Origin of the sequence: Ilumatobacter sp., from assembly GCF_039969435.1 — a bacterium.
GTDB lineage: Bacteria > Actinomycetota > Acidimicrobiia > Acidimicrobiales > Ilumatobacteraceae > Ilumatobacter_A.
On record NZ_JBDVNU010000038.1, the window covers coordinates 115344 to 173014 of the forward strand.

The window sequence follows — 57671 nt, forward strand, 5'->3', positions numbered from 1 at the left end:
GAAGCAGAGATCGAACTGGCTCTGCGCAGCGCCGTGCGCAACGACGAACTCGAGATGCACCTCCAGCCGGTCTTCGACGCCGTGCTCGGCCGGTTCACCAGCGCCGAGGCGCTCGTGCGTTGGATCCGACCCGGCCACGGCATGATGCCTCCCGGCCAGTTCATCCCGATCGCCGAGCGGTCGTCGCTGATCGACGAGATCGGTCGATGGGTCCTGGATCGTGCGTGTGCGATCCTCGCCCGCTGGGCACAGGACGACGTGCTGCGCGAGTTCAGGATCGCCGTCAACGTGGCCGGATCGCACCTCCTCGACGGGGACCTCGTGGCCGACCTGGACGCTGCGGTTCGCCGTTCCGGAGCCGACCCGACGCGCCTCGAGTTCGAACTCACCGAGACACAGTTGATGGCCGACCACGAGCGTGCTGCATCGATCCTGCGCACGATCCGTCGACGCGGCATCAAGGTCGCGATCGACGACTTCGGCACCGGGTACTCGTCGATGGCATACCTCCGACAACTCCCCATCGACACCCTCAAGATCGACCGGAGCTTCATCGCCCCGATCGGCGGCAGCGATGCCGACGGCGACACCACCGTGGTCGACGCACTTCTGACGATCGGCCACGCACTGGGGCTGTCGGTGGTCGCTGAAGGTGTCGAGACCACTGCCCAGATGGAGTACGTGACGACACACGGGGCCGACCGTGTCCAGGGTTTCCTGCTCGCCCGTCCGGCCTCGATCTCCGCCATCGAGACGGTACTGCGTCAGGGGCGAACCGCTGATGCTGAGTCCGCCTCGGCGCATCAGCCATGACCTGAGACGGCGGGCGGGCACACCGCCACGAGCTGGGAAATGCTGAGTGTCTCCGACTCAGCATCATGACGGTTCGGTGTTTTCGGATCGGCGTGGCTTCCCAAATCACCGGCACTCTGGCATCGTGAGGACATGAGTGATGTCCTGTCCGCCTCCATCGAACTCCCGACGCTGGTGTTCACCGCGCTGCTCGCCATCGCCGGCTGCATGTGGCTGCTCTCGCTGATGGGCGCGATCGACATCGAGATCGATGCGGCCGACGGCCTGCTCGACGACGCGCTCGAACCACTCGGCCTGTCCGAGGTCCCCGCCACGATCATGCTCACCGTGTTCGCTCTGGCCGGCTGGTTCGTGTCGGTGCTCACGAGCGTCTACGTCCTCGACGGCTGGTTCGGCACCACCGCCGTCCTCGCCCTGCTGGCCACGGGGATCGGCGCTGCGCTGGTCGCTCTGCTCTTCGTGGCGTGGCTGGCACCTCGACTCGCCGTGGTCTTCGTCACCACCACGGCGCCGTCGAAGCGCGAGCTCCTCGGTCGGATCGCCGAGGTGCGCTCCGCCACCGTCACCGAGACGACGGGCCGAGGCGAGGCAACGTGGCCGGACGGCACCGTGTCGACCGTCGACCTGCGCACCACGGCCGGCACCGGCGTGGCCCCGGGCGAACTCAAGCGCGGCGATCTCGCCCTGATCGTGGAGTGGAACGAGGCCACCGACGACTTCTTCGTCGGCCGCGTTCCCGCCGAGTTGCTCGACTGAGGCAGGGTGCGGGGAGACATCCCCGCACATCCATCGGTTCGTTTCGACCATGATGTGTCCGTACATCGTGGTCACCACCAGATGATCGACGCTCACTCCCATCCGGGATCGGCGCTCGACATCGCTTCGAGAAAGAGTCAGTGATTCAACATGGGAAGTGCCCTCGCAGCGGCCGGCGTCGTCGTCGTCATCGTGGTCGTCGTCGTCCTCCTCGTCGCCGTGATGGTGTCGAGGCTGTTCCTCAAGGTCCCGCAGGGTCAGGCGCTGGTCGTGTCGAAGTGGCGGTCGGTCGTGGTCACCTTCACCGGCCAGATCGTCATCCCGGTGATCCACAAGGCCGAGATCATGGACATCTCGGTCAAGAACATCCAGATCGAGCGGCGCGGCAAGGGCAACGGTCTGATCTGCAAGGACAACATCCGTGCCGACATCTCGGTCGAGTTCTTCGTGAAGGTCGATCCCACCGAGGAGGCCGTCAAGAAGGTGGCTCAGGCGATCGGCTGCGAGCGGGCGTCGGACATCCAGACGCTGAACACGCTGTTCGCCGCGAAGTTCTCCGAGGCACTCAAGACGGTGGGCAAGAAGTTCGAGTTCGAATCGCTCTACACCGACCGTGATTCGTTCCGTGACGAGATCGTCGAGATCATCGGCAAGGACCTCAACGGATACGTCCTCGAAGACGTCGCCATCGACTACCTCGAGCAGACGCCGCTGGCCGATTTCGACCCCGACAACATCCTCGACGCCGACGGCATTCGCAAGATCACCGAGCGCACCGCCATCCAGCACATCGAGACCAACAAGGCCGAACAGCACGAGCGCGAGGAGACCACTCGTCGCACCGTCGACGCCGACAAGGCGGTGTTCGAGATGGAGCGCGATCGTGCCGAGGCCGAGGCACGTCAGCAGCAGGAGATCCGCACCGTCATCGCGCATGCCGACGCCGAGGCGAAACTCGTGGAGGAGGCGGAACGCAAGCGTTCCGAGGAGGCCCGACTCGGTGCCGAGCAGGGCATCGGTGTCGCGAACGAGAACAAGGAACGCGAGGTCGCCATCGCGGGCTTGAACCGTGAACGCGTGGTCAAGGTCGAAGCCGAGAACATCGAGCGGGATCGACTGCTCGCGGTCACCGGCCGGGAGACCGCCGTGGCCGAAGCGAACAAGGAGAAGGAGGAGCGGGCGCGCGAACTCGCCGACGTCGCCCGTGGCCGCGTCGAGGCCGACCTGGGTGTGGCCGAGAAGGAAGAGGCCATCGCGACCCTGCGCGTCGTGGAGGACGCCCAGCGCCGGGCGGACGCCGCGATCCGCACCGCCGAAGGTGACGCCCAGGCGTTGTTCGTCGGGACCGTGAAGGAAGCCGAGGCCTCCCGTCAGGCTGCGACATCCGAAGCCGAGCGGGCCACCATCCTCGCCCGCGCGAACGCCGACGCCGCCCAGCAGGATTCGCTCGCCGCACAACGACGTGCCGAAGGCGCCAAGGCCGAGGCCGCAGCCGGCGGTCTCGCCGAGGTGCAGGTCGAGCGCGAGCGCGCCGACGCCGTCCGGGCGCTCGGTCTGGCCGAGGTCGAGGTCAAGCAGGCCGACGCCGAAGCCGTCCGATCACTCGGCGCCGCCGAAGGCGATGCCACCAAGTCCAGGCTGTCGGGTGAAGGCCAAGGTCTATCGGCCAAGGCCGAGGGCGTCGGAGCGATGACGGCGGCCGGCCAGGAGCACGAGGAGTTCCGCCTGCGCCTCGAGACCGACAAGGAAGTGGCGCTGGCCGGCGTCAACGCCAAGGCCGACGTGGCGCGGTCCGCTGCGGCAGCGCTGGGCGAGGCCATGGCGAACGCCGACATGAAGATCGTGTCCGACGAGTCGATCGTCGAGCGGATCCTGTCCGCGGCCGGTGCCGGTCAGGCGATCGACGGTTTCGTCGGGAGCAGCGACAGCGCACGGCGCCTGCTCCAGCCCTACTTGGAAGGCGACTCGAACCTGGTGCAGGACGTCGCCGCCGGAGTCGGCGGCGTGGGTGCCGCAGGCATCCGTGACCTGACGATCGCCGAGTTCGTCGCCCGTCTGGGTGGTCGCATGGGCGGCGACTCCGCGCTGATCGACCAACTCAAGGCCGCGGTGGAGTCGAGCGGCCTCGCGACCGAGAACGTCGGCAACGTCATCGATGTCGACTGACCCCGGGTGTGGGAGGGGTCTGACCCACTCCACACCCGAGGCGCACGACCCCGCTCCGCACCTCGATGGTGTGGAGTGGGTCAGACCCCTCCCACACCATGACTGACACCTCCACCACCGAGACACCGCAGGGTGATGCCGCTCCCGAGCAGACGCTGCGGGGCGGGTCCTACGACCTGCTGCGTCGACGACTCGCCGGCCAGGCGAGCGAGCTCGAACAGATCGCCCTCGGGATCGACGCGGCCCGCATCGAGGCCTTCGGCTCGGTCGATCTCGCGCTGACCGGTGCGGATCGTCTCGCCACCGATCTGGCCTGCCTGCCGCGCGACATCGCTCGGATCGGCGACCTGTTGCTGCTCGGCTTCAACATCGACGTCGAATTGAGCATCCAACGACCCGAGCAGGTGTTCGCGTTGTACGCGGCGAGCGAGGTCTCCACCGATCAGCCGACCCTGACCCCCGTCGCCGACGACGATCCGCGCAACTTCCTGGCCGATCCCGAGTTCCGCAGCGAGTTCGACAAGCTCGTGCGGTTCTTCGGCAAGAGTCGGTTCACCGACCTGCGCACCACCCAGAACCAGCTCTTGGCAGTGTTCCAGGTCGGCGACCGCGTGGACGACGTCCGCGCGTTCCGATGGACGCTCAGCGGCGACGGTGCGTCACGAACGGCCACGTTCGTCGATGCCCGTGGAGACCGTGACTACACGTGGCCGCCTGCGCACGACCAGGAATGGACCGCAGCGACTCGAGAGGATCAGCGTGCGGGTGCGTACCCGGTCGTGTCGATCAAGGACGAGGTGTTCGTCGGATTCCGCCGCGGCCGACTCCAACTGCGCGTCGAGACGGGGCAGGGCGGCTCGCACGCCGAGATCGACGAACCCGTCACGAACGTCGGCCAGTCGCTCGCCGACATCTCCGTCGACCACCTGACGATCGGCGACATCCTGCTGATCCGCGTCCGCCTGTACGAGGAGGCGCCGCGGACGTACGTCTTCTCCCGACGCAGTCGGTCGGGTCAACGCGTCGATGCCGCAGGTGTCGCGTCACGGCTCCTGCCGGGCGGCGAGGGCGTCGTGTTCCCGGGCGGCTTCCATCTCACGTCGACCGGCACCCGCGTGTTCGACGTCGACGTCGACGGCCTCCAGTTCGAGGAGACGATCGCCTCACCCAACGGTGAGGACGTCCTGTACGTGTTCCACCGGCGTGAGACGGGCACCTATCTGCTGATGCCCTACAACCTGGTGAAACGCCAGGTCGCACAGGTCATCACCGCACACGGTTTCGCCACGTTCGCCGATGGGTCGATGGTCCTGTTCCGCGACCAGGGCGTCGACGCCGATTCGGCGAAGATCCACCCGATCCAGTGGTGGAGAACGCCGTTCGCCGACGCCGACCACGTCCCCGATGCGGGTGACGACAACCCGTGGATGCAACGTGTGGGGAACGCCTCGCTCGTGGCAGGCCTCGGCGACGTCTACGACGTGGTGCGACTCAGCCGTGACGAGCAACCGACCGCCCGGTCGTGGGAAGGACTCGCCTCGGCGACCCGCCGATCGATGGATCAGCACCTCTGGTTCGTCGACCCCGAGGCCGCAGGTCTCCACGCCGCAGCGCACGAGGTGCTCACCACGGCGGGCCAGTTGCTCGACGAACACAAACTGGTCGAGCGCAAACGCTCCGCTGCGCGCGGCTCGCTCGCCGCCGCCGAGACATCGGTCCGCCAGGTGCTCAACGGCATCTCGACCGCCTCGACCCCCGACCAGGTGGTGGGCGCACTCGGGCAGTTGCGCCGGGCACGAGGTGAGATGTCCGTCGTCGCCGACATCGACTCGATCGACACCGGTCGCGTCGAGGAACTCATCGGTGAGCTGGACGCAGGTGTGGCCGAACTGTCCACGCGCGCCGTCGACGTGTTGTCACGACCCGGTGCATTCGCCTCGCTCGAGTCCGAGATCGCCTCGGCGGAAGCGGGCGTGACGGACGCGACGACATCGGCGCACCTGGACGAGATCGGTCGACGGCTCCAGTCGATCGGCAACGACCTCGACGCGGTGATCGACACGGTGTCGGCGCTCGAAGGAGGCGACCCGACGGTGCGCACCACGATCGTGCGCAGCGTCTCGGAGGTCGCAGGATCCGCCAACCGGGTCACTGCGCAGCTCGACTCGAAACGACGCAACCTCGGAGCCAAGGAGGCCGAGGCCGCGTTCGACGCCGAACTCGCACTCGTCGAGCAGACCTTGAACGGCTCGGTCGCCGGTGCCGGCACACCCGACGAGTGCGACTCCGTGCTCGCCCGACTGCTCGTCACGATCGAACGGTTGGAGTCCCGCTACGGCGACGACCCCGACGCCAGCGCGTCCATCGCCGAGGTGCGCGCCACAGCGCACGAGGTCGTCGGCGAGCGGCGCACCGCGCTCCTCGACGAACGCAACCGGCGCGCCACCCGCATCGTGGACGCCGCCACCCGACTCCTCGCGACCGTCACCCGTCGTGCGAGCGAGTTCGCCGACGACAAGGAGATCGCATCGTTCTTCGCGACCGACCAGCTCACCTCCCGGGTGCGTGAACTCGCCGACGAGTTGGAGTCGCTCGACGACGCCGGTCGCGCTGCCGAGGTGCGCAGTGGCCTCCGCGACGCCGCCGAGGAAGCACGCCGTCGCATCCGCGACAAGGCCGCCCTGGTGTCCGACGACGGCGCGGTGGTGCTCGGTGGCGTGCGGCTCGCACAGAACAACCAACCCTTCGAGATGGTTCTGTCCTCGCGCACGGACCCGCAGGGCAACGACACCGTCGCGGCGACCATCACCGGCACCGACTTCTCGGCCGACGTCAGCGCCGAACTCTCCGGGTTCGAGGATCTGCTCGGTCGCACCTTCCCGTCCGAGACGTCCGGCGCCCGCGGCGTCTCACGCAGCGAGTACCTGGCGTGGGCGGTCCTCGAGACGATGACCGACCGGCCGGGCGGACTCACCGAACTCCTGGCGGCCACCGCGAACCCGGCGAAGATGAACGAGCTGTGTCAGGCCGAGGCCGAACGCCGGCACGGCGACGGCTATCAGCGTGGCGTCCACGACCAGGATGCAGCACGCATCCTCTCCGCCGTGATGCCTGCACTCGAAGCCGAGCCGCTCCTGCGCTACACCGGCACCGTCCGCGGCCTCGCCCGGCTCTGGCTGTCGCAACTCTCCTCCCCTGCCCTCGATGGCTGGGTCGCGAAGGCGAAGGCCGCCGAGACCGCCGCCCAGCGACTCGGTGCCACTGGACCGGCACGCCGCCTGGCCGAGGAGGCAGCGCACGAGATCGAACAGTTCGTCGCAGCGTCGTCGGCGCCCGAGACGCACCGAGCCGTGTTCGGGCCGATCGAGATCGAGCGCGCAGCCGACTACCTGATCGACGAACTCGCGGTCGGCCCGGAGGTCATCGCGTCTTCGGCGGCCACATCGCTCGTCGGGGAGATGCAGAAAGATCTCGGCAAGGACGGCGTGGCCGAGCTGCACGTGGCACTCGCTTCGGAGGCCGATGCGGTGGAGCGGTTCGTTCTTGCCCAGGACTGGGTCGCGGCTTTCGTGGCCGCCGATCCGTCACGAGCCGATCGGGAGTTCGACGTGGCCGAGGCTGCGTCGATGTTGGCCACGCCGGACCTCGCCGTGCGGACGGCGAACCAGGGCGGGGCGATCACGGTGACCGGGCTCGTGGCCGACCATCCGCGTCTCGTCGACGGGCAGCTCGTCACCCGGACCGACGAACTCGCCGAAGGAGCGGGCGCCCTGTTCGCCGAGATGCAGTCGCGGTGGCCGGCCTACTCCGAGGCGCGGCGCCGGGTGGTGGATCGCCAGAGCGCAGTCGTCAAGCTCGACGAACACCGACCCCAGGTCATGTCGGGCTTCGTGCGCAACACGCTGATCGACACCGCACTGCTCCCGCTGTTCGGCCCGAACCTCGGTCGACAGCTCGGCACGGTCGATCCGACCGACGTGGCACGTCAGGGCCTCCTCGTCGTCGTGTCGCCCCCCGGGTACGGCAAGACGACGCTGATGGAGTGGATCGCCGACCGGTTGGGCCTGCTGATCGTGAAGGTGAACGGCCCGGCGCTCGGCCACGACACGACCAGCCTCGACCCCGCCGATGCCCCGAATGCGGCCGCCCGCGCCGAGATCGAGAAGGTCAACCTGGCGTTCCGGATGGGTCGCAACGTGATGCTGTACGTCGACGACATCCAGCACACCTCCCCCGTCCTGCTGTCCCGGTTCATCCCGCTGGCCGATGCGACCCGGCGGATCGAGGGGGTCGTCGACGGCGAGCCGACCACGTTCGACCTGCGCGGCAAGCGGTTCTGCGTGGTCATGGCAGGCAACCCGTACACCACTGGCGGCGGGCGCTTCGAGATGCCCGACATGCTCGTCAACCGTTCCGACGTGTTCAACCTCGGCGACGTGTCGGGCGAACACGGCGAGGCATTCGCCCGCTCCTACATCGAGAACTCACTCACCGCGTGTCCGACCATCGCGCCGCACGCGTCGAAGCTGCTCGACGACCTCGCTCCGGTGCTGCAGATGGCGGCGGGCCGCGCACCGGTCGAGACGAGTGGCCTGGAGCACGCCTGGGACGGCGCCGAACTCGATGGGACGGTTCGTGCCGTGTCCATGCTGCGTCGTGCCCAGGAGGTGCTGCTGAAGGTCAACGCGTCCTACATCGCATCGGCGGCCACGGCCGACGAGGACCGGGTCGCGCCGCCGTTCCTCCTCCAGGGCTCGTACCGCAACATGGCCCGCATCGCGAGTCGGGTGGTGCCCGTGATGACCGAGGCCGAACTCGACATGGTCGTCGACGACCACTACACCTCCGAGGCCCAGACCCTCACCGACAAGGCAGAACAGAACCTGCTCGCCTACAAGTCGCTCACCGGCCGCTCGACCGCCGCCGAGGCCGCTCGCTGGCAGGAGATCCTCGATCGCGCCGGCGCCCGAGCCGCAGCCGCCGACGGCGTGGGACGCGTGGTCGGCGCACTCGACCGCCTCACCGGCGCCGTGCTGCACGACCCCGACCACCCCGCCCCCGGCGTCTGACCGCTCGGTCCGTCACGCCACCCGCAACGTGTGCGTTGCGGCTCGCTCGGCGGGTTCAGCTGCACGAATTCCACCCCTGGGTCGCCGACATCTTCGCCTGACGTGTCCCTCGTCGCCTCGGTCGTTCGTCGTGTAGTTGAATCGGGAGACACCCGATCACGACAGACAGGATCCGATCATGAAGTACGCATTCCTCCTCTACGACGACCCGACCAACGGTGCCGAGATGGGCACCCCCGAGATGGATCTCGAGATGCAGCAGTGGTTCACGTTCACCGATGAACTCACGGCGTCCGGCAAGAACCTGGGTGGCGAGGCGTTGAATCCGGTGGAGACCGCCACGACCGTCAGGGTCCGAGACGGCAGGACCGTCACCGTCGACGGCCCCTTCGCCGAGACGAAGGAGACGCTCGGCGGGTTCTACATCGTTGAGGCCGCCGACCTCGACGAAGCGATCGAGTGGGCGGCGAAGGTTCCGAACGCTCCGACCGGTTCGGTCGAGATCCGACCGATCATGGAATTCGACGGCTGACGAGTCACCATGCGCGCCCGGATCTCCCCGGTCGACCACGCCTTTCGGACCGAATGGGCGCCTCTGGTCGCGACGCTGCTGAGGGAGACCCGGAGTCTGCAACTCGCCGAGGACGTGGTGTCCGAGGCGTTCGTGGAGGCGTCGGTCCGCTGGCGGACCGACGGCCCTCCACGGAGTCCCGGTGCGTGGTTGCTCACGACGGCACGTCGCAAGGCGATCGACCGGATCCGGCGGCAGCGGCGTTTCGACGAGCGACTTCCCGGTCTGGCCGCCGAACTCGACGACCCGCCGAGCCACGGCGACGAGCGGCTGGGCGATGACCAACTCGCGCTGATCGCAGGGTGCGCCCACCCGGCACTCGACGCCGAAGCGCAGGTCGCGCTCACGTTGCGGTACGTGTGCGGGCTCACGACCGAGCAGATCGCCCACTCGTTCATGGTTCCGAGCGAGACCATGAAGAAGCGACTGACACGTGCCAAGGCGAAGATCTCCGCGGCCGGTGTCCCGTTCGACATCCCGGACCGGCACCGTCTCCCCGAGCGCCTCACCGCGGTGTGTGGTGTGATCTACGCCGTGTTCAACGAGGGCTATGCGAGTTCGGTCGGGTCCGATCTCGTACGCGGTTCGTTGTGCGACGAGGCGGTGTGGTTGTCGGAACTGCTCTGCGGACTGGCACCCGACGACGGTGAGGTACACGGCCTCGCAGGTCTGATCCTGTTGACCGATTCACGCCGATCGGCACGCACCGACGCGGACGGACTGCCGGTGCTCCTCGAGGATCAGGATCGTTCGACGTGGGACTCCGCCAAGGTGGCGCGAGGTCTCGCGCACCTCGCTCGGAGTGCGTCGCTCGAAGGCGTCGGGCCGTACCGACTGATGGGGTCGATCGCCGGCCTGCACGCCCGGTCTCCGTCGGTCGAGGAGACCCCGTGGGCTCGCATCGCCGGTCTGTACGGTGCGCTGATCGCCCTGCACGACTCACCGGTCCTGCGGCTGAACCAGGCAGCCGCACTCGCCTGGAGCGAGGGCAGCGCCACCGGTCTGGCGCTGATGGACCAACTCGTCGGGGAACTCGACGACTACTCGTACCTCCACTCGTCGCGAGCCGCGCTGCTGGTCAAGCTGGGTCGGGTCGACGAGGCACACGCCGCCTACGACCGGGCGATCTCCCTCACGAGCAACGAGGCCGAGCGTCGCTGGATGATGCTCCGTCGAAGCGAACACCCGACTCCTCGGACCTCGTAGTGTCGCGGGCGCATGAAGCGCTCGGTGACTCTCGGTTCGGTGCTCGTCGCCGTCTGCGTGTGGAGCGTCGCCAGTGCGACGTTCCCGGACACCATCGACGGATCGGCGCGTGCCACCGAACGCGCCGTTCGTCGCGCTCCGCCGACGACCGGTCCGACCGTCGGCGGATGCCCGGTGTTTCCCGCCGACAACCCGTGGAACCAGGACATCTCGGGGTTCCCCGTGCACGCGCGCAGCAACCGGATCATCGCGAAGATCCAGGCGACGGGCAGCGACGATCTCCATCCCGACTTCGGCGAGAACCCGAACTACGGCATCCCGTACGTGGTGGTCGGTGGCGATCAGGAGCGCGTGCCGATCGTCTACGACGCGTACGGCGACGAGAGCGATCCCGGACCGTTCCCGATTCCTCTCGGAGCACGTGTCGAGGGCGAACCCGGTGCGACCACCGGAGATCGTCACGTGATCGCACTGCAGACCGGTACCTGTGAGCTCTTCGAGTTGTACGTCGCACGCCGTGCCGGAGCGGGCTGGACTGCCGAGTCCGGTGCGCGGTTCGATCTCCGGTCGAACGCACTCCGCCCGATGGGTTGGACCAGCGCCGACGCCGCCGGACTCGCGATCTTCCCCGGCCTCGTCCGTTACGACGAGGTCGCCGACGGCGAGATCAGGCACGCGATCCGGGTGACGATGAGTCGGACGCAGCGCGGATACATCCTCCCGGCAACCCACTTCGCATCCAGTTCGACCGACCCCGACCTCCCGCCGATGGGGCTCCGCCTCCGACTCCGTGCCGACGCCGACCTGAGCGGTCTCACCGGGCAGGCGCTCGTGATCGCCACGGCGATGCAGCGCTACGGCCTGATCGTCGCCGACAACGGATCCAACTGGTTCTTCCAGGGATCCCACGATCCGCGGTGGGACGACGGCGACCTCGACCAGTTGAAGGACATCCCCGGCACGGCCTTCGAAGTGGTCGACACCGGACCGGTCATCGGGTGACACCTCGAACGGGCAGGTCAACCAGCCAGTTCGTCGGCGAGGAGTTCGAGTGCGGTGGTGGCGAAGGCCACCATGTTCGCGAGGCGATCGTCGTCGCCCGTGAGCACGTGTCGGGCGGTCTCGGTCGGGCCGCTCACGGCGACCCACGCGTGACCGGGCGGGTCGCCGTAGGGATTGCCGGAGGGGCCGGTGGCACCGCCCTCGCCGACTCCCCACGTGGCACGGAGATGGATCCGCGTGGCGCGTGCCAGGTGGATCGCCCACGGTTCGGATGCCCCTCGGAGCCGATGTGGTCGTTCGACGGGACCGGTGAGCATCCCGTCGAGCGCGTTGCGGGTGTAGATCACGCTGCCACCGAGGTAGAAGGCCGACGCGCCGGGCACGGCGAGCAGTGCAGCGGAGGTGAGGCCGCCGGCGCTTCCCTCGGCGACCGCCACCGTCTCGCCGCGTCGCCGGAGCAGTTCGCCGCACTTCGCTCCGGCGTCGAGCAGCGCCGAGGGAAGCAGGCTCATCGAGTGGTTCCGTCGTCGCGTGGCATCTGCGGAAGGTAACGCAACACACGGGATTGGTCGCCGGTCGGACGGGGTCGGTAGCGTCGTGGCACACCCGTCGCCGAACGATCCGAGTTCGTGACGAAGATTCCAGGAGTTCCGAGATGCCCGAAGCAGTGTTCGTTTCCTATGCCCGTACCGGGTTGGCCAAGGCCGGTCGCGGCGGGTTCAACATGACCCCGGCGATGTCGATGGCTGCGCACGCCATCAAGCACGCCGTCGCCAAGTCGGGCGTCGAACCCGAAGCCGTCGAGGACGTCAACCTCGGCAACGGTGCCCACGGCGCCGGCAACCTCGGACGCCTCGCTGCGCTGCTCGCCGGGCTCCCCACCACGGTGAGCGGCAACACCATCCAGCGTCACTGCTCCTCGGGCCTGAACTCGATCGCCATCGCTGCGAACCACATCAAGATGGGCGAGGCCGACGTGTCGGTCGCTGCGGGCGTGGAATCGATCACGATGCCCGGAGGTGGCCTCGACAGCCTCGGTGGCGTCGATCCCGCTCTCACCGAGCAGTACCCGGCGATCTTCATGGCGATGATCGAGACCGCCGACATCGTGGCGGAGCGCTACGGCGTGTCGCGCGAGTCCCAGGACGAGTACTCCTTCGAGTCGCAGATGCGCATGGCCAAGGCGCAGGAGAACGAACTGTTCGTCGACGAGATCGTTCCGATGGAGACGAAGATGAAGCTCGTCGACCGCGAGACCAAGGAGGAGACCATCGTCGACTACGTGGTCGACAAGGACGAGTGCAACCGTCCGACCACCACCCTCGAAGGGCTGTCCCAGCTCGGCCCGGTCCGCGGCGAGGGCAACTACATCACCGCCGGCAACGCCTCTCAGCTCTCCGACGGCGCCGCAGCCGTGGTGATGATGTCCGACGCCGAGGCCTCCAGGCGCGACATCGAGCCGCTCGGCGCCTTCAAGGGCTGGGCAGTGGCCGGTTGCGAGCCCGACGAGATGGGCATCGGCCCGATCTACGCCGTGCCCAAGCTGCTCGAGCGCCACGGCCTCACCGTCGACGACATCGACATCTGGGAACTCAACGAAGCGTTCGCGTCGCAGTGCCTGTACAGCCGTGACACGCTCGGCATCGACCCCGAGAAGTACAACGTCAACGGTGGCTCGATCGCCATCGGCCACCCCTTCGGCATGACCGGCACGCGTTGCGCCGGCCACATCCTGCAGGAAGGAAAGCGTCGGGGCGCCAAGTACGGCGTCGTCACGATGTGCGTGGGTGGCGGCATGGGCGCCGCCGGACTCATCGAGATCTACTGATCCGATCCGCAGGAGGGCCGGTTCGCTTCGGCGGGCCGGCCCTTTCCGCGTCCGTTCGCTCGTACACCATCGCTGAGCAGGGGTTTCGCGACTCCAGAAACTCTGGAGTACCCCTTCGCTTCAATGGAGTGCATGACCTCCACCGCCACCCGCAACGAGCGCACCGCACCCCAGCAGCTCACGCTGCTCTCGGATTCCCCGACCGATCGGGAACTCGCCGAGTCGAAGGCTCCGACGCAGTTCCGTCTGTCCAGGACCACCCGGCAACGCGGCCTCGCCCACGTCGCCCAGATCCGTCGTCAACTCGCCGACGCCCAGGCCCGCCAGGCCGCGGCGCAGGCACGACCGCTTCCGCACCGCCACTCCCACGCAGCCTGACGGCCTCCGGCTGCGGGTGGACTCAGCCCGCCGAGGGAGCCAGGTCGCGTACTGCCTGCCAGTGGTTCAGTTCGGGGTCGAGCGGGAGGATCGCGAGCGAACTCGTGGTCACACCGTTGTCGAAGTAGGCCTGGATCTTCCGGCGGCACTCGGCCGGCGAGCCGTGGATGATCAGGTCGTCGACGACCTCGTCGGGGATCTCACCGAGCGCCGCCTTGCGGTCCCCCGCCTTCCATGCGTCCCACATGCCACCGAGCGCATCCCCTCGCCCCATCCATTCGTGGAAGGCCGCGTAGACCGGGACGTTGAGGTAGGCAGCGATCGCGAAGCGTGCGGCGGCGCGCACCACGTCGCTGTTCTCACTCGGGCAGCAGAAGATACGACACACGATCTCCTTGTCCGAGCCGTCGCCGGCCTCGTGCACGATCGGGGCTACCGTCGCGACGTCGTCCGCCGACAACCAGTTGACGATCGCCCCGTCGGCCTCGCGGCCGGCGAGGCGCAACATCCCCTCGCGCAGCGCAGCGACGAGGATCTGCGGCTTCTGCTCCGGGACGATGCCGAGACGGAACCCGTCGACCGCGAACGTGTCGTACTCGTGCTTGACCTTCTCGCCGCCGAGGGCGTCGTTGAGGAACCGGACGACGTCTCGGACCTTCTTGTACGGCTCCTCGAACGGGATGCCGTTCCACCGCTCCACGATCACGTTGCTCGACGAGCCGACACCGATCGCGAATCGGCCGGGTGCGGCGTCGGCGAGGGACGCCACGCTCTGAGCGAACAGCGCAGGCGAACGCGTGTAGGCGGGAACGATCGCCGTCCCCAGACGGAGTCGCGGTTCCCACGCCGCCGCCATCGACAGCGGGGTGAAGGCGTCGGCGCCGTCCGCCTCGGCCGACCAGATGTCGGTGTAGCCGAGGTCGGCCAGTTCGTGCAGCTTGGCCTCGTGCGAGTGCAGCGGCCCCGGGAGCGGGACGGTCATGCCAGGACGGTGGGGAAGTGCCATCTCCCGACCCTACGCATCGGACCGATCCCGGCCCGATTCGCTCCGAGACGTGACCGATCAGACGTCGCGGAGGCGGGCGATCACGCTCTGACTCGCGGTGGCCAGCAGCGTGCCGTCCTCGGCGAACATGTGGACCAGGCCGTGGCCGAATCCGCGCTCGACGGCATGGATGCGGATGTCCATCAGAACCCAGTCGGTCGGCACCATCCGGCCGACCCGCAGCGTGTTGTCGAGGCTGTTCCCACCACCACGCCGTCCGAGCGCCTGACCGACCCCCATCGGCACGAAATCGCCGAGGATCGCCAGCGTGACGGCGTCGACGTCGGCGATCACCTCGGGAATCCGCGCCCACATCAGCGTCTGGCCGTCTCCCTGCACCACGTCCTTCGGCCGCGTGGCGAGGTCGTCCCACTCCACGCCCTTGACCATCCGCTGGTCGAGTTGTGCGGTGATGGTCCCCTCACCGTCGGTCGAGGTCGGTCTGCGCGGCAACGAGAGCGGTGCGGGGAGATCGACCGGCATCGACTCCCACTGACCGCTCGCCTCGAAGTCACGGTCACCGAGGGCTGCGTTCACCGTGAGGATCTCGCGATCGGCGACGTGGCACACCGCTCGGGCCTGCGTGATCGAGCGGCCGTCGACGGCGATCGTGACGTCGATGTCCACCACGTCGCCGAGCTGCGTGTAGGACAGGTACTGAGCGGTCGCCCACACGCATCGTCGCCCCGACGTGCCTTCGAGAGCCGAGATCGCCGCGGCGAGGCCGCACCCGCCGAACATGAACCCTTCGTTCACCGAGATCTTGCGCGTCACCGGCAGCTTCCAGCGAAAGCGGTTGTGCGTCGATTCGAGTCCGAGAAAGCTTCGCGAGTCCATGGCGGGTTCGATCGTAGAGCGCGCCGGTCGCGAGCACCGGCGCGATGTTCTGTACGGTCCGACCATGACGACAGACACCTGGCAGGGCGATGCGGTCGGACTCGTGGAGGCCTTCCGCTCGGGCGAGCGGTCACCGATCGAGGAACTCGACGCGGCATACGAAGCGATCGACGCGAGCGACCTGAACGCCGTGTGCTTCACCGATCGTGACGCAGCACGCGCCGACGCCGTTGCGGCCGACGTGTCCAAGCCGTTCGGTGGCGTGCCGATCGGGGTGAAATCACTCAACGAGGTCGAAGGATGGCCCAACGACGAGGCATCGGTTCCGCTGAAGGACCACGTCGGGAAGATCACCACCACGCAGGTCGACCGCATCCGTCGCCTCGGCGGGGCGGTCCTCGCGGCTCAGTGCACGTCCAGCGAGTTCGGTGGTGTCAACCTCACGCGCACGGTGCTCCACGGCGCCACACACAATCCCTGGCAACACGGGCGCACGCCGGGCGGGTCGTCGGGCGGATCGGCGTCCGTGGTCGCAGGTGGCCTGCTGCCGATCGCCACCGGTGGCGATGGCGGAGGCTCGATCCGGATTCCGTGTGGGTTCACCGGGCTCGTCGGCCTGAAGGCGACGTTCGGACGCATCCCCCTCGGTCCGAACACGCAGTACGGGAACCTCACCGTGACGACGGGCTGCATGGCTCGCTCGGTCCGTGACACCGCTCGCTGGTTCGACGTGTGCAACGGCCACGACCCGACCGACCCGCTGAGTCTTCCCCGGGTCGAAGGCTGGGAGCGCGGCCTCGGCTCCCACGGAGACGCGTTGCGCGGAGCACGGGTCGCCGTCGTCCCGGACTGGGGCGGAGCGGTGGTGTCGCCGGTGATGTGGGAACTCCTGGAGGAGGCGGCGACACAGCTGATCGCCGACGTCTCGATGACCCGCACCGATGACGTCGACACCCACGTCCCGCGGATGGGTGGAGCCTGGTCGATCTCGGGGATGATCGAGATCCGGGCCGCCCTCGGCGACCTCTACCCCGACTGCGCCGACGACCTCACCCCCGAGATGAAGTTCGGACTCGCGTCGACCGACGGCAAGTACAGCGAGGAGGGTCGGGCTCGGATCGAGCGTCGGCGGACCGAGGTCAATCAAGCGATGGCGAAGATCTTCGACCCGGTCGACGGTGTCGACTTCGTCATCACGGCGTCCAACCCCGACGTGGCCTTCGACGCGAACGGCCCGTTGGCCTCGGTGTTCGGCGGGATCGAGGCCGGGATGGGCAACAACGGCCAACTCACCTTCCCGGCGAACCTCCACGGCAACCCGGCGATCTCGGTTCCCGCGGGTCAGCTCGACGGCCTCCCGATCGGACTGCAGATCGTCGGTCGCCACTTCAGCGAACCGCTGCTGCTCGACCTGGCTCGCACGATGGAGCAGAACCGACCCTGGCCTCTGACGAGCCTGACCACCTGACCGGTTGCTGCTGCTCACGCGACCGACGACGACCATGACGGTCCGAACGTCTCGATGACTTACGGTGTCGGGCATGAAGGTCGCACTCACCGTCACTGACTTCATCCGCCGGGCCGAACTCGTCTACCCCGACCGCGTCGCCGTCGTCGACGAGCCCGACCAACCCGCAGAGTCCTGGGGGTCGATCGACTATCGCGAGATGGCGCGACGCGCGAGAGCGATCGCCGCGGGCCTCGACGAACTGGGCATCGGCGTCGGCGAACGGGTCGCCATGGTCAGCCACAACTCGGCCCGACTGCTCACCGCCCTGTTCGGAGTGTCGGGGTCGGGGCGCGTCCTGGTGCCGATCAACTTCCGACTCGTCGCCGCCGAGGTGAAGTACATCGTCGAGCACTCCGGAGCCCGACTGCTGCTCGTCGATCCCGAACTCGCCGATGCGCTCGCCGACGTCGAGTGCGAGCGCACGATGATCATCGGAGCGGAGTCCGACGCGGTCCTCATGAAGTTCGACACCGAGCCCGTCGGATGGGAGCCCGACGAGGACGCCACCGCCACGATCAACTACACGTCGGGGACGACGGCACGGCCGAAGGGTGTGCAGCTGACGCACCGCAACCTGTGGATCAACGCAACCACGTTCGGGTGGCACATGGGCGTGTCGGACCGTGACGTGTATCTGCACACACTGCCCCAGTTCCACTGCAACGGCTGGGGGATGCTGTACGCCGTCAGCGCCATGGGTGGCCGGCACGTCATCATCCGCAAGATCGACGGTCACGAGATCCTGCGGCGCGTCGAGGAGCACGGCGTCACCCTGATCTGCGGGGCACCGGCGGTCCTCAACGCGGTCCTCGATGCCGCTGCCGAACTGGCTGCCGACGGCAGGCCGATCCCCGGCAGCGGGACGATGCGCATCGTCGTCGCCGGCGCTCCCCCACCGACGAAGACGATCGAACGGACCGAGACCGAACTCGGGTGGGAGTTCGTCCAGATCTACGGTCTCACCGAGACGGCGCCGCTCATCACGATCAACCGCAACCGGGTCGAGTACGACGACCTGACCCCGCACGAACGGGCCCAGAAGCTGAGTCGCGCCGGCGCTCCGAGCTTCGGCACGACGATGGCCGTCGACGCCGAGGGCGAGATCATGGCGCGCAGCAACACGATCATGGCCGGCTACTGGGAACAGCCCGACCAGACCGATGCGGCCATCCGTGACGGTTTCTTCCACACCGGCGACGGCGGGACGATCGACGACGACCACTACGTCGTGATCTCGGACCGCAAGAAGGACGTGATCATCTCCGGTGGCGAGAACGTGTCGTCGATCGAGGTGGAGGATGCGATCTTCCAGCACCCCGACGTGACCGAGGTCGCGGTGATCGGGATCCCCGACGAGAAGTGGGGCGAACTGGTCACTGCGCTCGTCGTCACCGCTCCGGGCAGCGACCTCGACGAGGCGACACTGATCGCCCACACGCGAGGTCTCCTCGCCGGCTACAAGTGCCCGAAGAAGATCGAGTTCCGCGACGAACTGGCCAGGACTGCAACGGGCAAGCTGCAGAAGTTCAAGCTCCGTGAACCCTTCTGGCACGGCGCAGAGAAGCAGATCAACTGAGCCGCTGAGCGTCAGGGGAACCGCCCCGCACGGCGAAGCGTCAGATCACGCATGCCTGTACGAACCGCGACAACGATCGCGATCCTCCTCGCCTCGGCAGCTGCCTGCGGCACGTCAGCGGCCTCGCCATCCGCCACGCCTCCGGCCACCGGCGTCGCTGCGAGCACCCCGAGCTCGATCCCGCAGGAGCCCGACGAGCAACCAGCGACGACCGGCGCAGCCGCATCCATCATCGGGCCCGTGTGGTGGCTGTCTGCGGCAAGTATCGACGGCGTCGAAGTCCCTCCGAAGGAATCGATCTTTCGACGCGCCCGCTTCCAGTTCGTCGACGACTTCGGTTGCCATCACGGCGAGTGCCGCGACGGGTTGACCCTGGTGGGCAACGACGCGTGCAACGACTTCTCCAGCGACGTCGTCATCGAGGCATCCACCGTCACACTCGGCACCAACGGAGAATCCACGTCGGGGGCCTGCGACGACGACCTGACCCAGGCGTTCAGACAGGTCCTCACCGGATCGTTCGATGTCGACATCGACGGCGGCGGCGAACTGGTGGCCACGTCCGCCGACGATGCCATCGCACTGCGATTCGAACTCGTGGACGACCCGTTCGGGCCGACCGACCAGGACATCGTCGTCAGTGGCCGGGTCGGCGAGGTCGTCTACCGCATCGCGTGGGAGGGCACCGATCCAGCGGGCGGGCAAGGCGGCGTCCTCGAAGCGCTCGACACGTCGATCACTGCGTTCCAACGCAACGCCAGCGGCATCGGAATCGGCCCCGACTCTCCACTCGACGCCAACCTTCGAGCCGTCGATTCAGGAGCGCTGCTCTACGGAGTCGCCCACGGCGAGGCCGCCCGGGTCGAGTACGAGTCCGGTGATCAGGCGCCGACCGAGTTGATGCTGATCGAGGCGCCAGGCGGGACCGCGTGGGTGTTCGCCGACGTCGTCGAAAACAGCGATGACCCATGGTCCGTCGTCAGCTACGACGCCGCCGGAGACGAACTCGCTCGCCTCGACCGCTGAGCGCCGGCTCAGTGCATCCTCACTCGAGCGTCGCGTAGGTGGTCGAGCGGTCGTCGGTGGTCGTGCCGCCGATCTCGCCAATGCAGGCGTCGAGATCGGTGAGGTAGTCGTCGATCACTCCGGTGTTGGTGTTCGACACGGTGGAGTGGAGGTTGTCGGGAGGCGTCTGGCGATCGTGATACCAACCACGCTGCAGCAGTGCGTCCCCCAGTGCGAACATGTCGAGCCCGCTGTCGGGCTCGGCGGCCATCGCGACGAGGTGGAACTGCCCGTTGCCGAGGACCCGGACCCCGTCGATCGCCATGATCCCGGCCCGCATCCGGTCGGCGTTGATCAGGGTCTGGCGGGTCAGTTCGACGTAGCCGTCGATCCCGAGGTGTTGCATCACCGCCCACGCACACGCCATCGGCAGACCCGACCGGGTGCCCTGCATGTTGGGCGACGCGTAGAACCCACCGAGCCAACCGTCGAAGACGAAGGTCTGGTACTGACGTGATGCCTTGGACCGGTGCAGGATCACCGACACCCCCTTGGGTGCGTAGCCGAGCTTGTGGATGTCCGCCGAGATGGTGGTGACGCCCGGGACCCGGAAGTCCCACGGCTCGACCTCACGACCCAGACGCTCGGCGAACGGCAGGACGAACCCACCCATGCATGCATCGACATGGCAGTTCGCGTCGACCGACATGGCGATCTGAGCGATGGCAGCGATGTCGTCCTGCACCCCCTGCGGATACTGCGGCGCCGACCCGACGACGAGGACCGTGTCGGCGTTCACCGTCGTCTCCATGGCCTCGACGTCGGCGGTGTAGTCCTCGCGTACCGGAGCGGTTCGGACGGTGAGACCGAAGTTGTGCGCAGCTTTGTGGAAGGCGGCGTGAGCGGTCTCGGGCAGCACCATCTCGGGTTCGGTGACGCCGCGTTCGACGGCTCCCCGCTCGCGAGCTGCGAGCACCGCACAGAGGATCGACTCGGTGCCACCGCTCGTGAGGAATCCCGACGCCGCACCCTCGTCGAGGAGTTCTCCGTGCAGCAGCGACGACGTCCACCCGACGACTTCGCGCTGGATCGCCGCGAGTGACGGGAACGCCTGGGTGTTCAGTGCGTTCTCGTGCAGGTAGAGCCGTGCTGCCTGCTCGGCGACCTCGTGGACCGACGGCCCTCCGTCGTAGACCATGCCGAAGGTCTTGCCATCGGCCCACTTCACGTCGTTCGCTTGCTTCTCGGTCAGGTCGGCGATGACCTCGTCGACCGGCCGCCCCTGTGTGCCCAGCTCCGTCATCGGTCGATCCTCTCACACGACGTGACTTCCGAACCCTCCGAGCGAAGAGCGAGGAGACGCTCCTCTCGGCGCAGGAGCGTCAGCCGGCGACGAAGCCACCGGCTGCGAACGCGTCGTTCATGATCCGCTCGAGCGCCGTCGACTCGCCCGGGAACTGACCCGCCACGGTGATCGCCCAGATCACCCCGTCTCCTCGGTTCAGGACCATCGCGTGGGTCGACTCGATCGTCCCGGTGTGGCCGTAGCGGTCGTCGCCGTAGGAGATCACCCCGAGGCCGTAGCCCTGCTGACCGAGCGTTCCGCCCGGCGGGATGAGCATCGCCAGGACCGTCTCCACACTCAACGGCTTGAACCCACCGGAATCGACGTCGAGGGAGTCGAAGATCGTGACGAGGTCGGTCGGCGTCGCCACCCAGGCGCCGGCACCACCGAGGGTCTCCATGTAGTTCCGACCCGGCGTGGTGACGTGCTGGATCTCGTCGGGGCCGGGGTCGAAGGTCGGGGCGAGTCGCATCCCGGTGATCCCCAGTGGCGTGAGGAGATATCGGTACACGGCCTGCTCGTAGTCGAGGCCGGTGACCGCCTCGATGGCGAGGCCGGCGACGCAGAAGTTCATGTTGCTGTAGACGTAGCCGCCACCGCCACCGCCGACGCCGCTCGACAGCCCGGCCCGAGCGGCGTCGATGCAGTCGGCCGCCCCGCCGCGGAAGAACGTCCCGTCGTACTTCCCGAAGCCGCTGCGATGCGTCAGCAACTGCCGCAGGGTGAGGTTCGCCGACGCGCCGTTCGCCTCGGCGAGCCCGACGTGACGGGCGATCGCATCGCCGAGTGGATCGTCGAGTCCGATGACGCCGTCCTCCACGAGGGCCATCACGGTGATCGCCGTGATCGGCTTGGAGATCGACGCGATGCGGAACCGGTCCTGGGGCTCTGCCCGATCACCGGTGATCGGGTCGCGCACGCCGAACGCAGCGCTGTGGACCACGTCACCGTCGATCGACACCGCCACCGATGCGGCGGTGTTGCCGGGGCGGATCAGGATCGATTCGAGAAAGCGATCGACGCCCGACCAACCCGAGACGGCGGGAGCCTGGGCCTCGTCGACCGCGTCACCCGCCGCACCGCCGGCGTCGTCGACCACCGGCGTGGTCGGCTCCCCGCCGATACCGGCATCGTCGGTTGGGAACCGAGCCACGTCGACGTCGAGCACGACATCGGGCCCGAGGTCGAACGATGGTTCCTCGGTGTCGCCCTCCTCCTCGTCGACCTCCTCCTCGTCGCCCGCCGCAGGCGCGCCGACGTCTCCCGTGCCCTCCTCGACCGACTCGACTCCGACGCTGCCGTCCCCGACCGTGGCGTCGTCCGTCGTCGCATCCGGCGCCGAACCGGTCGATCGTGCGTCACCCGCACTCGCACTGTCCGCTCCTTCGTCGTCGAGCGCCACGTCGGCGTCCGTCGGCATCGACTCGACTCCGCTCCGGGAGCCACCGCCTGTGCCGTCGCGAACACCGTCGTCGTCCGACGACGGTGTTCGATCGCTCCCGCCATCGGGAATCGACGACACAGGTCGAGACACGGTGTCGTCGGCACGCCCGGCGGCGCACGACGCAGCCGACACTCCGGCGGTGAGCGCGAGGGCGAGTGCGATCCGTCGTCTCATCGGATGTCCATGATGACCCCCGACGGTGCCTCCCGTGCGGCACCCCGTGCGAATGCGCCCACATCACGGCCGGCATCGCGGCCGGGTCCGACGACGGAGACCTCGGCCGTGTTCCACCGCGAGCACGGTTCACCCGGTGGTGGGGAGCTCCTGCTCGATCGTGAGGACGGGGGCGAAGAGGTCGCCCAGGGCGGCCAAGCGTTCGAGGACGTCGGCGGACTCGAAGACGAGCGCGAGCCGCCCGGACGCACATGCATCGACCTCGTCCCAGGTCACCGGGGTGGACACCGTCGGACGGTCTCGTGCCCGCAACGAGTACGGCGCGATCGTCGTCTTGTGGTGGGCGTTCTGACTCCAGTCGACGAACACCTTCCCCGGTCGCTCGACCTTCGCCATCACCGTGGTCACCCGTCCGACGAGTTGACGCTCGAGCACCTGGCCGACGGCGAGTGCGAAGTCTGCGGCGCCCTGATGGGTCGCCGTCGGCGTGTTCAGCGGGACGTACATCTGCAGCCCCTTCGAGCCGGACGTCTTGCACCATCCCCTCAGCCCGACCGCGTCGAGAACGCTCTGCGCCGCGAGCGCCACCTGGCAGCACTCGACCACGGACGCCTGGGGTCCGGGGTCGAAGTCGAACACCAACGTGCGCGGCGTGTCGAGATCGGATGCATACGCCATCGGCGCGTGCAGTTCGAGTGCGGCCAGGTTGGCCGCCCATGCCATCGTGGCGGTGTCCTCGACCCGGCAGTACTCGATCCCGCCGCGTCGATCTCCGGGCCCCAGGGACACCGGCACCCAGTCGGGTCGGTGTCGATTGCACCGCTTCTCGAAGAAGCCGTCGCGGTCGGACCCGTCGGGAAACCTGCGGAACGTGATGCACCGGTGGGCCAGGTGATTCGTGGCCACCGGTGCGATCCGCACGAAGTAGTCGATCACCTCGGCCTTGGTGAAGCCCGACGGGTAGAGCACCTTGTCGAGGTTCGTCAGCGTGACCTGACGCCCCTCGACCTCGATGACGGTCGGCGGACTCACGCCGACTTCTTCACCGCCGACTTCTTCGCCGCAGTCTTCTTCGCCGCAGTCTTCTTCGCCGTGGTCTTCTTGGAGGTGGTCTTCCTCGCCGCGGTCTTCTTCGCCGCAGTCTTCTTCGCTGCGGCCTTCCCGGCGGTGGACTTCTTCGCTGCCGCCTTCTTCTGTGCAGTCGTCGTCGCCGTCGACTTCGTCGCCGCTGACGAGCCGGGTTCGGACGCCTCCTCCTCGTCGGAGCCGGCGCGGTCCTTTGCTCCCCACTTGGCGGCCGCAGCGCGACGCGCCGGGTGGTTCTCACGAGAGGCCTTGGCCGCGGCGACGCTCGCTTCCAGCGCCGCCATGATGTCGATCACCTTCGGCGCCTCGGCGGCCGCCGCCGGGGCGACCATCTCCTCGCCGTCACGCTTCATCTCGATCAGTGTCATGACCTGCTCGTAGTACTCGTCGTGGTACTTCCACGGCTCGAAGTCGGCGCTGAGCGACTCGACCAGCGACTCGGCCATCAGCACTTCCTTGTCGCTCACCTCGATGTCGGCCAGCTCCGCGATCGCCTCGATCTCGGCGGGGTCGACCACTTCGTCGGCATAGGCCAGCGACGACATCACCAGCCTCCCCTCCTCTGCCCGGATCGCAGCCGTGTACTGCTTGTTGCGCATCACGTACCGGCCGATGCCGACCTTGCCCGACGCCTCCATCGCGCGCGCGAGCAGGGCGTACGGCTTGGCGTTGACGTCGGGGGCCAGGTGGTAGGCGGTGTCGAAGTACACCGGGTCGATCTGATCGAGGTCGACGAACTCCTCGAGGTCGATCGTCTTGGTCGCCGCCGGCATGAACGGCTCGAGTTCGTCGGGGTCGATCACGATGTAGCTGCCCTTGGAGACCTCGTAGGCCTTGACGATGTGTTCGTCGGCCACCTCCTCGCCGGTCTCGCCGTTGACCTTGCGATAGCGGATGCGCGCCATGTTCCGCTCGTCGAGTTGGTTGAACGACACCGACTTCTTGCGGACCGCGTGGAAGAGCTTGACCGGGATCGCCACCAGGCCGAACGAGATCGTGCCACTCCAGACGGGTCGTGCCATGTCCAGACCTTACCGATCACGCCCACCTGCGACCGCGTCCCGCCGGCCTCCCGCGACCTCGACGTCGCTTCGAGACGGTCAGGCCACCTGGAACGTGTCGACGATCAACTGGCGGATGCCCGGCTCCTCGCTCGGGTGGATCAGCAGGAGCATCGCGTACAGCGACTCGTCGGCGGTCGTGCCTCCGAGGAGGCGGACGTCGAGTCCGTCCGTTCCGCAGTCGAAGCTGCGTTCCTGGCCGCTGTAGACGCCGTCGTCGTAGTCGGTCTCGGCCACGACGGTGCATCCGATCCCTTCGAGGTCTGCCTGGAACTCGAGGACGCGACCGACGAATCCGCCGTCACGGAAGCCGCCCTCGCCACGCAGCATCAGCACGCCGGGGGTCGCCAGTCCGTAGAACGTGTCGATGTCGGACGATGCGACGAGTTGTTGCCGGCCGTCCTCGAGCGACTCCTCGGTCTCGGTCCAGTCGACCGGGACGGAGAGGCTGATGTTCGACGCCTCGTTGGTGATCGGGGTCCCTGCGGCCGCTGCGACCGGTTCGGCGGGTTCGGCGGGTTCGATGGTCTCACCCGCAGCTGCTGCGGCTGCCTCGACGGCTCCCTGCGATTGCTCGTCGAGCACGTCACCCTCGGCACCGCAGACGTCGACGAGGAAGGTGCGCAACGAATCGCGCGTCGACGTGAACCCACGGACCGCCTCGAGGAGCGCATCCGGATCCGACACCTCCGAGGCACGGGTGTTGTCGTAGCCGACCTCCTCGAACGCCGGGATGATGACGGCGAGCTGGTCCTGCGCGTCCGTCGGCTCGGCGGCGAACTCGTCCGACGGTGCCGACTCGATCACCGAGGGGATGACAGCCGCCAACGCTGCGAACAACTGCTGCGAGGTACCGAACTGACCGTCGCGAACCAGGTCGACGGCGTTCGCCGCGATGTAGAACGAGCGACTCGACTCACAGAACGGAACGAGCTCCACGGGCAGTTCGAGCAGGCCGGTGTCGGTCTGCACGGTGGCCAGTTCGCCCGATGCCCAGTCGGGGCGATCCGATGCCGGTTCCGTCGAGGGCGGCTCGGTGGCGGGCGGCTCGGTCGTCGACGGCTCCGTCGCTGGTGGCTCGGTCGCTGGTGGCTCCGTCGGTGGCGTGGTGGCGGGCGACGTCGTCTCGACCGCCGCCTCGTCGTCGGCGGCGTCGGTGGCGACGGGCTCGCCGCCGCTTCCACCGCAGGCCGCGAGCAGACCGATCGCGGTGACCAGTCCCGTACAGAGTCGTGTGCGCTTGTTCACCCGAGCAGCATCCGTTGCACGCGTGAACGACGCGTGAACCGGGCGGGCGGCGCGCTGCGAGCGCTCAGGTCTGGTCGAGGACGGCGCGAGCGACGATGTCGGTGCCGAAGGCCGTGAGGATCGCGAGGTAGAGCAGGCCCGTCGCCGCCATGACGGCCGAGTAGTACCGCTCCTTCAGCGCCGCTCTCGTCACGAGCACGAGGACGATCGTGGTGATCGCACACATCCCCCACATCCAGCCGAGGAGTCCGCCCCAACCGTCGTCGACGGTGCCGAGCCAGACGCTGATCATCCCCGTCGGGAGCAGCAGCGCCCCGACCTCGAGCGGCCAGAGCCAGCCCAGTGCGGTGACCATCTCGTTGAGCAGACGCCGCGGCAGCCCGGGCTGGACGAGATACCAGTGACCGAGCAGCATGCCGTCACTGATCGCACCGATGAAGGCGGCTCCGATGATGGTGCGGAGCAGGGCGACTGCGGTGTTGCCACCTGCGTCGACGGCGGCGGCGACCAGGCCGATCATGCCGATCGCCGCCGGTATTAGATCGAGGACCGGGTTGAACTCGGGCCCCGCCGTCGACGAACCGCCGGCGCCGGCTCGGGTCACCTCCGCGTCGGGAGCGACCTGGCGATCGATGCCCGTCATCGCCGCGACACGCTCGGATCGACGGTCGAACTCTGCGTCCTGGCCCGACACGCCTGCGCCCTTGCGGACGATCGACACCACGAGGCCGACGAGGCACGCAACGGCCACGCCCGCCGACGCCGCCTCGCGGATCGGATCGAGGCCGAAGGCGAGGCCTGCGGCGAACGCTCCGGCAGCGAAGCAGAAGTAGGTGCCGCGGAGCAGCCAGCCGTACCCCAGTCCGACGATGCGGTGGCGGGTGGTGAACCAGCAGAACAGCATTCCGCCGGTTGCCCACTGCAGCAGCACGGTGGCGGCGTCGAGTCGGATCACCGTCACGATCGTAACGGTCGGTCCTGACCGTCGTTCGGGCAGTGCCGCTCGTAGCCTCGGGGTGACATGGCGCACCTCCCGCATCTGCCGGTCACGACGTGGCGACGTCTCGGTGCCGTCGCCGTCGCCGGCGTCTCACTGACCGGGTGTTTCACCGGTCAACGGCCCGAGTTCGAGGACGAGACCGGCGCGCCGGCGGCGAGCACCGGAAACGCCGACATCGACCGGGTGCTCGGCCTGCTCGACTCGGTCGACCGTTCGGAATTCACCGTGGGGTACGACATCGAGACGAAGTTCAACACCGTGTCGTCGACGGGGATCGTGGTGCAGGCGGTCGGTCAGCGCCGCTCGATCACGGTCGAGAACGACGAGCGAACGGTCCGGTTCATCGAGGATGGCGGTGAGGAACTCACGTGCGACCTGCTCGTCGGAGAGTGCGAGACCTCACTCAACGACGCGCGCATCAGCGACACCCAGCTCTCGCACACGTTCTACGGTCCGGCGTTCGCCAGCCGTCTCCGCGCCGACGCCGACCGACGGATCGGCGACCCCGTGGCGTACACGAAGAACCTCGCCGGTCAGGAGGCCCAGTGTGTCGACATCTCGGTCGCCGGCGGCACCAAGACCTACTGTGCGTTGGCCACCGGTCCACTCGCGGAGTTCGTCGGCGCCGACGTCACGATCGAGCTCACCAGCTACTCCCCCGAACCAGACTCGACCAAGTTCGAGACGTCCTGACGGTCGGGTTCGCGCGAGTCGCTCGAACCGGCGGCGCGATCTACTCGTCGCCGAACCAACTGCCGTGGAACCCGTGAGGCACGCGCTGGGGGATGTCGATGGTCGCGACCGGGTCGGCGGACATGTCCGCGGCGTCGAGCACCACGAACTGCGAGGTCCGGTCGGCCTTGTCGTACACGAACGACAGCACCCAGCCATCGTCCTCTCCGACATCGGCAGCGGCGGGCACGAACACGGGCTCCGACGTCGATCGACCCGCCCCGAAGTCGTGGAAGGTGGACGATCCGTCGGTGACGTCGTACTTGACCACGCCGGTCGCCGCGTCGGTGATCGCCGGCTCGCCGGGTCGACCCATCACGGCCCAGCTGTACCGGTTGGCGAGGCCGGCGCGGCGATCGTCGATCCTCGGGAAGGCGTGCTCGACGTCGTCGAGCTGCTGCTCGGTGACCGATCCGGTGCGCAGATCGAAGCGCCACCGCCACAGGTAGCACGGTTCGAATGCATCGGGACTGGCATCCCACATCGACGGGTGGCGGCCGGCGTCGAGAACGACGACGTCGCCGTCGTCCTCCTCCCAGGCGTTCACGATGTGGAACACGTAGCAGCTGTCGATGTCGAACCACCGCGTCTCCACCGGTGCGCCGTTCGCGATCTTGCGGCGATCCACGAGGCCGACACGCGACCCGTTGTCGGGTCGCCAACAGAAGGGCATCCCGGCGCCACTCATCGCGACGTCGAGATCGAACACGACCGGCAGGTCGAGGAAGATCGCATGGTTCCGGCTGATCGCGAAGTCGTGCATCATCACTGGAGTCGGGGTGACGATCGGCTGGGCGTGGATCACCTGTCCGCTCGCGTCGGCCACGTAATAGGTGACGGACGGCTCCGACACGAGGCCGTACCCGAAGAAGTGCATCTCGCCCGTCTCGGCGCACACGTGCGGGTGTGCCGTGACCGGCGTGGTGACGGCGCCTCCGAAGTCGGTGGGGCCGAGCGTGTCGAGATCGGGTGAGATCTCGTTCGGGAAGCTGCCTTCCTCGAGTGCGTAGATCCGCCCGGCGTGGCGCAGAACGTGGGTGTTGGCCCGCCCGGCGCGCAGGTCGAACTCGAACGTCGTGGGGTCGAAGCGCTCCTCCCCGGCGAGCAGCTTCGTGCGCACCCACCGATTCCGGTACCACTCGGCCTTGCCGTCACGCAGCCGGATGCCGTGGAGCATCCCGTCGCCGTCGAACCAGTGGCTCGGGGTGACGCCGTCGGGTGGGTTGGCGCCGTTGCGGAAGAAGCGGCCGTTGAGTTCCGGCGGGAGTCGACCCACGACGGGCAGGTCGTACGCCTCGATCTCGTCCTGGACGGGGGCGTAGTTGCCCTTCATGTAGAACGGCAGTGCGGTCCGTGGTTCCTCGACGGCGGTCATGTGTGGACGCTAGACCCCGGCTCGAGCGGGTGTCGGGCCGGAACCTCGAGGTCGTCGAGATCCGGCGCCGACCCTCGCCGTCACGCGTGGACGGACACGAGGGCGCGGTCGGAGTTGTTCAGCGGACGACACCCGTCGTCCGTCGCGACGGCGATGTCCTCGAGTCGCATCCCCCACTGACCTGGCACGTAGATGCCCGGCTCGATGCTGAAGGCATGCCCCGCTTCGAGCGGCAGCTCGTTGCCTTCGACGATGTATGGATCCTCGTGCGCCTCCAGCCCGATGCCGTGCCCGGTCCGGTGGATGAAGAACTCCCCGTAGCCCGCACCGGCGATCACCGATCGTGCAGCGCGGTCCACGTCCTGGCATGCGGCGCCGACCACGGCCGCAGCAGTGGCGGCCTGTTGCGCCTGGTGCAGGACGTCGTAGGCCTCGGCGACCTGCGCGGGGACGTCTCCGGTGAACACGCAGCGCGTGGTGTCCGAGCAGTAGCCGTTCATCGTGCCGCCGAAGTCGGTGAGCACGATCTCGTCCTCGCGGATCACCCGGTCTCCGGGGTGATGGTGCGGGCTCGACGCGTTCTCCCCTGCGGCCACGATCGCGAAGTTCACCTTCTGATGTCCTTCCTCCACGATCCGCCGTCCGAGGTGGTCCGACACCTGGGCCTCGGTCCGACCCACCAGCGGGATCTCGCCTCGCTGCAACTCCCCGGCGATCCTGTCGACGGCAGCGCCCGCAGCCGCGAGGGCCTCGACCTCTGCACCGTCCTTGCGAATCCGCAGCGCGCCCACCACGTCGACCGAGCGCTCGAAGACGACACCGGGGAGGTGCGGGAGCAGTTCGACCAGGAACCGCGCCCACATCTGGTCACCGACCGCGACGCGCCGCGACCCGGCCGTCAGCTCGGCGACGATCGCCGACGGGTCCTGCGTCTCGGACCAGGGGCGCAGATCGAACACTCCGGGTTGCTCGACGACGCGTGCGGCTTCGAGTTCGGGGATCACCATCGTCGCGTCGCCCTCCCGGGGCACGACGAGCATCGTGAGCCGCTCGAGTGGCATCGCCAGGTAGCCACTCAGGTACGGCATGTCCTGGCCGATCGAGAGCAGGACGGTGTCGATGTCGTGGACCGCCATGGCGGCACGGACTCTCGCCATCCGGTCGAGGTAGACGGACGTGTCCAGGACGGGAGCGCTCATCTCGCGAGTCTGCCACCGGTCGTCGTTCGACGGGCCCCGTGCACACGATCCACGCCCCGTCGGCACATGCGTCCCGAGGCCGTCTCGCGAAGCCTCTCCGCAGGCGACCACCGGCCGTCGGCCCCACCCGTCCGATTCTCCTAGATTGAGGACCCGTGAGCGCACACCCCTCCGACGGTCCGGCCCGTCACCGCGGATTCACGTCGAACCGGCCGATGTTGTCCCGCACCCGACTGCTCGACCTGATGGCGGCTCGGCTCGATCGCAGCGTGACCGTCATCTCCGCCGGGGCCGGATTCGGCAAGAGCACACTCCTCGCCCAGACGATCGCCGACCCGCTCACCGCGGATCGCGTCCACTACGTCGTGCACCGGGTCGGCCCGACCGACCCGAACGGTGAAGCCATGGCCGCGGCCCTCGCCGACCAACTCGCTGCGATCGCAGGCACGCTCGTGGCTGTTCCGGTCGACGACCCGGCGGCGTCGACGACCGGGATCTCACCCGGCACCACCGCATCCGACGTCTCACTCGCCGACCAGATCTGGCACCTCAGCCCCGCGTACGTCACCATCGTGGTCGACGACATCCACCTGCTCGGCGCCGGGAGCGCCGGTTGGTCGCTGCTCGACGACCTGATCCACGACCTCCCGGAGAACGGCGACGCCGTGCTCAGCGGTCGCGGCTTCCACGAACTCACCCTCGCCCGGCTGCTCACACGTGGCGAGGCCGTGGAGATCGACGAGTCGATGCTGGCGTTCACCGCCGACGAGATCGACGAATTCGCCCGACTCCGCTCCGTCGACCGCACCGCCCTCGACGACCACGGATGGCCGGCCCTGATCGAGTTGGAGGCGCGAGCCGGGGTGGCCGGTGCCCATGCGTTCGTGGCCGAGGAGGTACTCGACGCACTCGAACCCCGACGTCTCGACGCGCTGCGCCGGATCGCACTGCACGACCACATCGACGATGCTCTGGTCCGTGCGACCACCTCCTTCCCGGGTTCGGCCGACGACCTGCTCGCCGACCTGCCACTCACGAGCAGGAACACCGACGGTGGGTGGACGCTGCACGACCTGTGGAAGAGCGTGCTCGTCGCCGGGCTCGACACCGACGCGAGAACCGAGTCGCTGACCGCCGGTGCCCAGTTGCTGCGCGAGCGGGGAGCGGTACGCGACGCCATCGCGCTCGCCGTCGAAGCGGGCGACAACGACATCACGCTCGACCTGCTGGCGGACTTCGCCCGCGACCTCCCGTTGGCGAACAGCATCGGCGACCGCCGGTTCGTGCTGGAACTCCTCCCCCACTCGCTGTCGGGAACCGCCGAGGCGGAACTACTGCGCGCCGACATCGTGTTCGCCAGCGAACCGATGCGGGCAGCGGGTCCGCTCCAGCACGCGATCGACGCGGCGACCGCGCAGGATCGTCCCGAGGTGACGGTGCTCGCGCTGCTCCGCCTCGGTGACATGGCCTACCGTTCGGGTGACCGTGCCGGACTCCGGGACTCACACGAGCGTCTCGGCCGACTCGACGCGCTCGGTGGCACGGGTGCCGCTGCGGCACTCGTCCTCACCGAGTCCTGGCTGCTGCTGCTCGACAACGATCCCACGTCCGCGATCGCGCTGATGGGGAGTGAAGCTCTCCGGTCCTACCCGCCGGTGGGATCGATGGCCGACTACTACCGGGCCGTGCAGCTGGGCCACGCGGGCCAGGCCGAGGCGTCACTGCGTGCGCTCGAACATCTCGCATCGATGCCGGACGCGCGCATCCTCGAACGACGGGGTGGATTCGCTGCGCTGATGCGCTGGTGGACCGGCTCCCTCGACGCCGACGGTCGTCTGGCAGCCGACCGGCTGTTGGATCGCGTCGACGGCGACCACCAGCAGCACTTCTTCGTCGAGGGTGCCGCGACGTCGGCGCTCTGGCATGCCGGCGCCGGCGACGTCGCCACCGCTCAGGCGCTGCTGGCACGAGCCCGGGCGCAACGCGACCGTGTCCCCGCCGGATCGTGGGCCGCGATCTCGGTCGAGACCGCCGGCGCGGTGGTGGAACTCGTCGGCGGCGACGAGGCGGCCGCAGCACGGCGCCTCGAGGGAGTCCTTCCCGACACCGGCCCGTTCGACGGATTCGCTCGCCACGTGTTCGGCAACGTCGGCGCCCTCCTCTACGTGCTCGTCCCGCGGTCGCGGCCGTTCTTCGACGAGGAGCGACCCGGCCCCGACCTGGCCGTCGCCACCGACGTGGGCCGTGCGATCGTTGCGTTGCGTGAACACGGTTCTGCGTCGCTCGCGTCCCGACTGCCCTGGCAGGACATCTCCCGGCTGCGGACCTGGGCCTACGAACCGCATCTCGCCGAACTCGCCATCGCCGCCATGAGCAACGGCGTGATCCAGGCCGGCACGGCACTGGCCGGGTTGCGGATCGACCCACGCCGCACGCTGCGCGGGGTCGCTGAGCGACACGCCGGCACGGTCGCCACCCTCGCTCGCGAAGAACTGGATCGCACACCGACTCGTCCGTCGCTCACCACCCACGTCCGTGTCCTCGGACCCACCGCCGTGTCCGTCGGGTCCGAACCCGGGTCGGATGCCCCACCGATCCGACGCAAGATGGTCCGCGAACTGCTGCTGCTGCTCGTCCATCGCGGCCGGTTGCGGCGAGACGAGATCGCCGCGCTGATGTGGCCCGACAGGGACGAGACCTCTGCTCGCAACAACCTGCGGGCGACCCTCAACCACCTCCGCACGCTGCTCGAGCACAGCGTCGACGATGCCGACGCCGGACCGCCCTGGCACGTCCGCTCCGACGGCGAGTCCCTCGAACTGTTCGCGAGCGACCGACTCGTCATCGACGCCGTCGCGTTCGAACAGTCGGTCAGGTCGGCTCGTCGCGCCGACGCCGAGCGCCGGCCCGCCGACGCACTGGCCCACTGTCGTCACGCGATCGCCCGGTACCGCGGGCCGTACCTCCACGACGCCCTCGACCAGGACTGGGCCTTCAACCATCGGATGACGCTGCACCTCGATCACGTCGAGATGTGCATCCGGGCCAGTGAACTGCTCGACGCCCGCGGCGACGTCGGCGAGGCACTCGCGCTCGCACGCACCGCGGTCGACGCCGAACCGCTGTCGGAGCGGGCCCATCGCGCCCTGGTCCGGGCACTCCTCACCTCCGAGGACCGCCCGGGCGCCCGGCGAGCACACGCCCGCTGCCTCGAACTGCTCGGCGCCGACGGACTCTCCGCGTCCGCGGACACGATCCGCCTCGGCGCAGGTCTCTGAACCGACAGGAAGCACGCGCCGACCCGGGAGACCTCCGTAGCCTGTGGCCATGGCGACCGACACCCCGACTCCCACCCAGATCGACCTCTACTGGCGGCCCGGCTGCGGGTTCTGCTCGTCGTTGCGCGGGCAGTTGGACGCGCTGGGCATCGAGCGCGTCGAACACAACATCTGGGACGAACCCGACAAGGCCGCCGTGGTGCGCGAGCACGCGAACGGCAACGAGACCGTTCCGACCGTGGTGGTCGGCGGCGTCGGCATGGTCAACCCGTCACCTCGTGATCTCGCCGCCCACCTCGCAACTCACGCTCCGCACCTGCTGCCCGACGGCTTCGAAGCTCCCCAGCCCGGCGCCGTCGAGCGCGCCATCGGCAAGATCTTCCGATAGCCGATCCGACGACGACCCCCGGCACCTTCCGTCGTTCGTCGTCGGATCGGGTCCTCGGAGTCCGGTCCCAGGGCGTAGCGTCGGACACATGACCGACAACGAACGGCACCCCGCGCTCGAGGGAACCGAGATCGTCGACTCCGTCCTCGACCTCATCGGCGAGACGCCCATGGTCCGGATGAAGCGGGTGAGCGAGGACCAGGGCATCCGCTGCGTGCTCGCGATGAAGCACGAGGTGACCAACCCCGGTGGCTCGTCGAAGGACCGCCCCGCCCTCGAGATGATCCTCGCCGCCGAGGCCAGCGGTGAACTGAAACCGGGCGGCACGATCGTGGAGCCGACCTCCGGCAACACCGGCGTCGGCCTCGCCATCGTCGCCGCACAGCGCGGGTACACGTGCGTCTTCGTCATGACGACCAAGGTCGGCAAGGAGAAGGTCGACCTGCTCCGCGCGTACGGCGCCGAAGTCGTGGTGTGCGACGTGGCCGTGGCCCCCGACGACCCGAACAGTTACTACTCCGTCGCCGAGCGACTCACCCACGAGCGCAACGCGTTCCGCCCGAACCAGTACGCGAACCCTCACAACGCCACCGCCCACACCAAGACCACGGGCCCCGAGATCTGGCGTCAGACCGGCGGACGCATCACCCATTTCATCGCCGGCGCCGGTACCTGCGGGTCGATCACCGGTACGGGCCGGTACCTGAAGCAGATGAACCCCGACATCAAGATCATCGCGGCGGACCCCGAGAAGTCCGTGTTCTCCGGAGGCTCGGGTCGCCCCTATCTGGTCGAGGGAGTGGGCGAGGACTTCTTCCCCGCCGCGTACGACGGCGACCTGTGGGACCAGGTGATCCCGATCAGCGACGAGGAGAGCTTCCTCACGGCCCGGTACGTCAGCGAGACCGAAGGCATCCTGATCGGCGGCTCGGGAGGGCTGGCCGTCGCCGCAGCGATGAAGGTCGCGAAGGAGGCCGACGACGACGCCGTCGTGGTCGTCTTCAACCCCGACTCCGGTCGGGGCTACCTCTCCACCGTGTTCAACGAGGACTGGATGATGAACTTCGGGTTCGTCCAGGAGTGCGACCAGTGCGTCGGCGCCGTGTTGGACACCCGCAACGCGTCGATCGAGAACCTGCTCTACGTCAACCCTCACCAGCCGGTTCGCGACGCCATCGAGATCATGCGCTCGAACGGCGTCAGCCAACTGCCCGTGTGCAAGAACACACCTCCGTTCGCCAACGCCGAGGTGTCCGGGTCCGTCGACGAGTTGGAGTTGATGGACGTCATCCACCGCGATCCGGCAGCGATGAGCGTCGAGGTCGAGAAGGTGATGAGCGCCAAGTTGCCGACCATCGGCGTGGGTCAGAAGGTCGAACTGGCGGTGGCGATGCTCGAGACGGCACCGGCGCTGCTCGTGCTGTCCGGAGGCCAGCCGCTCAGCGTGCTCACCCGCTCCGACCTGCTCTCCTACTTCACGGCCATCGCCACCGACATCGACACGGCCCCCGACGACACGGAGGTCGGCAATGGCTGATCAGGACGACACGACGTCGAAGCAGGAGCGCGACACCGGGCTCCTGGGGTTCTCCACGCGCGCGATCCACGCCGGCCAGGATCCCGACCCCGCCACCGGTGCCGTGGTCACTCCGATCTCGCTGTCGACCACGTTCGCGCAGGACGGTGTGGGCAACCACAAGGGCTACGAGTACGCCCGCTCCGGCAACCCGACGCGCACCGCCGTCGACACCCAGATCGCCTCGCTCGAACAGGCTCGATATGGCATGTCGTTCGCGAGCGGGCTCGCCGCCGAGGACAACGTCCTGCGCCTCCTCACACCGCCGCACGCAGGCGGGAGGCGGATCCTGCTCGGCAACGACGCGTACGGCGGCACGTTCCGCCTGATCGCCAAGGTCTGGGAACCGATGGGATTCCCGTGGACCGCCGTCGACCTCACCGACATCGACGCACTCCGCGCGAACTGGCCCGACGACACCGGAATGATCTGGCTCGAGACGCCCACCAATCCGCTCCTCACGTGCTTCGACATCGAGGCGATCGCCTCCGTCGCCCACGAGCGCGGAGCGATCGTCGTGGTCGACAACACGTTCGCCACCCCGTATCTCCAGCAACCGATCACCCTCGGAGCCGACATCGTGGTCCACTCGGCCACGAAGTACCTCGGCGGCCACAGCGACGTGGTCGGCGGATTCGTCGCGACGTCCCACGACGGCTACGCCGAGCGGATCGCCTTCACCCAGAACGCGGCGGGGGCCGTCCCTGCGCCCTTCGACAACTATCTCGTGCTGCGCGGGGTCAAGACCCTCGCCGTGCGGATGGACCGCCACTGCGAGAACGCTCGTGCGATCGTCGACCTGCTCGTCGATCACCCGAAGGTCGAGCGGGTGCTCTACCCGCAACTCCCCGACCACCCCGGCCACGCCGCCGCGGCGAAACAGATGAAGGACTTCGGAGGCATGGTGTCGTTCCAGGTCCGAGGCGGGGCCACGACCGCTCGGGATGCGGCGATGCGCGTCGCCGACGCCACCTCGATCTTCACCCTCGCCGAGTCACTCGGTGCGGTCGAGAGCCTGATCGAACACCCGGGAGCGATGACGCACATGTCGGCCGCCGGGTCTCCACTCGAAGTGCCCGACAACCTGGTCCGGCTGTCCGTGGGCATCGAGGACTCCGCCGACCTCGTCGAGGACCTGGCCGCAGCCCTCGACACCATCTGACGTCGTCCGACAGCTGACCGGCCTCACCGGCTCGATTGACACCGATCGCACGCTGCGCGATCGTGACCACATGATCGAGTACGGCGGGGCCGGTGCACGTCGGGTGTTGCTCCGTCAGGCACTCGGTGGAGACGAGTTCCTCCGCGTCACGTGGCACGAGAGCAAGGACGTGTTCGTGTTCTCGCACTGGGTCGGTGACACGTGCACGAATGCCACGCCGGTCGGCGTCTCGGAGCTGGGCGATCTCGCCTCGATGACCGTTGCGGCCATCGGTCGCCGGGCGTCGTCCATTGCGCCGTCGGTGGCTGCGTGGCCCCCTCCCGACCCGGCCGGCGAGATCCGGCTCTGGGCGGGCGACGCCGGTTGACCTCCGACGTCGTACACGTCAGGCGTCGCCCCGGCCGGGGGGCCGCACTCCGTCATACGACCTGACGGATGTCTGCAACAATGCGTCGCAGGGAAGTCGTGTTCGTGCTGTTCCTCGTCATCGGTCCGATCGTCGGGTACCTGATCGGAAACCCCAAGGGCTACGGCGTGCTCGGCGCCGTGCTCGGATTCTTCCTCGGCTTCATCGGCTGGATCATCATGGCGGTCATCCCCGCCAAGAGGTAGCCGCTCGAACGGTGATCACGGTCCGACACTCTGTCCGATGGAGCGTTCGTCGTGCCATGCTGAACCGATGAGCGAGACCTCGTCGTCAGGCCGCCCGATCATCATCGCGGCGAACCGCCTTCCCGTGATGCGAGCCGACGGTGGGCAGTGGACACCGTCGCCCGGCGGGCTCGTGCGGGCGCTGTACCCCATGCTGCGCGAGTCGGGCGGCACGTGGGTCGGCTGGACCGGCGAGCCCGACGACGATCCGGAGCCGTTCACCGTCGAAGGGGTCGACCTGCGACCGATCCCGATCAGCGCCGACGAGATGACGCTGTACTACGAGGGCTTCTCCAACGACGCTCTGTGGCCGCTGTACCACGACGCGCTGCGCGAGTCGACCTTCGACAACGACCAGTGGCAGGCGTACCGGTCCGTCAACGAGCGTTTCGCCGCCGAGTTGGCCGAGGTCGCCCCGGACGAATCCGTCGTGTGGGTCCACGACTACCAACTCCAACTGGTGCCCGGACTCCTGCGCGAGCGACGTCCCGATCTGACCATCGGGTTCTTCCTCCACATCCCGTTCCCACCCGTCGATCTGTTCACGAGGCTTCCCTGGCGCGACCAGATCGCGACCGGCCTGCTCGGATGCGATCTGGTCGGCTTCCAGCGCCCCAAGGACGCCGCGAACTTCGTGGCCACCGTCGACCAGTTGCTCGACGTCGCGATCGACGGGAACACCATCGCCCACGGCGGACGCACCACCAGCGTCGGCGAGTACCCCATCTCGATCGACGTCGCCGAGGTCGAGGAGATCGCGACCGGTCGGGCGACGCGGCAGAGAACGAGCCAGATCCGCGCGCGGCTCGGCGATCCCGAGGTGATCATGCTCGGCGTCGACCGGCTCGACTACACCAAGGGCATCGGCCTGCGGCTCCGCGCGTTCGCGCGACTGCTCGAGGACGGGCGACTCGACCCCACCCGTCACGTCATGGTGCAGGTCGCCACCCCGACGCGCGAGGCCGTCGAGCACTATCAGGACGAACGAGCCTCCATCGAACGTCTCGTCGGGGAGATCAACGGACGGTTCAGTCGCATCGGGCTGCCGGTCGTCCACTACCTCTACCAATCGCTCCCCTACGACGAACTCGTGGCGCTCTACCGCGCCGGCGACGTCATGCTCGTCACGCCGTTCCGGGACGGGATGAACCTCGTCGCGAAGGAGTACGCAGCGGCGCACATCGATGGAGACGGCGTGCTCGTGCTGTCGGAGTTCGCCGGCGCCGCCGACGAGCTGACCGACGCCGTGCTCGTCAACCCGCACGACGAGCGCGCGCTGCAGGACGCGATCGTCGAGGCCGTCGAGATGCATCGACACGAGCGTCGTGGTCGGATGTCGGGCCTGCGGGACCAGATCCGCAAGAGCGACGTGCAGGGGTGGGCGGACCGGTTCCTCGCGGCACTCGACGTGGCGTCCACGACGAGGAAGGAATCATGACGGGGTCGCGAGAGGATCGTTCGCACGACGTCGCGCGGGTCGTGCAGGCCATCACCGGCCTTCCCCGCCCTCTGTTGCTGGTGTTCGACTGCGACGGTGTGCTCGCGCCCCTCACCGACCACGCCGACGATTCGGTCCTCCTCGCCGGCGTGTCCGACGATCTGACTCGGCTCTCCCTCGTCGACGACGTCACCGTGGCGATCCTGTCGGGTCGGTCGCTCGAGGGGCTCGCGCAGTTCCACTTCGGTGACTCGATCGTGGTCGCGGGAAGCTACGGCGGGGAACGGCGAGGAGCCGAGATCGACGCCCTCGGATCCGACGAGGAGCGACTGCTGGCCGAACTGGACTCCATCGCCGTCGAGGCCGTCGGTGCTGCAGGACCGGGAGCATGGGTGGAGCGCAAACCCACGAGCGTGGTGATCCACGTCCGCGAAGCCGAACCGGCACTCGGAGCTGCCGCCATCGCGGCGGCCAGGACCCGACAGGCACGGTTGCACGGCCACGAATGCCACGAGGGAAGCAACGTCCTGGAGCTGATGGCCCGCCCCGCTGACAAGGGTCGAGGCCTCACGGCCCTGCGTTCGGAGTTCCGCCCCGTCGCCACCGTGTACGTCGGCGACGACGTGCCGGACGAGGATGCGTTCGCCGTGCTCGACGTCGGCGACGTCTCGATCAAGGTCGGTGCCGGGTCGACGGTGGCCACGCATCGACTGCCCGACGCCGGGGCCGTGGCCGACGCCCTCCGCAGGCTCGCGGCGGGACTCGCCGCCCCCTCGGGCGACATCCGTTCAGAACAGCGATGACTGGCCGGCGGGCGGGGTGCGCCTGATCGCCGTCCACGGGACGTAGTTGTCCATGAACACCCACGTCCGCCGGTGGATCGCCGACGGACCGTAACCGGTGAGCGACGCCTTGTGGACCGGGCACGGGTACCCCTTGTTCGTGTCGAACGACCAGTGCGGGTAGTGCTCGGCCCACGCCCGCATCTCGCGATCGCGTACGACCTTGGCCAGGATGCTCGCCGCGGCCACGCTGAGGCAGCGCAGGTCGGCCTTGACGGCCAACTCCACCTTCGCCACCGATGGTGACACGAAGTCCCACGACCCGTCGGTCACGGCGACGTCGGGAACCACGGTCAGCCCGGCGATCGCCCGCCGTGCCGCCAGCTTCTGCGCCGCCGACATCCCGAGTTCGTCGCACTCCTGCTGCGTCGCCGACCCCGTCGACCACGAGATGCACCAGTCGGCGATCCGGTCGAACAGGAACTCGCGTCGCGCCTCGCTGAGCAACTTCGAGTCACGGATGCCGTTCACCCGGGTGTCATGCGGCACGACCGCCGCACCGACCGTGAGCGGACCCGCCCATGCGCCACGGCCGACTTCGTCGATCCCGACGACCGTTTCGAACCCGCGCGCCCAGAGCGACTTCTCGATCTCGCGTGTGGGCGCCCGCTTCGTCGACCCGGTGCGAGTGCGTGGTGCCATCGTGCGCCGGCGCTCAGGAGAAGCTGACGCCGTCGGCGTCAGGATCCGGATCGGCCCCAGGGGTCGCGCCCGGCGTGGTGCCCGCTGCCGGATCGCCGTCGCCGTGAGCGTCGCTGTTGCCGTCGACGGTGATCGAGAGCCCGGGGCGCGCACGCACGCGCTCGGGTGCGGGCCACAGCGCCTCGCCGGTCGCATCCGACGTCCTCCACTCGGGATCGACGTCGGGGGCCGAGAGTTCGACCGTCGTCGAGCCGTTCGTGGAGTGCTGCTCCCAGAGCACCGCCGGTCGTTCCCCGTGCCAGCGGACGGCGAACGACACGGTGGACGTCGCTGACGTGGGCACGCCGTGGACCTCGAAGTTGCTGCCGTGCCACGACGTCGGCATCCCGCCCGGCAGGAGCACCCCGCCGTCGGCGATGCGTCGCTCGATGGAGCGCACGAACCGCCCGACCGACGACCCGCGTCGCACGTCGGCGAACGAGGCGATCGCTCCGGCCGTCCCGGTCGAGGCGTCGAGCACGTCGCGCGTCGAGGCGAGTCGATTCGCCGTGCGGTCGATGTCGTTCGCCGCTCGCGCGTCACCTGCTCGGACGGCCACGATGCGGCAGGCTCCGAGTGCGGCGAGTGCGTCGGCGACGTCGTCGTTCGAGGCACCACGCCGGGCTGCGTGTCTGGCCACCCGCTCGGCCGGTTCGACCACGTCGAGCAGCCATGCATCGGCCGAGTCGCCGCATCGGACCAGCTCCGCCACGTCGAGCAGGAAGCCCACGGGATCGTCCGCTGCACTCACGGGACCTTCGAGCAGCAGGTCACATCGCGCAGCGACGAGCGCTTCGACCAGGCGCTCGTCGGGGAGCACCAGTCGGCTGGCCTGCTCGACCACACGGGTCCAACCGCGCACGACGGCCAGTGCGGGCGGCACGGCGGTCAGCCGGGACGGACCCGAACCGCCCGGGAACGGCAGAGCCACACGCGCGATCGCTCGGTGTCCGACCGGCAGCACGATGGACCCATCGGGCAGGTCGATGCCCTGGATCGCCATGTCGGACGGTGGACGGTCGGTGACGACACGAGGGCCGCTCAGCGCGACGGCGAACGGCAACGGAGACTCGTTCTCGAACTCCACGATCACGTTTCCGTCACCGTCGGGCACCGCCCAGACTCGCTGCACGGCGTCGCCGTCGGGAATGCGCAGACGCGTCTCCACGACCGGGGCGCCCTCGATGCGGGTCTGGCGAACCGTCGGTTCACTCGCCGGCACGTGCCAGCGGTCGTCGGCAGCGATGTACCAGTCCAACGCGACCGGACTCTCCTGGCCCCACGGAACGACTGCACCCCAGGGGGTCACGGTCCATCGGGCGAACTGGCCGGTCGAACCCAGAGTGATGCCTTCGGCGACCGGGGTACTCGCAGGGGTCGCCGGGCTCGCCACATCACTCACGGCGACCAGTCAACCAGCCCAGCCCCCACCCACCTCGTCGTTCCGGGTCAGAGCCGATGCGACGAGGTCCTGCGGCGAGGACTCACCTCGTCGCTTCCGTTCAGAGCCGGAGCGACGAGGTTCTGCGGTCAGTGGTGTTCGCTGGTGGCGTTGCGGTCCATCAGCGCCGCGAGGGCGGCTTCGGCGGAGCGACCCTCGTGACACACCGCCACCACCTGCTCGGTGATCGGCATCTCGACCCGGTACTCGGCCGCCAACTCCAGGACGCTGGGACACGACTTCACACCTTCGGCGACCATGTTCATCGACGACACGATCTCATCGATCGACTCGCCCTCGCCGAGGCGGCGACCGACCGTGTTGTTCCGACTCTGCGTCGATGCACACGTCGCGATGAGGTCGCCCATCCCGGCGAGCCCGGCGAACGTGGCGGGGTCGCCGCCCAGTTTCTCGCCGAGTCGCGTCATCTCGGCCAGGCCGCGGGTGATGAGCGTGGCGCGGGTGTTGTCACCGAAGCCCATCCCCTGCGCCATCCCCGACGCGATCGCGATCACGTTCTTCACCACGCCGGCCACCTCGCACCCGACGACGTCGGGGTTGGTGTAGACGCGCAGTGACGGGCAGGCGAACAGACGCTGGAGTTCTTCGGCGATCCGACGGTCGTCGATCGCCACCACGCTCGCCGCGGGTTGCCCACTGATGATCTCCTTGGCGAGATTCGGGCCGGTGAGCACGGCGATCGGATGACCGGGCATCTCCTCCTCGGTCACCTGGCTCATCCGCAGACGGGTGTCGCGTTCGAGCCCCTTGGCCAGTGTGACCACCGGGACCCACGGACGCAGGTGCTCGGCGACCAGACGGGCGACCTCCCGGTATCCGTGCGACGGGACCGCCATCACGATGACGTCCGACCTGCGCACGATCCACTCGAGGTCGCTGGTCGCCTCCAACTCCGCGGGGAGCGTGAAGGAGGGCAGGTAGTCGCTGTTCGTGTGCGCGTCGTTGATCTCGCTCGCCATGGCCTCGCGGCGCGCCCACAGCCGGGTGGATGCGTTGGCGCAGGTCATCGCCGCGACCGTCGTGCCCCACGACCCGGCCCCGATCACGCCGACTTCGATCCTCGTGCTTGCCATCCCGATCCCCATCTCCGGCTGGTCCGGCCCGATGCGCACCACCCGCACGAGAACGTAGCGCTTGGCGGTGCGTCGCTCCGAGTGTGCTCGCTCCGAAGGGTCCCTGCGATGCACGGACTTCCTACACTCCGAGTGTGAACGTCGCCGTCCTCGTGCCCGTCAAAGCGTTCACGCAAGCCAAACAGCGACTCACCGACGTGCTGTCACCCGACGATCGCCGCCGCCTCGCACGCACGCTCGCCGACGGAGTCCTCGCCGCAGCCGGTGAGGTACCCGCGTTCGTGGTGTGCGACGACGACGAGGTCCGGGACTGGGCCTCGAGCCGTGGAGCACACCCGCTGTGGACGGCCGAACTCGGTTTGAACGGAGCGGTCGACGACGGTGTGCGGTCGGTGGCGGCGATGGGCTTCGATCACGTGATCGTGAGCCACGCCGACCTCCCGCTGCCCTCGTCGCTCACGCACGTCGCTCGCCTCGGTGCGGCCACGTTCGTCCCCGACTGCCGCTGCGACGGCACCAACGTCATGTCCTTCCCGCTCGACCGGCCGGTGTCGGCGTCCTACGGGCCGGGCTCGTTCACCCGCCACCGTGACGCTGCGACCGCCGCAGGGCTCTGCGTGGAGATCCGCGTCGACGGGCACCTCGCGCTCGACATCGACACTGCATCCGACCTCACCCATCCACTCCTGCGAGAGGTACTCCCGACATGGCTGCCAACGATCCCGGTCAACCCCTTCACCCACGGGTACACGTGAACGGCACCGACGCCTGGACGCGTGATCTCCCCACACCGACCTCGGCCCTCGCGATCGGCGCACACCCCGACGACGTCGAGTTCGGTTGCGGGGGCCTGCTCGCGAAGTGGGCGGCCGACGGGTGCACGATCCACCACCTCGTGTGCACCGACGGATCCAAGGGCACGTGGGATGCCGACGCCGACGTGGTCGCCCTCGCCGCCCGTCGCCAGGTGGAGCAGCGCGAGGCTGCCGCTCGGTTGGGCGGGGCCAATGCGGGCGAGGTCCGGTTCCTCGGACACGTCGACGGCGAACTGGACAGTGACCTGACCGCACGCGGCGACGTCGCACTCGTGATCCGCGAACTGAAGCCGTCGGTCGTCCTCGGCCACGACCCGTGGAAGCGCTACCGACTGCACCCGGACCATCGTCACGCCGGCCTGCTCGCCGTGGAGGGGATCGTCGCAGCTCGCGATCCGCACTTCTTCAAGGAGCAGCCGTACCCCCATCACCGCCCCGACGCACTCCTGCTGTGGGAGGCCGACGAACCCGACCACGTCGAGGACGTGTCGGCATCGGTCGACACGAAGCTGCACGCCCTCCTCGCCCACGAGAGCCAGTTCGAGTCGACGATGAAGGCGGTCGACGACGCCGAGATCGAACGATTCCGCGAGAGGATCCGCACCCGGCTGGCCGATCTCGGTGCACCTCACGACGTGGATGCCGCCGAGGTCTTCAAACTGATCCAGAGTCTGTAGCCGATCAGGATCCCCCCATCGACAACGGCGAACGGGCGGCGACCCGCAGGTCACCGCCCGTTCGGCGTGTGTTCGATCGATACCGCTCGCCGAAGCGAGGCAGCACTACTTCTTGGCAGCGGCCTTCTTCGCCGGCGCCTTCTTGGCAGCAGCCTTCTTGGTCGCCGTCTTCTTCACGGCTGCCTTCTTCACCGCCGCCTTCTTGGCCGGAGCCTTCTTCGCGACGGCCTTCTTGGCCACGGCCTTCTTCTTCGCCGGAGCCTTCGTGGCTGCGGCCTTCTTCGGGGCGGTCTTCTTCACGGCAGCCATCAGGTCACTTCTTCTTCTTGCCGTTGAGGGCTTCCTTGAGCGTCGAGCTCGCCGAGAACTTCATCGCCGTCGATGCCTTGATCTGCACCGGTGCGCCGGTCTGCGGGTTGCGACCCGTGCGGGCGCTGCGCTGCGTGGTGGAGAAGCTGCCGAAACCGGGCCATGCGACCTTCTCGCCCTTCTTGGCTTCTGCGGTGACGTGATCGAAGAACGCACCGAGCGTCTTTTCTGCGTCGGCCTTGGTGACGCCTGCCGACTGGGCGACTGCGTCGAGCATTTCTGCCTTGGTTGCCATGTTGGAACCCTTTCGTGGATGGATGTGGAGCTGTTCGACCCGGCATGCGCCGGGGGCGACCCGGCCCCGTCGTGGAGCCGAATGACAGCCATGTGACTTGCATCGCACCCCCGAACGCAACCCTCTATGTCATTGCAGATGCAACGACCATCTCCGGCCGTCCAGGCGGGGCCTGGTCCGACGGCGCTCGGCGGGACCTGGAACAGCGGCGAACGCGGAGCGCGAGAGCCTGTCGACACCCTCGGTTCCGCCACGTCCGACACGTGTCGGGAAGATGAACACGTGTGTCGGGAAGATGAAGAAGCCGCAGCTCAGCGTGTCTTCGGCGCACCATCCACGAACAAGACGCAACGCCGCGACACACTGAGCTCCGTTGGACACGAAGACCATGTTGCACCATCCGATCGACACCTCTCAGGAGTGAATCTTGGCTGACCTTCTCGCTTCCCGTCCCTCGTCCGCCGACCCGGCGAACGACGACACCGAGCAGGGAGGTGAGTCCTCGACGGGAACACCGCTCGCGTCGAGCGGGCAGCGAACCCGGCTCGTGCTCGACACGTCGGTCCTGATCGCCGACCCGACGTGCGTCCTGGAATTCCGCGACGTCGACGTCGTCGTCCCCCTCACCGTCGTCGAGGAACTCGACGGCCTCAAGACGCGATCGGACGACGTCGGACGCGCGGCGCGGACCGCTCTGCGCACGCTCGAGGACCTGCGTGTGGAACACGGTGGATCGCTCGCGAAGCCGGTCACGACCGGCACGGGCACCACGACGTTGCAGATCGAGATCAACAACATCCGCAAGCACCTCCTGATCGAGCACGGGCTCGATCCGAGCATCCCCGACAACCGCATCATCGGCGCGGCGATCGGCCAATCCGACTTCGGTCCGACCACGATGGTCAGCAACGATGCCGCGCTGCGGATCAAGGCGGCGCATCTCGGAGTCACGGCGCAGGCACACGCTCCGAGTCGCTCCGGCCAGCCCGTCTCGGCGGTCGGGTGGACCACGATCGACGCGACGTACGAGAGCATCGACTGCCTCTACGCCGCAGGCGCTGTCGCGTGCGATGCCGTCACCGAACCGGGAGTCGACCTGCGTGAGAACGAGTTCGCGGTGCTGCGCTGCGGCTCGCAGTCGGCACTCGCCCGCACGGTCGGTGACGAGTTCGTGCTCCTGCCCCACGCCCCGGCGGAACCGTGGGGCCTGCGCCCCCGCAACAAGGAACAACGTTTCGCGCTCGAGCTGCTCCTCGACCCCGACATCTCGGTCATCGCCCTCGACGGACGCGCCGGCACGGGCAAGACCCTGCTCGCGATCGCGGCCGGTCTGGAGATGGTCGTCGAGCAACGACGATACGAACGCCTCGCGATCTACCGGCCACTCGTGCCGGTCGGCCGTGCCGACGTGGGCTTCCTCCCCGGTGGTCTCGACGAGAAGCTCGATCCGTGGATGTCGGCGATCCACGATGCGATCGTCGCGCTCACCGACCAGGGCAACAGCCACGACGCCCGGCGACTGATCGACGAACTCACCGAGCGCGGCCAACTGTCGCTCGAATCGGTGACCTTCCTGCGTGGGCGATCACTGCAGCGTCAGTTCGTCGTCGTCGACGAGGCCCAGAACCTCGAGCCCACGACCCTGCGGACGATCCTGACACGCGTCGGCGACGGTACGAAGGTGATCTTCACCGGCGACACCAGCCAGATCGACGCGCCCTACCTCGGCGAGGCGAACAACGCCCTCAGCGTGCTCACCTCGGCGTTCGCCGACCAGCGTTGCTTCGGCCACATCACGCTGACCGCGTGCGAACGCAGCGACGTCGCGAGCCTCGCCGCCGAACTGCTCTGATCGACGCTCGTCCACCGTCTCGGTGGACCTCGGGTGACCCTCGTCCCGTCCCTTGCGAATGCCTGCCGACGGGTTTAGTGTTAAATGCATCGGTCCATCCCCTTCATAGGAGCGACGACATTCCGGAGCCGCTCAGGACAGGAGTCCACATGGCCATCGACGAGAGCCAGACGCACCCGTCCGACCGGTCGTGGGTCGAGCACGATCCCGACTGGCGCGACCGGGCGAACTGCAAGGGCGACACGAAGTTGTTCTTCGCGAAGAAGGCCGAACGTCCCCAGGCACGTGCTCGACGAGAAGCCAAGGCGCAGCGCCTGTGCGACGACTGCGCCGTCCAGGTCGAGTGTCGTGACTTCGCCCGGGGAAATCGCGAGTACGGCTTCTGGGCCGGAGAGTCCGAAGAAGACCGCCACCTGCTCGGCTTCACCGTGTCGGCCCCCATCGGGATCCGAGCCCGCCGCCACCAGACCGCCTCGTGATCCGTCGTCGTCGTTGGTCACACGAGCCCCGGCATGCGTCGAAGCCTCACTGCAGCCACGTCACGCAACGCATCTGCTCGGACTGAACATCGCTTCAGCGCAGAGTGGCGAAGTTCTGCACCCAGTACTGGCGACCGGAATCGGACAGCGCGACGGCCACACCGATGTGGGTCAGGCGGCCGTCCAGAATGTTCGCCCGATGGCCCGGGCTGCTCATCCACCCCTGCACGACAGCTTCAGGCGTGGGATGTCCGCAGGCGATGTTTTCGGCCCAGCGACTGACGTCGAGGCCGGTTCTCAGAATGCGGTCGACACCGCGCGAGCCGTCAGACCCGATGTGCGTGAGGGTGTCGCTCCGACACGACTGGTTCTTCTGGTCCTGTGCGTGGAACGAAGCGGCGAGGGCGAGTTTCGGGATCACCGTCAGCGGAGGGATACCGAGCGCGGCTCGCTCGGCGTTGGTGCGCTTGACGACTTCGCGAGTGAAGCGATCCTCTGACGACTCGGTGGCAGGTGCCGGCGCGAGTGCTTCGGGCGCCGGAGCGACGGGGACCGGTGTGACGCGACGGGCCGTCTGGACTCCGTCGGTCCGGAGCAACTCACTGAATTCCGGGCGAGCGGACGCGAAGATCGCCCCGGGGCCATCGGGAATCAGCGCAATGGTCCCGAGCGCGACCATCGCGCCGACCAGCGGGCGGCGCGAGCGTCGATTCTGCCTGCGTAGTTCTACGTGGACGCCGCGACCCATGCACTGCTATCGGCAGCACCTGGCGGGTCCTTGAATCGCCTTCCTTCGATGGAGAGAGGCGAAGTCGATCACGACGCCAGACGGAACGACCTCGTCCGACGGGCCTGGTCCGAGCTGACACGACCCCGTGGTCGTGTCAGCTCGGCTCGATCAGGAGCGTGCTGAGGGAGTGCGCAGACGAACAGTGACGAACACGGCCACGCCGGACAGGAGCAGCAGTGCGCCGAGCTGCAGGATTCCCGACGATCCCGAGCCACCGGTTTCGGGGAGACTCCCCGTCCTCGTCCTCGGCGGCACCGTGCCGCCATCGCCGGCGACGGGATCGGTCGTGGTCGGGGCAGGGTCGGTGGTCGTCGTCGCTTCGGGCCTCGGCGGCACCGTGCCGCCGTCGCCAGCGACGGGATCGGTCGTGGTCGGAGCGGGGACGGTGGTCGTCGGGTCCCCCACCGGCGTGGTCGTGGTCGTCGCCTGCGGCTCGGTCGCGGTGGGCTGCGAGCAGTCGGTCAGCTCCTCATCGGTGAGCTGGCGAATGCTCGAGGTCTCTGCGACGGTGGAGGATTCCACCCAGGCACCGCCCTCGTATTCGTACGTGTAGCTGGTGGTCGTCACGGTCTGAACAACCGTGGTGTCGTCGCACTCGAACGTTCCGTCGACCGTGGTGACCTCGTCCTGCTTCGTCGGCTCGCAATCGATCTGCTCGGCGGCGGTGAGAAGTCTGGTGGTGGTTCCGACTCGCACTTCGTCCCCGAGCGACTTGACCCATCGGAAGTTGTCGTCGAGGACGAAGGTGTAGGGAGTGCGGAAGCTCTCGACCGTGACGGTGTCGTCGCCGGGTTCGCAGGTGCCGTCCGTGGTGCGCTCCTCGAATCCGTCGCCGGGCTTCTCGTCGCACGGCAACTGCTGGGCATTGACCACGCGGGTCTCGACCAACTCCCATCCGTCACCGGCGGGAGGGCTGGTCACCCATCCGCTGTTCTCCGGAGCTCCGGGGACGGATCGCGTCTCACCCGTTGCCGTCCAGGGACTGCCAGGGTTCGATGCGAACCACTTCCGTTCAGTCGTGGTTCCGTCGGGGACCTGATCGGTCACTCCGGTTTCGATGTAGCGATACTCAAAGTCGGGGCTGAAGGAGCCCGATCGCGAGCGACCGTCGTCCCAGATGGCGGCCCCGTAATCAGTCCACTCCGTCCATGCGGCCCCAGCGTCGTCGCGAGTGCGAGTCTGCTTCTGGATCTGCACAATGGTCTTGAACTTCTGCACCTCCTTGCTGTACTCGGACTCGGTCACCGTCGACGCTCGGGTGTACCGCTGCTCGACCACCTGCTGGTAGCAAGCAGTCGGAGAGTTCTCGACCGCAGACGCAGGAGCGGCTTCGGCGAAGGCGACCCCACCGGCCAGCATCGCCACGACCGCGAGGCCGCTGATCACGTGGTGTTTCAGTTGTTTCATGATTCTGTCCTCTGATGGCCGACGCCAGGAAGGGGTCGAGATGATCGGGGCTCGTCGAGCGACGACCCGACCGGGCGTCGTCGCTGGCGAGATGGGGTTGTGGTGACTTCATTGCGGATCGGAACGGCAATCACCGGTGACGGCTTGCCCTCGTTGCCACACTGTGTGGCCTTCCGCGTTCCGAATTTACTCACCCGCATGACCCCGGTCGAGCCTGTTGCCACTTTCTTGACAATCTTCTGAGACAGCCGAGAATTTCGCCATTCCTGTCGCTTGCGCGCCTGTGCGCCGTACTTGTAGGAAGCGGAGCGGTGTTTCGGCACTCGTGGTGGCGACCGAGATGAAAGCCTCGCTTTCCTGGTGTTCCCTAACGATTTCTCCATCAGAACACGCGTCGAGAGCACCGTCGGACAACCGTCTTGCATGTCGACGGGCCGGCGACTTTCTCGCGGATCATGCTGTCCAGTTCGGTGACGAAGAGCCCGTTCGTAGGCCGCTAATGGCCCGAAACGCCACTTGGCGTGGTTAGAGCTGGACCCAAAGTGGCAACGATTCTGGCGGGGAATTGCTCGAACATCGATCCGCATCTCACTGAAAGTGGCGCCCCGACCGCGCTGCAAGTGCATCCGGTAATTGCGTGGACGTCACCCTGACGGAGTCGTCGCTCATCTCTGGAGTACCCCCTGTCTATGGTGGGCGTCGTGGCTCTCCCCCGATTCGCGGTCGTCGACCTCGAGACCTCCGGCCTCGATGCCCGTCGTCATCGGATGCTTCAGGTGGCGATGGTGACGGTCGACGAGTCGGGAACGGTCCACGACCAATGGGAGACCTTCGTGAAGCTCAAGTGGCCGCTCGGTCGAGTCGGGCCGACCGACATCCACGGCATCACCCGATCGATGCTTCGCGGAGCGCCGGGCCTGCGTGACGTGCTCGACGAGTTCTCCGAGCGGCTCGGCGACTCCCTCTTCGTGGCTCACAACGCCCGATTCGACGGTGAGTTCCTCGCTCGGGCAGCGAGGCACCGTGGCTCGCCGCCCCACCTGGCGTCGGCGCTCGAACGCCGCCTCTGCACCTTGCGCATGTCACGACGACTCGACCCCGACCGCGAGTTGTCCCACCGCCTCGGCGACGTGTGCCGGCGCTACGACGTCACCCTCGACCGGCCACACGAAGCACTGGCCGACGCGCAGGCGACGGCGGCGCTTCTCCCCCATCTGATCCGTGCCCACTCGGTGGCCGACCTCGACGACCTCGCCCCGTTCATGGACCGCCCCGGCGAGACGGCGACCCGAGCGAACGCCCGGTCACGTCAGTCGTAGTTCGCGAGGATCCGGCGGGCGAGTTCCACGCCCCCGCTCTCGGCTCCGGCGGGCGCCAGCACCTCGGCATCGGGGCCGAGGCGGACGAGGAGCCTCTCGAACCATCGGGAACTCGCGATCGACAGGGTGACGTCGACCGCGCCGACGTCGTCGGCTCCGCCTCCGCTCGCCACGGGCTCGACCGAGTCGGTGGGGTACCGGTCGATGATCCACTGGGCCTGCGGCTGGAGCCGGACGGTGGCGCGAGGCAGGTCGGCGTCGGCGAAGAAGGCGGCCGGGGCGGTGGCGAGCGGATCGAGGTCGTGGATCACGCCGGTCGGTTCGACCCGCTCCATCCGGTCGATGCGAAACGTCCGCCGCTCACCCGATCGATCGTCGTCGGCGAGCAGATACCAGTTGCCGGCGTCGACGAACACGTGACGCGGGACCACGCGGCGAGAGCTGACCTCGTCACGGGCCGGTGAGTAGTAGTCGATCGTGACCTCACTCCCCGTCGACACGGCATCGATCAACTCGGCCGTCCACGCCGGACCGTCCAGGTCGACCGCCACGTCGGACGTCCCGTCGGCCACACCGTCCGGGCTCACGTCGATCCCGACGTCGCCGAGGACGGAGTTGAGCTTCACGAGCCCACGCGCCAGTGGTCCGTCGGGGTCGGCACCGGGCAGTTCCATCGCCAGTCGAGCCGCGGCGAGCAGCGCGAAGCCCTCGGGTGCGGTGAGGGCGAGTGGACGGGTGAACAGGCGCGGAACCCCGACGAACACCATCCCGTCGTCGACGAACACGTCGATCATCTCGTCGACGTACGGAGGCAGACCACACATCGCGACCAGTTCGAGATCCTTGGTCACCTGCGCCGGCGTCATTCCGAACCGGTCGGCGACGTCGGCCAGCGGGACCTCCCCGGCCTCCATCAGCCACGGGAGCATCACCAGCAGTCGGCGGAGCCGATCCTGGGCGTTGCGGGGACCTCGGGCGGCAGGCGAACCGGCGGCGCTCATCGGATGTGCTCCGCGAGATGATCCGCCTCGGCGCCACCCGGTTCGCTCACGGCCCGCAGCCAGTCCACCACGTGCGCCCGCACCTCGGGGGGCCCGAGGACCTCGGCGTGGTCGACGAGCCCGATCACCCAGGACCGGAACGCATCGAGGTTCGTTGCCGGGACCGACACGTCGATCGACCCGTCGTCGCGGCGGTCCACGACCCGATGCGCCCCGAGTTCGCGCTCGATCGCCCTCGCCCGCAGGGCGGCGATGTGCACCGTTGCGTCGACGGCGTCGTCGGAGGCGTGGCCGATCTGCTTCGGATCGGCCGGGAACGCCGTGCGCGGGTCGAAGTCCGGGGGACGCTCGAAGGCGTCGCCCTCTCCGACGTCGAGTTCTCCGTCGATGCGATCGACGCGGAAGGTCCGTTTCGCTCTACGCAGGCGGTCGTGGCCGACGAGGTACCAGAACCCGCCGCGCAGCAGGACGCCCCACGGCTCGACGGTGCGCTCCTCGCCGCGGTACTCGAACGTCAGCGGAGCTCGTGCAGCGACCGCGGCGCGGATCACGGGGAGCTCGGGCCGGTCCGGCAGGACCGCCGACACGCTCGGTCGCTCCGCCAGACCCGCGCCTCCACCCAGCTTGAGGATCGCGTCGGCGCCCACCTGGGAGTCGGTCCGCACGGTCGCAACGGCCACCTGGAGCGCCCGCATCTCGTCGGGTTCGAGGTCGAGGTCGTCGAGTTCGTATGCCGACCGATCGATCCAATACATGGTCTGACCTGCGAATTCGTCGCCGACACGGACCTCCATCTCGATCGGTACACCGATCTCGCGCAGCGCGAGCTTGTCCCGCTCGAACGCCTGGCGTCGCGGGCGCTCGACGTCGGGGTACTGACCGGACAGAGCGTCGGTGATGTCCGCCAGCGACATCGGGACCTTGGTCTCGAGCAGCACGGCGAGGAGGTTGGTCAGTCGCTCCACCCGGTCGGCCATCGTCTGAACGATAGGGGTTCGGTGCCCACGACGGGTTCGTCGGTCACCCGCGCCGGGCGCCACAGGGCGGGAGCGGATTCCGCTCGTACAATCGATGTCGTGACCGATGCTGCGACCGACCCACTCTTCCGAGTCGACGACCTGCACGTGCGTCCTGCGGATCCCGACGCTCAGTTGGCGACCGGTGAGATCCTCAAGGGCCTCGACCTGGAGGTCCTTCCCGGCGAGGTGCACGCGATCATGGGGCCGAACGGCTCGGGCAAGTCGACCCTCGGTGCCACGCTCATGGGTTCGTCGGAGTACGAGGTCACGGCCGGCTCGATCACGTTCCGCGGCGACGACGTCACCGAGTGGCCAGTCGACGAACGAGCCAAGGCCGGGATGTTCCTCGCATTCCAGTATCCCCAGGAGATCGCCGGGGTCTCGGTGATCCAGTTCCTCCGTCAGGCCCTCTCGGCCCGCAAGGGCATGGACCTGTCGGTGCTCGAACTCCGCCTGGCCACCATGGACTGGATGAAGCGCCTCGGGATGGATTCGTCGTTCGTCGACCGCTACCTCAACGAAGGCTTCTCGGGCGGCGAGAAGAAGCGCAACGAGATCATGCAGATGGCCATCCTCGAACCCGAGTTGGCGATCCTCGACGAAACGGATTCCGGCCTCGACATCGACGCACTCCGGATCGTCGCCCAGGGCATCCGCGAGGTGCGCGCCGAGCGCGAGTCGATGGGTGTCGTGCTCATCACGCACTACCAACGCCTCCTCGACGAGGTCGCGCCCGACCGCATCCACATCCTCGTCGACGGTCGGATCGTCGAGAGCGGTGGCATGGAACTGGCCGAGCAACTCGAGCGCGACGGGTACGAGTCGTTCCGCGTCGGGACGGCCGGCTGAACGTGATCGACGTCGCACAGGTCCGTTCGGAGTTCCCACTGCTCGCCGGTCGCACCATCGACGACGCGCGCCTCGTGTACCTCGACTCCGGGAACACCTCGCAGAAGCCGCGCACGGTGATCGACGCGATGACCTCGTTCATGGAGACGTCGTACGCACCGATCAACCGCAGTTCGTATCGACTCGCCGGTGAGGCCACCGAGGCGTACGAGGCCGGTCGGACTGCCGTCGCCCGTCTGATCAACGCTCCCTCGGCGGACGAGGTCGTGTTCACCAAGAACGCGACCGAGGCGATGAACCTGATCGCCATGGCGTGGGGTCGGGCGAACCTCGCGGCGGGTGACGTGGTGGTGCTCACCGAGATGGAACACCACGCCAACATCGTCCCCTGGCAGATGCTCAGCCAGGAGCGCGGCGTCGAGATCCGCTGGATCGGACTCACCCCCGACGGTCAACTCGACCTGTCGAACCTCGACGAACTCCTCGCCGGAGCCAAGGTGCTCTCCTTCACGGCGATGAGCAACGTGCTCGGCACCATCCCTCCGACGAAGAAGCTGTGCGCCGCAGCGCACGCCGCGGGGGCGCTCGCGATCGTCGACGCCTGCCAGTTCGTTCCGCACAACGTGACCGACGTGCAGGACTGGAACGCCGACTTCGTCGCCTTCTCCAGCCACAAGATGTGCGGTCCGACCGGCATCGGGATGCTCTGGGGAAAGATGGAGATCCTCGACTCGATGCCGCCGTTTATGGGCGGCGGCAACATGATCGACACCGTGACCTTCGACGGGTTCACCACCGCACCCGTTCCTGCGAAGTTCGAACCCGGCACGCCGCCGATCGTCGAGGCGATCGGCCTGGCCGCCGCCGTGGAGTTCCTGGAGGGTCTCGGCCTCGCGAACATCCGTCAGCACGAGATGGCCCTGACCCGATACGCCCTGGACACGTTGAACGGCCGCTTCGGTGACGACATCACCATCTACGGACCCGACAACGTCGAGGTCCGCGGCGGGGTGTTCAGTTTCGCCTTCCGCGATCTCCACCCCCACGACGTCAGCCAGGTGCTCGACGAGAAGAACGTGTGTGTCCGCGCCGGCCACCACTGCGCCAAGCCGCTCATGCAGACCCTCGGGGTCAATGCCACCACGCGGGCCAGCGTGTACCTCTACAACGACGAAGCCGACATCGACGCGCTGGCCGATGGCCTCGACGGCGCCAGCGATATCTTCGGATTCTGACGAACCGCTCGAAGGACCACCGCCATGCCAGGACTTGAAGACCTCTACCGGGAGATCATCCTCGACCACTACCGCACGCCGCGCAACCGCGGTGAGCTCGAGACGCCTCCCGCCGTCAAGATCGACGGGCACAACCCGCTGTGCGGCGACGAGATCAGCGTGTACCTCGCGGTCGAGCCTGCCGAGAACGGCGATCCCGACGACGCGATCGTCACCGAAATCAAGATCGGCGGCCAGGGCTGCTCGATCTCGCAGTCGTCGGCATCGATGATGACCAAGGCGGTCATGGGCAAGTCGGTGGGCGAGATCAACGCCACGATGCGTCGCTTCAAGTCGATGATGGGGATCGACGGCATCGAGCTCAGTCCCGCCGACCACGACCTCGATCTCGGCGAACTCGAAGCGCTGCAAGGTGTGGTCAAGTTCCCGGTGCGGATCAAGTGTGCGGTGCTGTCGTGGAACACGCTGGCCAACGCGATCGCCGCGTCCGCCACACGGCCCGACGACGACGCGTGACCGACTCGCCCCTCGACGACCTCGTCGATGCGCGCATCCGGCTCGGACGCGCGTACCGCCGACTCGGCCACGCCATCGCCGGACACCACGCGTCGGTGGACACACTCGACGCGCTGACGACGGACATCGACCGACTCGAACGGACGATGGCGTCGGGTGACGTCCGCAACCGACGGATCGAACGGCCCGATGGCGACTGGGGGCCGGGTCCCGACGACGGAGAGGAGATGTTCTCCTTCGACGACCGTCCGATCTCGGGCCGTGCCGCTCCGTACGGACTCGACCTGAGCGTCGTGCGCGACGGCGCCGAGGCCGTCGGTCGGGTGACCCTCGGTGCCGCACACGAGGGTGCTCCGGGGCGCAGCCACGGCGGCATCGTGTCCGCGCTCTTCGACGACGTCTTCGGGTTCGTCCTGACCATCGAAGGCCAGGCGGCGTTCACCGGCACCCTCACGATCCGCTACGAGCAGGGCGTGCCCATCGGCGTGCCGCTCGAGTGCCGGGTCCGGCTCGATCGACGAGAGGGTCGCAAGCTGTTCATGTCGGGCGAACTCTGCGTCGTCGCATCCGGACAGGATGCGGACGTGGTGACCCGGGCGACGGCGATCTTCATCGCGATCCCGGAGGGCACCTTCGGCGCCGGTGCTCGCGCCTGAAGCACCGATCTCTGCACGCCGGGTCGGACGAGGCTCGACCGAGGGCCGACACCGACTGCGTGTCCGATGTCACCCCGGAAGTCGCCATCCGGATAGTTTCCGGAAATGGAACTCACGAGGACGATTCCCGCTCGGGTCGACGACATCACGGTCGGCTGGCTCAACGAGGTGCTCGGCGACGAATTCGGGATCATCGAGGGCGTTCACGCCGACCACTTCGGTGAGGGCGTCGGCATCCTCGGCGAACTCGCTCGACTCTCGCTCACGTATGCGCCGGGCGAGTCCGGGCCGGCGACGATCGTCGCGAAGTGCGCATCGCCGGAGGAGGCGAACCAGTTCCTCGCCGTGGCGATGGGGTTCTACACCCGCGAGGTCAACTTCTACCGTGAGGTCGCCGATCGAGTCGACATCCGTGTCCCACGCCCGTTCCACGCCGACGCCTCCGACACCGGGGTCCCCTTCGTCCTGTTGATCGAGGACCTCACCGGAGCACGGACACTCGACCAGATCGCCGGCATCACACTCGACGAGACCCGAGCGATCATCTCCGCGGTGGCGCCACTGCACATCCAGTTCTGGGGCAAGCGGGACGAACTCGCCGAACTCGACTGGTTGCCGCCGATGAACAACGACATGTACAAGGGCGGCCAACCACTCGCCACGGCGATGTTCCCGTCATTCGCCGAGCACTACGGAAGCGACATCCCCGCCGATGCCATGGCGGCCATCGGTGTCACCTGCGAGCGGTACACCGACCTGCTCGACTACGTCACGTCGGTCGGCCACGCCACGATGACCCACACCGACTGCCGAGCGGAGAACTACCTGTTCGGTGGGCCGGGCGGCCACGATGCGATCACTGTCATCGACTTCCAGTTGTCGACTCGTCACATCGGCATGTGGGACGTGACCAACCTCCTCGCCGGCTCGATGCAACCCGACCTGCGCACCGCCCACGAGACGCAGCTGCTCCAGCACTACGTCGACACCGTCAACGCCGCCGGAATCGACTACTCCTCGGAGCAGGCGCACTTCGAGTACCGCGTCTGTCTGCTGCAGCAGTGCGCAGCGCAGGTGATCACAAGTGATCTCCGGGGTGGCAACGATCGTGGCCAGGATCTGCTGAGGCAGTTGCACCTGCGTCCGCTCCTCGCCGCCGTCGCCAACGACGCATTCGCTCTCCTCGATCAGCTCTGAGGTCGCCCCAGACCGAACCATGGTGGCGCGGCCAGGTCGGACTCGAACAGTTCCCGATCCTCCGCGTCCGCGATCGTCACGCCGCTCGCTCGACGAAGGTGGTCGCGCGCCTCGTCCGTCTCGCCCCGGCACGCCGACGCTCGTGCGATGGCCTCGTACGCGTACGCCAGATCGAAGTCGGCCAGACCAGCCGATTCGCACGTGGCGAGGCAACGCTGACCATGGCGCAGTGCCATGGCTCCGTCTGACCGAACGGCCCACACGCGCGAGATCAACCA

General features: G+C 68.1%; 52 protein-coding genes (2 of these 52 cut by a window edge). 31 read left to right on the forward strand and 21 right to left on the reverse strand.

Annotation, left to right across the window (positions count from 1 at the left end):
- The 7 genes from ABJK40_RS21710 to ABJK40_RS21740 form a co-directional block, all read left to right on the forward strand.
- Nucleotides 1–813, forward strand: partial view of an EAL domain-containing protein gene (locus ABJK40_RS21710; RefSeq protein ID WP_348479874.1) — the 3' portion only. It extends 2157 nt beyond the left edge of the window; only the last 813 of its 2970 coding nucleotides appear in the window; the start codon falls outside the window, past its left edge; its stop codon occupies nt 811–813.
- 132 nt (nt 814–945) lie between these two features.
- Nucleotides 946–1569: a hypothetical protein gene (locus tag ABJK40_RS21715; RefSeq protein ID WP_348479873.1), complete on the forward strand. Its 624-nt coding sequence runs from the start codon at nt 946–948 to the stop codon at nt 1567–1569.
- A gap of 150 nt (nt 1570–1719) precedes the next feature.
- Nucleotides 1720–3735 (forward strand): SPFH domain-containing protein, encoded by a 2016-nt coding sequence (locus ABJK40_RS21720; protein WP_348479872.1) that lies wholly within the window; start codon nt 1720–1722, stop codon nt 3733–3735.
- A 98-nt stretch (nt 3736–3833) separates the two neighbouring features.
- Nucleotides 3834–8804: a DNA repair ATPase gene (locus ABJK40_RS21725; protein ID WP_348479871.1), complete on the forward strand. Its 4971-nt coding sequence runs from the start codon at nt 3834–3836 to the stop codon at nt 8802–8804.
- A gap of 178 nt (nt 8805–8982) precedes the next feature.
- The gene (locus tag ABJK40_RS21730) at nt 8983–9336 is read left to right on the forward strand and encodes a YciI family protein (protein WP_348479870.1); all 354 of its coding nucleotides are present in this window, start codon (nt 8983–8985) and stop codon (nt 9334–9336) included.
- Between the two features lie 9 nt (nt 9337–9345).
- The gene (locus ABJK40_RS21735) at nt 9346–10581 is read left to right on the forward strand and encodes an RNA polymerase sigma factor (protein WP_348510398.1); all 1236 of its coding nucleotides are present in this window, start codon (nt 9346–9348) and stop codon (nt 10579–10581) included.
- 12 nt (nt 10582–10593) lie between these two features.
- Entirely contained in the window at nt 10594–11583 is a 990-nt protein-coding gene (locus tag ABJK40_RS21740) for a hypothetical protein (RefSeq protein WP_348479183.1), read from the forward strand.
- Nucleotides 11584–11600: 17 nt separating this feature from the next.
- On the opposite strand, the gene ABJK40_RS21745 is transcribed toward ABJK40_RS21740, so the two are convergent.
- The gene (locus tag ABJK40_RS21745) at nt 11601–12095 is read right to left on the reverse strand and encodes a CinA family protein (RefSeq protein WP_348479184.1); all 495 of its coding nucleotides are present in this window, start codon (nt 12093–12095) and stop codon (nt 11601–11603) included.
- Nucleotides 12096–12238: 143 nt separating this feature from the next.
- Here ABJK40_RS21745 and ABJK40_RS21750 point away from each other — a divergent pair, with 143 nt between their 5' ends.
- A complete protein-coding gene (locus ABJK40_RS21750) occupies nt 12239–13411 on the forward strand; it encodes an acetyl-CoA C-acyltransferase (protein WP_348479185.1) in 1173 nt (390 codons plus the stop codon).
- Nucleotides 13412–13543: 132 nt separating this feature from the next.
- Nucleotides 13544–13789: a hypothetical protein gene (locus ABJK40_RS21755; protein ID WP_348479186.1), complete on the forward strand. Its 246-nt coding sequence runs from the start codon at nt 13544–13546 to the stop codon at nt 13787–13789.
- Nucleotides 13790–13811: 22 nt separating this feature from the next.
- Here ABJK40_RS21755 and ABJK40_RS21760 read toward each other — a convergent pair whose 3' ends face one another.
- Together ABJK40_RS21760 and ABJK40_RS21765 are read right to left on the reverse strand one after the other, a co-directional pair.
- Complete coding sequence (locus tag ABJK40_RS21760) at nt 13812–14795, reverse strand: LLM class F420-dependent oxidoreductase (protein ID WP_348510399.1); 984 nt, start codon at nt 14793–14795, stop codon at nt 13812–13814.
- Nucleotides 14796–14852: 57 nt separating this feature from the next.
- Nucleotides 14853–15671 carry a thioesterase family protein gene (locus ABJK40_RS21765; protein ID WP_348479188.1) on the reverse strand — a complete coding sequence of 273 codons (819 nt, stop codon included), beginning with the start codon at nt 15669–15671 and terminating at the stop codon, nt 14853–14855.
- A gap of 64 nt (nt 15672–15735) precedes the next feature.
- Here ABJK40_RS21765 and ABJK40_RS21770 point away from each other — a divergent pair, with 64 nt between their 5' ends.
- The 3 genes from ABJK40_RS21770 (at nt 15736) to ABJK40_RS21780 (ending at nt 19783) form a co-directional block, all read left to right on the forward strand.
- Entirely contained in the window at nt 15736–17139 is a 1404-nt protein-coding gene (locus tag ABJK40_RS21770) for an amidase (RefSeq protein WP_348479189.1), read from the forward strand.
- A gap of 73 nt (nt 17140–17212) precedes the next feature.
- Nucleotides 17213–18757, forward strand: a complete 1545-nt coding sequence (locus ABJK40_RS21775) for an AMP-binding protein (protein WP_348479190.1) — start codon at nt 17213–17215, stop codon at nt 18755–18757.
- A gap of 51 nt (nt 18758–18808) precedes the next feature.
- A complete protein-coding gene (locus ABJK40_RS21780) occupies nt 18809–19783 on the forward strand; it encodes an META domain-containing protein (RefSeq protein WP_348479191.1) in 975 nt (324 codons plus the stop codon).
- A gap of 19 nt (nt 19784–19802) precedes the next feature.
- Here the strand turns inward: ABJK40_RS21780 and ABJK40_RS21785 are convergent, their stop codons facing one another.
- The 6 genes from ABJK40_RS21785 to ABJK40_RS21810 all read right to left on the reverse strand — a co-directional run bounded on the left by ABJK40_RS21785 (nt 19803) and on the right by ABJK40_RS21810 (nt 27075).
- The gene (locus ABJK40_RS21785) at nt 19803–21065 is read right to left on the reverse strand and encodes an aminotransferase class V-fold PLP-dependent enzyme (RefSeq protein WP_348479192.1); all 1263 of its coding nucleotides are present in this window, start codon (nt 21063–21065) and stop codon (nt 19803–19805) included.
- A 79-nt stretch (nt 21066–21144) separates the two neighbouring features.
- The gene (locus tag ABJK40_RS21790) at nt 21145–22725 is read right to left on the reverse strand and encodes a serine hydrolase domain-containing protein (protein WP_348479193.1); all 1581 of its coding nucleotides are present in this window, start codon (nt 22723–22725) and stop codon (nt 21145–21147) included.
- Between the two features lie 129 nt (nt 22726–22854).
- Nucleotides 22855–23757 carry a non-homologous end-joining DNA ligase gene (gene ligD / locus ABJK40_RS21795; protein ID WP_348479194.1) on the reverse strand — a complete coding sequence of 301 codons (903 nt, stop codon included), beginning with the start codon at nt 23755–23757 and terminating at the stop codon, nt 22855–22857.
- Nucleotides 23754–24833, reverse strand: a complete 1080-nt coding sequence (locus ABJK40_RS21800) for a Ku protein (RefSeq protein WP_348479195.1) — start codon at nt 24831–24833, stop codon at nt 23754–23756. Before ABJK40_RS21800 ends, ligD begins: the two co-directional genes overlap by 4 nt.
- 78 nt (nt 24834–24911) lie before the next feature.
- Nucleotides 24912–26120: a hypothetical protein gene (locus ABJK40_RS21805; protein ID WP_348479196.1), complete on the reverse strand. Its 1209-nt coding sequence runs from the start codon at nt 26118–26120 to the stop codon at nt 24912–24914.
- A gap of 64 nt (nt 26121–26184) precedes the next feature.
- Complete coding sequence (locus ABJK40_RS21810; protein WP_348479197.1) at nt 26185–27075, reverse strand: hypothetical protein; 891 nt, start codon at nt 27073–27075, stop codon at nt 26185–26187.
- 66 nt (nt 27076–27141) lie between these two features.
- On the opposite strand from ABJK40_RS21810, the gene ABJK40_RS21815 reads away from it, so the two are divergent.
- Nucleotides 27142–27813 (forward strand): hypothetical protein, encoded by a 672-nt coding sequence (locus tag ABJK40_RS21815; protein WP_348479198.1) that lies wholly within the window; start codon nt 27142–27144, stop codon nt 27811–27813.
- A 40-nt stretch (nt 27814–27853) separates the two neighbouring features.
- On the opposite strand, the gene ABJK40_RS21820 is transcribed toward ABJK40_RS21815, so the two are convergent.
- Nucleotides 27854–29227 carry a carotenoid oxygenase family protein gene (locus ABJK40_RS21820; protein WP_348479199.1) on the reverse strand — a complete coding sequence of 458 codons (1374 nt, stop codon included), beginning with the start codon at nt 29225–29227 and terminating at the stop codon, nt 27854–27856.
- An 80-nt stretch (nt 29228–29307) separates the two neighbouring features.
- Nucleotides 29308–30426, reverse strand: a complete 1119-nt coding sequence (locus ABJK40_RS21825) for an aminopeptidase P family protein (protein ID WP_348479200.1) — start codon at nt 30424–30426, stop codon at nt 29308–29310.
- Between the two features lie 155 nt (nt 30427–30581).
- On the opposite strand from ABJK40_RS21825, the gene ABJK40_RS21830 reads away from it, so the two are divergent.
- The 8 genes from ABJK40_RS21830 to otsB all read left to right on the forward strand — a co-directional run bounded on the left by ABJK40_RS21830 (nt 30582) and on the right by otsB (nt 39722).
- Nucleotides 30582–33704: a BTAD domain-containing putative transcriptional regulator gene (locus ABJK40_RS21830; protein WP_348479201.1), complete on the forward strand. Its 3123-nt coding sequence runs from the start codon at nt 30582–30584 to the stop codon at nt 33702–33704.
- A gap of 49 nt (nt 33705–33753) precedes the next feature.
- A complete protein-coding gene (locus ABJK40_RS21835; protein ID WP_348479202.1) occupies nt 33754–34092 on the forward strand; it encodes a glutaredoxin domain-containing protein in 339 nt (112 codons plus the stop codon).
- An 88-nt stretch (nt 34093–34180) separates the two neighbouring features.
- Nucleotides 34181–35629: a pyridoxal-phosphate dependent enzyme gene (locus ABJK40_RS21840; RefSeq protein ID WP_348479203.1), complete on the forward strand. Its 1449-nt coding sequence runs from the start codon at nt 34181–34183 to the stop codon at nt 35627–35629.
- The gene (locus ABJK40_RS21845) at nt 35622–36830 is read left to right on the forward strand and encodes a cystathionine gamma-synthase (protein ID WP_348479204.1); all 1209 of its coding nucleotides are present in this window, start codon (nt 35622–35624) and stop codon (nt 36828–36830) included. Before ABJK40_RS21840 ends, ABJK40_RS21845 begins: the two co-directional genes overlap by 8 nt.
- A 70-nt stretch (nt 36831–36900) precedes the next feature.
- The gene (locus ABJK40_RS21850; protein ID WP_348479205.1) at nt 36901–37197 is read left to right on the forward strand and encodes a hypothetical protein; all 297 of its coding nucleotides are present in this window, start codon (nt 36901–36903) and stop codon (nt 37195–37197) included.
- A 68-nt stretch (nt 37198–37265) separates the two neighbouring features.
- Nucleotides 37266–37442 carry a hypothetical protein gene (locus ABJK40_RS21855; RefSeq protein ID WP_348479206.1) on the forward strand — a complete coding sequence of 59 codons (177 nt, stop codon included), beginning with the start codon at nt 37266–37268 and terminating at the stop codon, nt 37440–37442.
- A 67-nt stretch (nt 37443–37509) separates the two neighbouring features.
- Nucleotides 37510–38919, forward strand: a complete 1410-nt coding sequence (locus tag ABJK40_RS21860; RefSeq protein ID WP_348479207.1) for a trehalose-6-phosphate synthase — start codon at nt 37510–37512, stop codon at nt 38917–38919.
- Nucleotides 38916–39722 carry a trehalose-phosphatase gene (gene otsB / locus ABJK40_RS21865; RefSeq protein ID WP_348479208.1) on the forward strand — a complete coding sequence of 269 codons (807 nt, stop codon included), beginning with the start codon at nt 38916–38918 and terminating at the stop codon, nt 39720–39722. Before ABJK40_RS21860 ends, otsB begins: the two co-directional genes overlap by 4 nt.
- Here otsB and ABJK40_RS21870 read toward each other — a convergent pair.
- The 3 genes from ABJK40_RS21870 to ABJK40_RS21880 form a co-directional block, all read right to left on the reverse strand.
- Nucleotides 39708–40403, reverse strand: coding sequence for a ribonuclease HII (locus ABJK40_RS21870; protein ID WP_348479209.1), 696 nt, complete (start codon nt 40401–40403; stop codon nt 39708–39710). The two genes, otsB and ABJK40_RS21870, sit on opposite strands and share 15 nt — an antisense overlap.
- 13 nt (nt 40404–40416) lie before the next feature.
- Entirely contained in the window at nt 40417–41844 is a 1428-nt protein-coding gene (locus ABJK40_RS21875; protein WP_348479210.1) for a hypothetical protein, read from the reverse strand.
- 128 nt (nt 41845–41972) lie between these two features.
- Nucleotides 41973–42977 (reverse strand): NAD(P)H-dependent glycerol-3-phosphate dehydrogenase, encoded by a 1005-nt coding sequence (locus ABJK40_RS21880; protein WP_348479211.1) that lies wholly within the window; start codon nt 42975–42977, stop codon nt 41973–41975.
- A gap of 134 nt (nt 42978–43111) precedes the next feature.
- Here ABJK40_RS21880 and cofC point away from each other — a divergent pair, with 134 nt between their 5' ends.
- Nucleotides 43112–43732, forward strand: coding sequence for a 2-phospho-L-lactate guanylyltransferase (gene cofC, locus ABJK40_RS21885; protein ID WP_348479212.1), 621 nt, complete (start codon nt 43112–43114; stop codon nt 43730–43732).
- A complete protein-coding gene (locus ABJK40_RS21890) occupies nt 43729–44469 on the forward strand; it encodes a PIG-L deacetylase family protein (protein WP_348479213.1) in 741 nt (246 codons plus the stop codon). Before cofC ends, ABJK40_RS21890 begins: the two co-directional genes overlap by 4 nt.
- A 105-nt stretch (nt 44470–44574) precedes the next feature.
- On the opposite strand, the gene ABJK40_RS21895 is transcribed toward ABJK40_RS21890, so the two are convergent.
- A complete protein-coding gene (locus ABJK40_RS21895; protein ID WP_348479214.1) occupies nt 44575–44778 on the reverse strand; it encodes a hypothetical protein in 204 nt (67 codons plus the stop codon).
- A 4-nt stretch (nt 44779–44782) separates the two neighbouring features.
- Nucleotides 44783–45073 (reverse strand): HU family DNA-binding protein, encoded by a 291-nt coding sequence (locus tag ABJK40_RS21900; RefSeq protein WP_348479215.1) that lies wholly within the window; start codon nt 45071–45073, stop codon nt 44783–44785.
- Between the two features lie 427 nt (nt 45074–45500).
- Between ABJK40_RS21900 and ABJK40_RS21905 the strand changes: the two genes are divergently transcribed.
- Together ABJK40_RS21905 and ABJK40_RS21910 are read left to right on the forward strand one after the other, a co-directional pair.
- Nucleotides 45501–46925 (forward strand): PhoH family protein, encoded by a 1425-nt coding sequence (locus ABJK40_RS21905; RefSeq protein WP_348479216.1) that lies wholly within the window; start codon nt 45501–45503, stop codon nt 46923–46925.
- A 149-nt stretch (nt 46926–47074) separates the two neighbouring features.
- Nucleotides 47075–47404, forward strand: coding sequence for a WhiB family transcriptional regulator (locus ABJK40_RS21910; RefSeq protein WP_348479217.1), 330 nt, complete (start codon nt 47075–47077; stop codon nt 47402–47404).
- Between the two features lie 94 nt (nt 47405–47498).
- On the opposite strand, the gene ABJK40_RS21915 is transcribed toward ABJK40_RS21910, so the two are convergent.
- Both ABJK40_RS21915 and ABJK40_RS21920 read right to left on the reverse strand, forming a co-directional pair.
- Nucleotides 47499–48083, reverse strand: a complete 585-nt coding sequence (locus ABJK40_RS21915) for a CAP domain-containing protein (protein ID WP_348479218.1) — start codon at nt 48081–48083, stop codon at nt 47499–47501.
- A gap of 219 nt (nt 48084–48302) precedes the next feature.
- Complete coding sequence (locus ABJK40_RS21920) at nt 48303–49601, reverse strand: LPXTG cell wall anchor domain-containing protein (protein ID WP_348479219.1); 1299 nt, start codon at nt 49599–49601, stop codon at nt 48303–48305.
- A gap of 701 nt (nt 49602–50302) precedes the next feature.
- On the opposite strand from ABJK40_RS21920, the gene ABJK40_RS21925 reads away from it, so the two are divergent.
- Complete coding sequence (locus ABJK40_RS21925) at nt 50303–50920, forward strand: 3'-5' exonuclease (protein ID WP_348479220.1); 618 nt, start codon at nt 50303–50305, stop codon at nt 50918–50920.
- On the opposite strand, the gene ABJK40_RS21930 is transcribed toward ABJK40_RS21925, so the two are convergent.
- A complete protein-coding gene (locus ABJK40_RS21930) occupies nt 50911–51921 on the reverse strand; it encodes a WYL domain-containing protein (RefSeq protein ID WP_348479221.1) in 1011 nt (336 codons plus the stop codon). The genes ABJK40_RS21925 and ABJK40_RS21930 overlap by 10 nt on opposite strands.
- Nucleotides 51918–52898: a WYL domain-containing protein gene (locus tag ABJK40_RS21935; protein ID WP_348479222.1), complete on the reverse strand. Its 981-nt coding sequence runs from the start codon at nt 52896–52898 to the stop codon at nt 51918–51920. The genes ABJK40_RS21930 and ABJK40_RS21935 overlap by 4 nt, the downstream gene beginning before the upstream one ends.
- A 147-nt stretch (nt 52899–53045) precedes the next feature.
- Here ABJK40_RS21935 and sufC point away from each other — a divergent pair, with 147 nt between their 5' ends.
- The 5 genes from sufC (at nt 53046) to ABJK40_RS21960 (ending at nt 57393) form a co-directional block, all read left to right on the forward strand.
- Nucleotides 53046–53789, forward strand: coding sequence for a Fe-S cluster assembly ATPase SufC (gene sufC, locus ABJK40_RS21940; protein WP_348479249.1), 744 nt, complete (start codon nt 53046–53048; stop codon nt 53787–53789).
- A 2-nt stretch (nt 53790–53791) separates the two neighbouring features.
- On the forward strand, nt 53792–55024 hold the full coding sequence (locus ABJK40_RS21945; RefSeq protein ID WP_348479223.1) for a SufS family cysteine desulfurase: 1233 nt from the start codon (nt 53792–53794) through the stop codon (nt 55022–55024).
- Between the two features lie 24 nt (nt 55025–55048).
- A complete protein-coding gene (sufU, locus tag ABJK40_RS21950) occupies nt 55049–55540 on the forward strand; it encodes a Fe-S cluster assembly sulfur transfer protein SufU (RefSeq protein WP_348479224.1) in 492 nt (163 codons plus the stop codon).
- The gene (locus ABJK40_RS21955) at nt 55537–56196 is read left to right on the forward strand and encodes a PaaI family thioesterase (protein ID WP_348479225.1); all 660 of its coding nucleotides are present in this window, start codon (nt 55537–55539) and stop codon (nt 56194–56196) included. The genes sufU and ABJK40_RS21955 overlap by 4 nt, the downstream gene beginning before the upstream one ends.
- A 105-nt stretch (nt 56197–56301) precedes the next feature.
- Nucleotides 56302–57393 carry an oxidoreductase family protein gene (locus ABJK40_RS21960; protein WP_348479226.1) on the forward strand — a complete coding sequence of 364 codons (1092 nt, stop codon included), beginning with the start codon at nt 56302–56304 and terminating at the stop codon, nt 57391–57393.
- On the opposite strand, the gene ABJK40_RS21965 is transcribed toward ABJK40_RS21960, so the two are convergent.
- Nucleotides 57384–57671, reverse strand: the 3' portion of a protein-coding gene (locus ABJK40_RS21965; protein ID WP_348479227.1) for a hypothetical protein. It continues 192 nt past the right edge of the window; only the last 288 of its 480 coding nucleotides appear in the window; the start codon falls outside the window, past its right edge — the gene reads right to left on this strand; its stop codon occupies nt 57384–57386. The genes ABJK40_RS21960 and ABJK40_RS21965 overlap by 10 nt on opposite strands.

What these genes read in the sequence shown, in the direction of transcription:
- ABJK40_RS21915 (WP_348479218.1), bottom strand. Translation starts at nt 48,083, where the DNA reads ATGGTCGCGCTCGGGACCATTGCGCTGATTCCCGATGGCCCCGGGGCG.
- ABJK40_RS21820 (WP_348479199.1), bottom strand. Translation starts at nt 29,227, where the DNA reads ATGACCGCCGTCGAGGAACCACGGACCGCACTGCCGTTCTACATGAAG.
- ABJK40_RS21960 (WP_348479226.1), top strand. Translation starts at nt 56,302, where the DNA reads ATGGAACTCACGAGGACGATTCCCGCTCGGGTCGACGACATCACGGTC.
- ABJK40_RS21760 (WP_348510399.1), bottom strand. Translation starts at nt 14,795, where the DNA reads ATGGCACTTCCCCACCGTCCTGGCATGACCGTCCCGCTCCCGGGGCCG.
- ABJK40_RS21780 (WP_348479191.1), top strand. Translation starts at nt 18,809, where the DNA reads ATGCCTGTACGAACCGCGACAACGATCGCGATCCTCCTCGCCTCGGCA.
- ABJK40_RS21840 (WP_348479203.1), top strand. Translation starts at nt 34,181, where the DNA reads ATGACCGACAACGAACGGCACCCCGCGCTCGAGGGAACCGAGATCGTC.
- ABJK40_RS21770 (WP_348479189.1), top strand. Translation starts at nt 15,736, where the DNA reads ATGACGACAGACACCTGGCAGGGCGATGCGGTCGGACTCGTGGAGGCC.
- ABJK40_RS21730 (WP_348479870.1), top strand. Translation starts at nt 8,983, where the DNA reads ATGAAGTACGCATTCCTCCTCTACGACGACCCGACCAACGGTGCCGAG.
- ABJK40_RS21785 (WP_348479192.1), bottom strand. Translation starts at nt 21,065, where the DNA reads ATGACGGAGCTGGGCACACAGGGGCGGCCGGTCGACGAGGTCATCGCC.
- ABJK40_RS21720 (WP_348479872.1), top strand. Translation starts at nt 1,720, where the DNA reads ATGGGAAGTGCCCTCGCAGCGGCCGGCGTCGTCGTCGTCATCGTGGTC.
- ABJK40_RS21775 (WP_348479190.1), top strand. Translation starts at nt 17,213, where the DNA reads ATGAAGGTCGCACTCACCGTCACTGACTTCATCCGCCGGGCCGAACTC.
- ABJK40_RS21900 (WP_348479215.1), bottom strand. Translation starts at nt 45,073, where the DNA reads ATGGCAACCAAGGCAGAAATGCTCGACGCAGTCGCCCAGTCGGCAGGC.
- ABJK40_RS21825 (WP_348479200.1), bottom strand. Translation starts at nt 30,426, where the DNA reads ATGAGCGCTCCCGTCCTGGACACGTCCGTCTACCTCGACCGGATGGCG.
- ABJK40_RS21790 (WP_348479193.1), bottom strand. Translation starts at nt 22,725, where the DNA reads ATGAGACGACGGATCGCACTCGCCCTCGCGCTCACCGCCGGAGTGTCG.
- ABJK40_RS21715 (WP_348479873.1), top strand. Translation starts at nt 946, where the DNA reads ATGAGTGATGTCCTGTCCGCCTCCATCGAACTCCCGACGCTGGTGTTC.
- ABJK40_RS21750 (WP_348479185.1), top strand. Translation starts at nt 12,239, where the DNA reads ATGCCCGAAGCAGTGTTCGTTTCCTATGCCCGTACCGGGTTGGCCAAG.
- ABJK40_RS21930 (WP_348479221.1), bottom strand. Translation starts at nt 51,921, where the DNA reads ATGAGCGCCGCCGGTTCGCCTGCCGCCCGAGGTCCCCGCAACGCCCAG.
- ABJK40_RS21815 (WP_348479198.1), top strand. Translation starts at nt 27,142, where the DNA reads ATGGCGCACCTCCCGCATCTGCCGGTCACGACGTGGCGACGTCTCGGT.
- ABJK40_RS21735 (WP_348510398.1), top strand. Translation starts at nt 9,346, where the DNA reads ATGCGCGCCCGGATCTCCCCGGTCGACCACGCCTTTCGGACCGAATGG.
- ABJK40_RS21870 (WP_348479209.1), bottom strand. Translation starts at nt 40,403, where the DNA reads ATGGCACCACGCACTCGCACCGGGTCGACGAAGCGGGCGCCCACACGC.
- ABJK40_RS21725 (WP_348479871.1), top strand. Translation starts at nt 3,834, where the DNA reads ATGACTGACACCTCCACCACCGAGACACCGCAGGGTGATGCCGCTCCC.
- ABJK40_RS21850 (WP_348479205.1), top strand. Translation starts at nt 36,901, where the DNA reads ATGATCGAGTACGGCGGGGCCGGTGCACGTCGGGTGTTGCTCCGTCAG.
- sufU (WP_348479224.1), top strand. Translation starts at nt 55,049, where the DNA reads ATGCCAGGACTTGAAGACCTCTACCGGGAGATCATCCTCGACCACTAC.
- ABJK40_RS21845 (WP_348479204.1), top strand. Translation starts at nt 35,622, where the DNA reads ATGGCTGATCAGGACGACACGACGTCGAAGCAGGAGCGCGACACCGGG.
- ABJK40_RS21765 (WP_348479188.1), bottom strand. Translation starts at nt 15,671, where the DNA reads ATGGACTCGCGAAGCTTTCTCGGACTCGAATCGACGCACAACCGCTTT.
- ABJK40_RS21855 (WP_348479206.1), top strand. Translation starts at nt 37,266, where the DNA reads ATGTCTGCAACAATGCGTCGCAGGGAAGTCGTGTTCGTGCTGTTCCTC.
- ABJK40_RS21740 (WP_348479183.1), top strand. Translation starts at nt 10,594, where the DNA reads ATGAAGCGCTCGGTGACTCTCGGTTCGGTGCTCGTCGCCGTCTGCGTG.
- ABJK40_RS21880 (WP_348479211.1), bottom strand. Translation starts at nt 42,977, where the DNA reads ATGGCAAGCACGAGGATCGAAGTCGGCGTGATCGGGGCCGGGTCGTGG.
- ABJK40_RS21860 (WP_348479207.1), top strand. Translation starts at nt 37,510, where the DNA reads ATGAGCGAGACCTCGTCGTCAGGCCGCCCGATCATCATCGCGGCGAAC.
- ABJK40_RS21755 (WP_348479186.1), top strand. Translation starts at nt 13,544, where the DNA reads ATGACCTCCACCGCCACCCGCAACGAGCGCACCGCACCCCAGCAGCTC.
- ABJK40_RS21920 (WP_348479219.1), bottom strand. Translation starts at nt 49,601, where the DNA reads ATGAAACAACTGAAACACCACGTGATCAGCGGCCTCGCGGTCGTGGCG.
- ABJK40_RS21910 (WP_348479217.1), top strand. Translation starts at nt 47,075, where the DNA reads ATGGCCATCGACGAGAGCCAGACGCACCCGTCCGACCGGTCGTGGGTC.
- ABJK40_RS21800 (WP_348479195.1), bottom strand. Translation starts at nt 24,833, where the DNA reads ATGGCACGACCCGTCTGGAGTGGCACGATCTCGTTCGGCCTGGTGGCG.
- otsB (WP_348479208.1), top strand. Translation starts at nt 38,916, where the DNA reads ATGACGGGGTCGCGAGAGGATCGTTCGCACGACGTCGCGCGGGTCGTG.
- ABJK40_RS21935 (WP_348479222.1), bottom strand. Translation starts at nt 52,898, where the DNA reads ATGGCCGACCGGGTGGAGCGACTGACCAACCTCCTCGCCGTGCTGCTC.
- ABJK40_RS21745 (WP_348479184.1), bottom strand. Translation starts at nt 12,095, where the DNA reads ATGAGCCTGCTTCCCTCGGCGCTGCTCGACGCCGGAGCGAAGTGCGGC.
- ABJK40_RS21895 (WP_348479214.1), bottom strand. Translation starts at nt 44,778, where the DNA reads ATGGCTGCCGTGAAGAAGACCGCCCCGAAGAAGGCCGCAGCCACGAAG.
- ABJK40_RS21835 (WP_348479202.1), top strand. Translation starts at nt 33,754, where the DNA reads ATGGCGACCGACACCCCGACTCCCACCCAGATCGACCTCTACTGGCGG.